The following is a 57,671-nucleotide window of genomic DNA, read 5'->3' on the forward strand; positions in this document are numbered from 1 at the left end:
GGCTGCCGGCGTGCTGCGCCGTGCCGTTGACTGGTTCGACGCCCGTGGGGTTGTCACCAGGCGGGTCTTGAGCGACAACGGGTCTGCCTACCGCTCGCGCTTGTGGGCTGTCACGTGTGCCCAGCTGGGGATTACACCGAAGCGGACCCGGCCGTACCGGCCGCAGACAAACGGGAAGATAGAGCGGTTTCACCCCACGATGGCAAATGGGTGGGCCTACGCAGAGTGCTACCTATCGGAAGAGGAGCGTCGGGGCAAGCTGGGGCGGTGGTTGCACGATTACAATCACCACCGACCCCATTCCGCATGTGGAGGCCTGCCGCCGGTGAGTCGGTTAACCAACCTCCCCGATCAGTACATCTAGGCAAAACAGACGAAGCGACGTCAGGCCGAGCTACGACCGCGCCAGCCTGATGTTGACATTCAACGCAGCTTCGACCATGTCCAGATCCTCGCCGGCGAGGATTTCCCGCGCGGAATCCGCCGCGTTCCACAGTATGCCGCTTGCGGCGATTCCGACGCCGAATTTGAGAAACAGGTAAGGTGCGTCGACTTCCATGGGGACGTACACCCACTGGCCCCCGGAACTGTCCCGGTACCACGTCGCCACCAGATAGGCGATTGCCTGAGCCCGCTCTTCAGCCGGCAGATCAGCATCCCGGAGCCGCTCTACGGACGCGCGCGGAAAGCCGGCTCCCCGCAGGTTTGAAACCGTCAACTCCGGATCGACCAGCGGTTCCGGACCCTCCTGGTACCGCCCGATGCACGCGCGGGCCCGCGCCTCTATTTCCTGCAGCCTGGCCGTATAGTCACCTATTCCATTATCAGGAACCACTTAAAACACCTCTAGTGAATATACCATAGGCCGTGATCACCCAATTCTGGGTGCCAGTTGCACCTAACATTGTCGGCCCATACCTTCAACTTTGGTTCAAGCCGATATTCGCCCAAAGTTCTTTCACAATTCCCTTTATCTTCAAATAAATACCTCTGTACCGCACCTGCGGGAACAGGGGTCGCAGCCAATCCGCAGAGAACAACCGCGGAAATTAGTTTGACCGTCAACTTACGCAAAATTTACCCACCTCAGAATCAGTTGTACGAGATGCATTCACCATCACTCTAGAAGTTAGATTAGCAGAGCTCGACGCGATCGATTCGCCCGACGCCGGGTGCAATATTATGCCTTGTCCCATCCATGACGACATGACACGCCGAATCTGGACCAAATGCCATTACCACCTTGACACGGACATCAAACCCGCAGTTATTATAGACTTGAATAAATCCCTTTTCGCCCACCGCATTTACACACGGTGGCGCGGGAGTTGCTTGCCTCGTGGCCCGCGTTGCCAGCGCCCGCCACGTAGTACTTTCGGGACTAACGCTCGCATCCTCAGCAGACACAGACAGCCAATCTTGGTCAGACACCCTGATAGACTCGCCCTGGTGAAGTAATTCAACGCGCTCTGCATCTTCAACTGGGGTCGCCGAAGCAACCGGCGCCAGGAAGTTTCCAGCGAGCAGTACAGCACTCGCAGCTAAGACCGTTACAGCTTTCCTCATATACCTTTCTCCTTGCCGTACGTTGGGTTGATCAACCCGTCGTCTCGGTCCATCTTGTACATAACACGGCTCCTCGCTCCACGCAGTGCGTAACCGGGACTGGGGATGGCGCCACACGAGAGGCCCGGCCGGAAAGCCGCTAGACCCCCAGGTGCTCGGCCAGGTAGCGCCCCGTCACCGAGCCGGTCTCGCCGTGGCGCGCGGCGAGCTGGCGCGGGGTGCCGCACGCCACGATGCGCCCGCCGGAGGCGCCGCCGCCCGGGCCCATGTCCACCAGGAAGTCCGCGTTGGCGATCATGTCCAGGTCGTGCTCGATGACCAGCACCGTCGCACCCTTCTCGAGCAGCCGGTCGAGCACCCCGATCAACACAGCGACGTCGTCCGGGTGCAGGCCCACCGTCGGCTCGTCGAAGATAAAGAGCGACCTCTTCTGTGATTTGCCCAGCTCGCCGGCGAGCTTGAGCCGCTGCGCCTCCCCGCCGGAAAGCCCGGGTGTGGCCTCGCCGAGGGTCAGGTACCCCAGCCCCACCTCGGCCAGCGCGTCGAGCCGGCGGGAGACCTTCGGCATGTCCGCCAGGTGCCCGCGCGCCTCATCGACGCTCATCGCCATCAGCTTCGGCAGGCTCACCGCCCCCTCACCGCGTGCCGACGCCCGCGTGAACTCGCCGGCGCGCGCCGCAAAGCGCCCCCCGGAACACTGCGGGCAGGCGATCTCCACGTCCGGCAGGAACTGCACGTCCAGGGTGATCCGGCCGGTGCCCTCGCAGCGCGGGCAGCGCAGCGAGCCGGTGTTGTAGGAGAAGTCGCCGGCCTTCAGCCCGGCCTGGCGAGCCTCGGGGAGCCGGGCGAAGGCGCGGCGGACCTCGTCGAACACCCCGGAGTAGGTCGCCACCGTCGAGCGCACGTTGACCCCGATCGGCGTGGCGTCGACGACGTTGACCCGCCCGATACCCTCGGCGGCAAGGCGGCGCACGTGCTCCGGCGGCGCGGAACCGTCCAACTGCGCCTCGAGCGCGGGCACCAGGCTGTCGAGCACCAGGGTGGACTTGCCCGAGCCGGAGACGCCGGTGACCACGCTCAGCCGCCCCCGCGGCACCGAAACCTCCAGCGGATGCACGGTGTGCACCGCGCCGGTGGCCAGCTCAATCGCGCCGCGGGCGAAGACGTCGTCGGCCGCCTCCCGCACGGCGACCCGGCGCGCACCGGTCAGGTACGCGCCGATGCGCGAGCCCGCGGCGTCGGCAAGCGAGAGGGGTGTACCGGCGGCGACGACCTCGCCCCCGGCCGCGCCGGCGCCGGGGCCGATCTCGATGACGTGGTCGGCCTCGCGCAGCACCTGCGGGTCGTGATCGACCATGACCACCGAGTTGCCCTCGGCGATGAGATCCCGGATCACGCCGACCAGCCCGCGCACGTTGTCCGGGTGCAGGCCGATCGAGGGCTCGTCGAGGACGTAGAGCACCCCGGTGGTCTCGTTGCGCACCGCGCGGGCCAGCTGCACGCGCTGGCGCTCGCCGGTCGACAGGCTGGCCGCCGCCCGATCGAGCGTCAGGTAGCCCAGGCCCAGGTCGAGCAGTCGGCGGGTCATGTGGGCGAAGGTCTCCGCGAGTGCCGCGGCCATCGGGCGCAGCGGCTCCGGGGCCTTTCCCGGCAGCGCGGCGACCCACGCGTCGACGTCCTCGAGGGTCATGGCGGTGGCCTCGGCGAGGTTCAGCCCCGCGACCAGCGGGGTGCGCGCCGCCTGCGAGAGCCGGGTGCCGGCGCAGTCCGGGCAGCGACGCTCGGTGAGGAAGCGGGAGACCCGCGCCAGGCGCTTCTCGCTGTCGGCGCGCTGGAGCTCATAGGTCACGGTCAGGCGGGCGTTGCGGAAGGTGAAGTCGAGGTCGTGCACGCCCTTCTTGGTGGTGACCACGATGTGCTTCTTCTCCTCGGGCCCGTCGAGCACGATCTCGCGCTCCCGGTCGCTCAGCTCCCGCCACGGCACGTCGGTGCGCACGCCGAACTCGCGGGCGATCTGCGGCTGGACGTTGAAGCCGAAGGTCTGCCAGGGAATGACCGTGCCGGCGTCGATGGAGGCGTCCGGGTCGCGGATGAGTGCCGCGTCGTCGACCTCGCGCACGGTGCCGGTGCCCTCGCAGGTCGGGCAGGCACCCGCCGAGTTGAAGGCCAGCTCCTCCGCCCCCGGCGCGTGCACCTGCGCCCCGCAGACCGGGCAGGCGATCTCCTCCTCGGCGGCCACCGCCAGCGTGGGCTTCAGCCGGTGGCCCTTCGGGCACACGTGCGCGCCCAGCCGGGAGAAGATCAGGCGCAGCACGTTGAGCAGCTCGGTGGCCGTGCCGAAGGTCGAGCGCACCCCGGGTACCCCGGGGCGCTGGCGCAGCGCGAGCGCGGCCGGCACGTGGCGCACCGAGTCGACCTCCGCGCAGGCCGCCTGGCCCATGCGCCGGCGGGTGTAGGTCGTGAGCGCCTCCAGGTAGCGCCGCGAGCCTTCCGCGTAGAGCACCCCCATCGCCAGCGAGGACTTCCCGGAGCCGGAGACCCCGGCGACGGCGACCCACTGATCCAGCGGCACGTCGACGTCGATGCCGCGCAGGTTGTGCACCCGCGCGCCGCGGACCTCGATGGCCCGGCCCGTGTTCTCCGGGCCCTTCCCCCGGCCCGCCCCGTCGTCCGTCGTGTCCGTTGCGCCCATGTCCCCCGGTCTACCCGAAAACCCGGCCACGCCGGTGCGAAACCGGTGCGGCCGGGCGGGGTCAGGCGCTACGGGTGGGTGCGCGGCCTACTTCTGGGCGGCCGAGATGCGCTCCTTGAGCTTGTCGAACTCGTCCCAGACCTCCTGCGGGACGTGCGTGCCCAGGAAGTTCAGGTACTCCTGGTTGTCCTCGAGGTCGGCCTCCCACTTCTCGGCCGGGGCGGTCAGGCAGGACTTGACCTCCTCGACGGTGGTGTCCAGGCCCTCGAGGTCGAGGTCCTCGGCGCGGGCGGTGTGGCCCACCACGGTCTCGTCGGCGCCGACGCGACCCTCGATGCGGTCGACGATCCACTTGAGCACGCGGGAGTTGTCGCCGAAGCCGGGCCAGATGATCTTGCCGTCGTCGTCCTTGCGGAACCAGTTGACCAGGAAGATCGCCGGCAGCCTGTCGCCGCCGCGCTTACCCATGTCGATCCAGTTCTGCAGGTACTCACCAGCGTTGTAGCCCATGAACGGCAGCATGGCCATCGGGTCGTGGCGCAGGGTGCCCACCGCACCCTCGGCGGCGGCGGTCTGGCCGGAGGACAGCAGCGCACCGATCATGGTGCCGTGCTGCCAGCTGTGGGCCTGGGTGACCAGCGGGACGGTGTCGGGGCGACGGCCGCCGAAGAGGATGGCGTCGATCTTGACGCCCTTCCAGTCGTCGTACTCCGGGGCGGCCGTCGGGCACTGCTTGATCGGCACGCAGTAGCGGGAGTTCGGGTGGGCGGCCTTCTCGCTGGAGTCCGGGGTCCAGTCGTTGCCCTTCCAGTCGATGAGGTGGTCGGGGGCCTCGCCCATGCCCTCCCACCAGACGTCGCCTTCGTCGGTGAGCGCGACGTTGGTGAACAGGGTGTTGCCCGGCTCCATGGTCTTCATGGCGATCGGGTTGGAGTTGTAGTCGGTGCCCGGGGCGACGCCGAAGAAGCCGTTCTCCGGGTTGACGGCGTAGAGGCCGTCCTCACGCAGGTGCAGCCAGGCGATGTCGTCGCCGACGACCTCGGCGCTCCAGCCCTCGATGGTCGGGGTGATCATGGCCAGGTTGGTCTTGCCGCAGGCCGACGGGAAGGCGCCGGTGACGTGGTAGACCTTGCCCTCCGGGCTGGTGAGCTTCAGGATGAGCATGTGCTCGGCCATCCAGCCTTCCTCCTTGGCCATCACGGAGGCGATACGCAGCGCGTAGCACTTCTTGGCCAGGATGGCGTTGCCGCCGTAGCCGGAGCCGTAGGACCAGATCTCCTTGGTCTCGGGGAACTGGGTGATGTACTTGGTGTCGTTGCACGGCCAGGCGACGTCCTCCTCGCCGGGCTCGAGCGGGGCGCCCACGGAGTGGTAGCAGGGGACGAACTCGCCGTCCTTGCCGATCTTGTCCAGGGCCTCAGAACCCATGCGGGTCATGATGGACATCGAGAGCACGACGTAGGCGGAGTCGGTCAGCTGGACGCCGAGCTTGGGCTCCGGGTCGCTGATCGGGCCCATGCAGAAGGGCACGACGTACATGGTGCGTCCGTGCATGGAGCCCTTGTACTTGTCGAGCATCTCCTCCTTCATCGCCTGCGGCGGGGCCCAGTTGTTGGTCGGGCCGGCCTGGTCCTCGGTCTCGGTGCAGATGAAGGTGCGAGACTCGACGCGGGCGACGTCGGACGGGTTCGAGCGGGCGAGGAAGCTGTTGGGGCGCTTCTCCTCGTTCAGCCGGATGAGGGTGCCGGCCTCGACGAGCTCGGTGGTCAGTCGATCCCATTCCTCACGGGAACCGTCGGCGAAGACGACCTTCTCCGGCTCGAAGAGCTCGACCGCGTCAGCGATCCATTCGAGCAGCTTCTCGTTCTCGGTGGGAGCCGGGCCGACCAGGCCCTTGATCTCAGTGGCCATACTTAAACTCCTGGTTCAGGGTCACGTCTTTTCGGATCTGCACGTACATACACAAGAGTAATGATCCGTGTGTGATCGCGCCGCCCGGCGGCCGCGGCCACGACAAATATCACTATTGGACGTCTGTCATGGCCCGGAAACCCAGAACCAACGGCGGTTTCGTACGGGACCCGAAACCGGCGGCGTACCACTTTCGGGGGTATCCGGTGGTCCCACTTCGTCGGACATGAGATTTCCGACGTCCTGCCACTCACCGTCGGCGGGCACCGCGCCGTCGGCGGGCCCGGCGACGAAGACGAAGGGCCGGCCCTGCACATCGACGACGGTGGCGTGGTCGGCCACGCCGTCTCCGTCGAGGTCGGAGACGACGGCGAGTGCGTCCTCCGCCCCGGGCAGCCCGGCGACCACCGAGCCGCCCGGCTCGCCGGCGGGCTCCGCCTCGCCCGGCCCACCGAGGAGGAACTCCCACCACTGCGTCACCTGGCACCTCCGCCCGTGACCCCGGTGCCGCGGCGGCGCAGCCAGCGCACCCCGGCGCCGGCTGGGCCGCCGGGCCCGGCGGGCACTCCTCCCCCGCCGCGGGCGCGGGTGCGCAGGTCCTCAACGGCGCGCACCAGCCCGGCCCGGCCGCGGCGGCGGTGGGACGTCAGCCCGCGTACGGCGCCGATGAGAAGCCCTGCGAGCACGGCGGCCAGCACGCCCGCGCCCACCCCGAGCGTGCGCCCGACGGCCAGGCCCGCCCCGAGAGCGGCGGGCAGGGCGACCAGCAGTGCCTCGCCGAGGGCCCCGCGCAGCTCGGCCTCGCGCCGCGCCGGGGCGCCTGGCCGCGCATCGGGAGTGACGCCGGCGAGGATGCGGTGACCGGACTCCGGGTCGCCGGCGGCCAGCGCGCGGGCGAGCTCCCGGTCGAACCCGGCCAGACGGCGCCGGGTGACCACCCCGGCCGCGGCTCGCCAGGCCCGCCCGTCGGGTGCGGGAGGAAGAGGAGCGGCCAGGCGGGCGGGAAGATCGGCCTCGGCGACGTGCTCGCCGCCGATCCCCGCCGGAAGCTGCGCGGTGGAGAAGACCGCGCGACCCTCTCCCGCCGCGGCAAGCCCCGCGTGGTCGGCCGGCGTCCACCCGCCGGGCGGGGCGACGGCGACGAGCACCGCGGCGTCGGGACCCGTGACCGTCACGCCCGCCTCCCGCAGGCGGGCGGCGACCCGGCGGCAGGCCTGCGCGTCGGGTCCGGCCACGGCGACCGCCGCGCCGGCGGGGAGGGAACCGGCGACGTCGGGGCCCGGGGCGTCGTCAATCTCTCCCAGAGACAGCGCGGCCAACTCGCGCAGCGGGGTGGCCAGGCGGGGCAGGCGGTGAGCCAGGGCCCGTAGCTCGCCGGCGAGGATGCGCGCCCGGGTGGCCAGCAGCGCGGCGGGGTCGACGCCGGCGGTGAGCGCGGCGCGGGCCTCGGCCGCGCAGTCGACCACGCAGAAGAGCTGCGGCCCGCAGGCCAGGCGCGCGGCGGGCCCGGGCGGCAGCGGACCTGGGTGGACGAGCACGACGGCGTCGACGCCCGCGCCGACGACGGGCCAGGCGGGGCGGGCGCAGCCGAACTCGGCGGCCACCGCGGCCAGTTCGTCCGGGTCGGCGGGGTCGGGCGCCGCGAGCGTCGTGAGCGCCGTGCGCGGCGGGCCGGTCAGCGCGTGGAGCACGTCGGTCAGCGCCGCGGCGGCCGGGCAGCCCAGCGGGCGGGCGGCCACCCAGTCGGCGACCGCCGCGAAGATCGGCGGCGTCTCGGCCACGGCGCTCCCCCTCCCCTCACACCCCGTGTGTTGCCCGCATCGTCCCCCGTGCCCGCCCGGCGCGCAACCGCTGCGGGTGCCGCCACCGACGTCACGCGACCGACTTCACGGGAGAGATGAATTGAAGTTCACGGGACCTACGGGAACAATGAGGCCAATGACCACCCCCGACACGACCGGCCGCGGCGTCGGCGAGCTGCCCGCCGGGCGGCCCCCGCAGACCGACTTCCACGACGGTCTGGACTACCCGCGCCTGGGCACCGTCTCCTTCCGCCGCGGCACGCTGACCGACAACCAGCAGGCCCTCTGGCAGGAGCGCTTCCCAGAGCTGGGCACCGTGCTCACCGAGGACTCCGGTCCCATCGACTTCGACGCCTGGTTCGGCTGCACCGGCGCGCCGACCGTCCTCGAGATCGGTTCCGGCACCGGCACCTCGACTGTCGCCATGGCGCTCAAGGAGCCGGGCACCAACGTCATCGCCGCCGAGCTCTACAAGCCCGGTCTGGCCAAGATGCTCGGCAACCTGACGCGTAACGGCGTGGAGAACATCCGCATGGTCCGCGGCGACGGCATCGAGGTGCTCGCCCGCATGATCCCGCCGGCGTCCCTTTCCGGCGTGCGCGTCTTCTTCCCGGACCCCTGGCCCAAGGCCCGCCACCACAAACGCCGCATCATCCAGTCCGGCCCGCTGCACCTGATCGCCACCCGGCTGAAGCCCGGCGGCGTGCTGCACGTGGCCACCGACCACGCCGACTACGCGGAGTGGATCTCCGAGCTCGTCGACGTCGAGCCGCTGCTGGAGTACAAGGGCTGGCCCTGGCCGGAGTGCCCGATCCTGACCGACCGGCAGGTCATCACCAAGTTCGAGGGCCGCGGCCACCGTCTCGAGCACGAGATCACCGAGTTCCTGTGGCGCCGCACGGACGCGCCCGCGGCGACCGACGCGGCGTCGGCAAGCGACCGCGAAGGCGGCGATGCGCGATAATGACGCACATGAACGCAGGCACCCACGAGCACGCCACCGTCCACCCCTACCGTGAGGGCGCCGAGCCCGGACCGGACGGGCTGCTGCTGGTCTGGGACGCGCCGAACCTCGACATGGGCCTCGGCGCGATCCTGGGCGGGCGGCCCACCTCGGTGCACCGGCCGCGCTTCGACGCCGTCGGCCGCTGGCTCGTCGCGCGTGCGGCGCGCCTCGGCGAGGAGACCGGCCGCCAGGTCCTGCCGGAGGCCACCGTGTTCACCAACGTCACCCCGGGCGCGGCGGAGAACGTCCGCCCCTGGGTCGAGGCGCTGCGCAACATCGGCTTCGCCGTCTTCGCCAAGCCGAAGACCACCGACGACTCCGACGTCGACCCCGACATGCTCGCCCACATCCGACGCCGCCACGCCGAGGGCACGCTGCGCGGGCTCGTCGTCGCCTCCGCCGACGGGCAGAACTTCCGCGGGCTCATCGACGAGCTGACCGACGAGGGCCTGCCCGTCACCGTCCTCGGCTTCCACGAGCACGCCTCCTGGGCCGTGCACGCGGAGAACTTCGACTTCGTCGACCTCGAGGACATCGACGGCGTCTTCCGCGAGCCGCTGCCACGCGTCAACCTGGACAACCTGCCCGAGGGCGGCGCCTGGCTGCAGCCGTTCCGTCCGCTCACCGCTCTCACCGACTAGACCCGGGAGGACACCATGTTCCACGCCTGGGGGCGTTTCGCCTACCGCCACCGTCGCCTCGTCCCGGTGGTCGTCGTCGCGCTCATCGCGCTGCTCTACCTGACCTTCGGCATGCGCCTGGACGACCGGCTCAGCCAGGAGGGCTGGGAGGACCCGGGCGCCGACTCGACCGTCGGCGCGCAGATCGAGCAGGAGACCTTCGGCCGCGACAACAGCGGCGACGTCATCCTGCTCTACTCGGCGGACCCGGGCGTGCTCTCCCGCGAGGACACCAGCTCCGAGATCGCGGGGCAGATCGAGCGGCTCAAGTCCGAGCACCCTGACCAGATCGAGTCGGTGACCAGCTACTTCGACGGCCACAACCGGCAGCTGATCGACGAGGACGGCACCGCCGCCTTCGCCGCGGTCTCGCTGCGCGGCGACGGCGAGCAGACGCTCAAGGACTTCCGCGCGGTCGAGGACGACCTGCGCGGCCAGGACCTGCCTGAGGGCGTCGAGCTGCAGGTCGCGGGTGCCACCGCCGTGGCCGACTCGCTGGACGAGGGCATGGCCGCCGACGTCCAGCGCGCCGAGCTGGTCGCCCTGCCGGTGGTGGGCATCCTGCTCATCCTCGTCTTCGGCTCCGTGGTCGCCGCCGCGATGCCGCTGATCGTCGGCGTGCTCTCCATCCTCGGCTCGCTCGGCGTGCTCTCCGCGCTCGCCGGGGTCGCCCAGGTCAACGTCTTCGCCCAGTCCGTGGTCACCCTGCTGGGCCTGGGACTCGCCATCGACTACGGGCTGTTCATGGTCTCCCGCTTCCGCGAGGAGCTGGACAAGGGCCGGCCGGTGCCGCAGGCGGTGGCCACCACCACCGCCACCGCCGGGCAGACCGTGGTCTTCTCCGCGGGCATGGTCGCCGTGGCCCTGTCCGGCCTGATGGTCTTCCCGCAGGCGTTCCTGAAGTCCGTGGCCTACGGCGCGATCTCCGCGGTCGGCCTGGCCGCCCTGCTCTCGGTGACCGTGCTGCCGGCGATCTTCGGCATGATCGGCACCAACATCGACCGCTGGTCGGTGCGGTGCACCGCGCGCACGGCCCGCCGCCTCGAGGACACGATCTGGTGGCGCCTGCCCGCCTGGGCGATGCGCCACGCCAAGGCCGTCACCGTCGGCGTCGCGGGCGTGCTCGTCGCGCTGGCGATCCCGGTCGTGGGCATCACCTTCGGCGGCATCAACGAGACCTACCTGCCGCCGGACAACGACACGCGCACCGCGCAGGCCGCCTTCGACGAGGAGTTCCCGCAGTTCCGCACCGAGCCGGTCAAGCTCGTGGTCACCGGCGCGGACAACCGGCAGCTCGCCGAGGTCTACCGCCAGGCGGCGGCCGTGCCGAACCTGACCGGGCGCTTCTCCGCCTCGCCGACCGAGGACGGCACCACCGTGCTCTCCGCCGGCGTGACCGACCGCGCCCACAACGAGCAGGTGGTCGACGAGCTGCGCGCCATCGAGGCGCCCGAGGGCGTGGACGTCTACGTCGCCGGCACCCCGGCGATGGAGATCGAGTCCATCGAGGCGCTCTTCGACAAACTGCCCTGGATGGCGCTCTACATCGTCGCGGCGACCTTCCTGCTCATGGCGCTGGTCTTCGGCTCGCTGATCCTGCCGGCGAAGGCCGTGATCATGACTCTGCTGGGCCTGGGCGCGACCCTCGGCGTGCTGACGCTGATGTTCGTTGACGGCCTCGGCGGCGGGCTGTTCAACTTCACCCCGGGCCCGCTGATGAGCCCGGTACTGGTGCTGATCATCGCCATCGTCTACGGCCTGTCCACCGACTACGAGGTCTTCCTCGTCTCCCGCATGGTCGAGGCCAGACACCGCGGCGAGACGACCGACACCTCGATCAAGTTCGGCACCGCCCACACCGGCTCCATCATCACCGCCGCCGCGCTGATCATGATTGTCGTCGCCGGCGCCTTCGGCTTCTCCGAGATCGTGATGATGAAGTACATCGCCTTCGGCATGATCGCCGCGCTGCTGCTCGACGCCACCGTCATCCGCATGATGCTCGTGCCCGCCGTGATGCACCTGCTGCGCGAGGACAACTGGTGGGCGCCCGGGTGGGTGCGCGCCGTCTACCGCCGCATGGGCCACGGCGAGGCCGTCGCCTCCGAGCGCGCCGTCGCGCGTGAGACTGACGTGGCGCGTGACAGTGACGGTGAGATTGACGACGCCGCGGTGCTTGACGACGCCGCGCCCGTCGCCGCCGGCGGTGAGCTCGCCGTCTCCGCTGCCGTGCCGCGCGACTCCCACGAGGCCGCCCGCGGCGGGCGCACCACCGACCAGGACTCGAGCCTGGTGCCCTTCGACGAGCTGATGCGCCGCCTCGGCAAAGAGGACCGGGACTAGGGCGTGACCTCGGAGCGCAATCCGCTGCGGCTGTGGCGCAACCCGTGGGTGCGCGTGGGCGTCGTCGCGGTGCTGCTGGCCGCCCTGGCGTGGGTGCTGCACGAGAACACCGACGTGATCGACAAGGGCGTGCACCACGTGCGCGAGGCCGACGGTCGCTGGATCGCCCTCGGCGTGCTCGCCCTGGCCGGCGCCATGTTCGCGCAGGCGGAGATGATGGTCGTCCTGCTGCGCGGCGCCGGGGTGCGCGTGGGCCGGTGGGCGGCGAACATGCTGGGCCTGGCGGCCAACGCGTGGTCGGCCTCCCTGCCGGGCGGGCCGGCCGTCTCGGCGACGATGATCTTCCTGCGTCAGAAGGCCTGGGGTGCCGGTTCCGTGGTCGCCGCCTGGTACCTGGTCATCTCCGGGGTGCTCGCCGGTGCGGGCATGGCCGTGCTCGGCCTGTGCGCGGTGCTCTTCCTCGACGCCTCGATCAACCCGCTGACGCTGATCAGCTCGATTCTGGTGCTCGTGGCGCTGGTCGCCGCCTTCCGGTGGCTCGGCCGCAACCCGCAGACCGTGCAGCGCTGGGTCGAGGCGGTGCTGCGCCGCTTCAACCGGCTCACCCGCGCGCCCGAGGACCGCTGGGTGGACAAGTTCCGCGAGCTCGTCGACGAGCTCGGTGCGGTCGACGTGCCGCCGCGCATGCTGGGGCTGGCGCTGTTCTGGGCGATCGCGAACTGGTGCCTCGAGATCGCCTGCCTCTACGCCTGCCTGATCTCGGTGGGCGTCGAGCCGACGCTCTCCGGCACGGTGCTGGCCTTCCTGTTGGCCAAGCTCGTCGGCCAGGCGCAGATCACCCCGGGCGGGCTGGGGCCGGTCGACGTGGCGATGGTCTCGCTGCTCGTCCCGCTGGCCCAGATCCCCTCGGCCGCGGCGGTCGGCGGTGTCTTCGTCTTCCGCGCGGTCAGCTTCGTCGGCCTGGCCGCCGTGGGCTGGCTCGTCTTCTTCGTCCAGTGGCTGCTGGGCCGCCGCGACTGAGCTACCGGACTTCCCGCGCGCGCCGCGGTGGGCCACAATGGAAGGCATGCAGAAGAAGCTGAACCTCCCCGCCATGGCCGGGGACATCGTCGCGATCGGGGTCTTCGCGCTCCTGGCGCGCATCGCCCACCAGTCAGAGGACATGCCGCTGAACTTCGCCGGCTGGCTGTCCACCCTGTGGCCCTTCGCCCTCGGCGTCGTGCTCGGCTGGGGCGTGGCCGCCCTGACCGGCCGCGACGGCCGGCGCGTGCGCTCCGGCGGCCTGATGGTCTGGCTGATCACCGTGGTGTGCGGCCTGACCATCTGGGGTGTGAAGCACGGCGCGGTGCCGCACTGGTCCTTCATGATCGTCGCGGGCACCATGTCCGCGCTGCTCATGCTCGGCTGGCGCGGGGTCGCCTCCGTGGTCGAGTCGCGCCGCTAGGCACGGAAAAACCCGGCCCGCGCGGGGGCGCGGACCGGGTCATCGGGGGTTCAAGCTCAGCTGACCAGGTGGATGAGCTGGTTGAAGATCATGACGACGTAGTTGACGAGATCGCCGACGATGTCGATGGCGCTGCTGATCACGGGGAGCCTCCTCGGGTAAACGGGGTGTTGCTTGGTTGGCGGGACCGGGCCGGGCTCTCGCGAGCCCCGCCCTCCGGAGCGGCGCGGACCCGCGCCACAGATGGTCAATCGTATCCGTTACGTGCGGCGTTACCCAAGCGGCGCGGCGGGCGGCCGCCGGGGTGACCGCCTGGGCCGCCGGACGGTCACAGCGGCGAGATCGTGTGCTTCTTCGGCAGGTCGCGGGTGTCCTTGTCCGCGAGCTGGCGCAGCGCCCGGCGCAGGGCGATGCGGGTCTCGTGCGGCTGGATCATCGCGTCGAGGAAGCCGCGCTCGGCGGCGACGTAGGGGCTGGTCATGTTCTGGTCGTAGAAGTCCATGAACATCTTCTTCATCGCCTCGCGCTGCTCCGGCGGGGCCGCGGCGATGCGCTTGCCCTGGATCATCACGGCGGCGGCCGCCGAGCCCATCACGGCGATCTGCGCGGTCGGCCAGGCCAGGTTGATGTCGCCGGTGAGGTTCTTCGAGCCCATCACCGCGTACGCGCCGCCGTAGGCCTTGCGCACGATCAGCGCGACCTTGGGCACGGTCGCCTCGACGACGGCGAAGGCGAGCTTCGCGCCGCGGTGGATCAGGCCGGCTTCCTCCTGGGCCACGCCCGGCAGGTAGCCGGGGGTGTCCACGACGAAGATCAGCGGGATGTTGTAGGCGTCGCAGATGCGGATGAAGCGCGCGCCCTTGTCCGCGGCGTCGGCGTCGATGCAGCCGGCGTACTGCAGCGGCTGGTTGGCAACGAAGCCGACGGTGCGGCCGTCGACGCGCCCCAGCGCGCAGATCAGGTTCTGGGCGTAGCCCTCCTGGATCTCGATCAGCTCGTCGTCGTCGCCGAGCTGGGCGAGCAGCTCCATCATGTCGTAGCCGGCGTTCGTGTCGTCCGGCATGAACGAGTCGAGCTCCACGGCGTCGGCGATCTCCTCGTCGGAGGACGCCGGCAGCACGGGCGGGTCGTCGAAGCAGGTCGAGGGCAGGTGCGCGAGCAGGTCGCGGACCATCTCGAGGGCGTCCTCCTCGCTCTCGGCGACGAGCGAGACGTTGCCGTTCTGCTCCTGGCGCCGCGCGCCGCCGAGCTCGGCCGAGGAGATCGACTCGCCGGTGACCTCCTTGATGACGGCCGGGCCGGTGACGTACATCTCGGTCTCGCCGTCGACGGCGATGACGAAGTCGGTGGTCACCGGGGCGTAGACGGCGCCGCCGGCGCACTTGCCCAGCATCACGGAGATCTGCGGGCTGCGCCCGGACAGCGGCAGCTGACGCCGCGCGATCTCCGAGTACATCGCCAGCGAGGTCACCGCGTCCTGGATGCGCGCGCCGCCGGAGTCCTGGATGCCGATGACCGGGCAGCCGATCTTGATGGCCATGTCCATGACCTCGACGACCTTGCGGCCGAAGGTCACACCCACCGAGCCGCCGTAGACGGTCTTGTCGTGGGCGTAGACGACCACGGGGCGCCCGTCGACGCGGGCGAAGCCGGTGACCACGCCGTCGGAGTAGTAGGCGTCCGCCACGCCCGGGGTCTTGGCCAGGGCACCGATCTCGGTGAAGGAGCCCTCGTCGACGAGCGCGGCGATGCGCTGGCGCGGGGTGGTGCGCCCGGCGTCGTCACGCTTCTTGCGGGAACGCTCGCTGCCCGGGTCCTGCGCCCGGGCCAGGCGGGCCTCCAGGTCGGCGATCTTGCCGGCCGTGGTGCTCAGGTCGGGTTCCGGGGCCTCGGCGGCCCCCGCCTTCGCGGTGGACTCTGCGGACTCTGTCACGCGCGATCACTCGATTCCGTCGTGTCGTTGTCGTTCTTCGCGGCGGCCGCGGCGGCCTTCGCGGCCTCCGCCTCCGTCGGCAGGTTCGGGGCCGCGCCCTGCTCGACGCGGCGCACGCGCCCGGTCAGGTCGGCACCCACGGTGGCGATCTCCGGCTCGTCGACCACGCCGAGGTGGTCGCCGTGCAGCTGGACGATCGCGAGGTCGTCGACGATGGCGGCCCAGCCGCCGTCCGGGTTGATGCGGGCGTAGGCCGGCTCGAGCTCGATGGCGCCGTCGTGCATGCGCTCGGCGCGGTAGAGCACCACGGGCACCGTGACGTCCGCCCACACGCTCAGGTCGAGGCGGTCGAGGATGCGGTTGTCCGCGAAGCTGGCGCGCTGGTGCTCGAGCACACCGGCGGCCAGGCTGTGCTCGGCCGGGTCGGCCTGGGCGAGGTACTGGCCGAGCATGCCCAACACGGCGTCCTCGCCGGCGGTCTCGAGCAGCTCGGTGGGCACCGGGAAGTCCAGGCCGTAGGTCTTCTTGGCGAAGGCGGCGTAGCGGCCCCAGCGGGCCTTGGTCTCCTCGAGGGTGTCCGGGGCCGGCTCGGCGGGCTGCACGGTGTCGAGCAGCGCAATGAGCGCGACCTCGACGTCGGAGTCCTTGAGCTGGTGGGCGACCTCGTAGGCCAGCGCCCCGCCGAAGGACCAGCCGCCGAGGACGATCGGGCGGCCGTCGGCGATGCGGCGGATGTCGTCGAGGTAGGCCGTCGCGCGCTCGGCGAGCGGGCCCTCGAGGCGCTCGATGCCGTAGACGGGCACGTCCTCGGGCAGGCGGCGGGTCAGCGGCTGGTAGACCGCCGAGTTGCCGCCGGCCGGGTGGAACATGACCACCGCGGGTGCCTCGGAGCCCTCAGGGCGCTCGCGCAGCACGCGGACGTTGCCGTCGACCGGGCTCTCCAGCCCGGCGCGCACGAGGTCGGCCAACCCGGCCACGCTCTCGGCGGCGGTGACGTCCGCCGCCGAGACCTCGATGCCGGAGCGCTCGGTGAGTCGCTCGGCGATCTTGGCCGCGGTGTCCGCGTCGATCGCGGGCAGCGGGTGGGTCACGCCGGCAACGGCGGCGCCGGTCATGCCGGCCCAGGTGCCGAAGGCCATGCGCTCGGCAGCGTCGCGCGGGGCGACGGCGGCGATCGCCTCGGCCTTGGTGCCGGCCCCGGCGGTGTCCGCGTCGGCGGCCGCGGCGTCGGCGGTCTCCTCGGCGTCAGAGCCCTCGGAGTCCTGCGATTCAGCGTCGGCGTCGGACGCAGCTGCCTCCGGTTCGGCGGCGTTCCCGTCCTCAGGCGCAGCGGCGCCAGCCGCTGTGCCCTGCGCGACGAGGTCCTCGACCATCGTGATCACGTCGGCGACGGAGGCGTCGCGCAGCGCCTGGACCTGCAGCGGCGGGATCTGGAAGTCGTTCTCCACGCGATTCTTGATGCGCATGCCCATCAGGGAGTCGAGGCCGAGGTCGATCAGCGGCAGCTCGACGGGCAGGTCGTCGACGTCGTAGCCCATCGACTCGGAGACGATGGCGCGCAGGCGCTGCTCGACGGTCTCGCCGCTCTCGGGGTCCCAGCGCGCGGCCGCCGGTGCCGCGGTCGGGTCCACGACGGGCTCGTCGGCGGCCGGGGCGGCGACGGGTGCGACGCCCAGGTTGGACTGCGCGACGTCGGAAATCCCGCCCAGCCCGGCAGCCAGGGCGAAGCCCTCCGCCACACGGTGCGTGACACCCGCCTCGGAGACGGCGTGCACCTCGACGTTGAGCCCGCCGAGCGATCGGGTGACCACGGTGGTCACCTCGCCGGCCGCGGGCAGGGAGCCGGGCTCCTCGCTGGCGACCAGGCGCGCCTCGGGGTCGACGGCGGCAGCCGCGGACTCCAGCAGCGCGACGGTGCTGGGCACCTCGGCGGCGTCGGCGGCGAAGGCCACCGTGCCACCGGGCAGGGTCACGCGGTTGCCGGGCAGTCCGGCGCGCGAGCCGGCCGAGGGGCGCGCGGCCGTCCAGAAGTGCTGCGGCTTGAAGGGGGTGCCCGGTGCCGCGGCGATCTCGCCGGAGCCGTGCAGGCCCAGCAGGTCGACCGGGGCGCCGGCGACGTACATCTCGGCGAGCAGGTCGCGCATCGAATGGGCGGTGGGCACCTTGCGCTTGAGCGCGAAGAGCAGCTTGGCGTCGCCGCGGCCCACGGAGAAGGCCGTCTTCATCAGGCCCATGATCGCCACCGGGTTCGGGGCGATCTCCACCATGGTGGAGTGGCCGCGCTCGAAGGCGAGGCGGGTGGCGTCCTCGAACCAGACGGAGTGGCGGGTGCAGCGCAGGAAGTACTCGGCGTCGTGCGGGGCCTCGCCGGGCTCGTAGACGCGGCCGCGGTCCACCGAGGAGAACAGCGGCACGGTGATCGGGCGGCCGGTGACGCCCAGGATCTCGGCCTCGAGCTCGCCCATGATCGGCTCGAGCATGCTGGTGTGGCCCGCACCCTTGACCTTCAGCGCGCGGGCGAACTTGCCCTCCTCCTCGAGGACGGCGACCAGGTCGAGCACGGCCTGGCGCGGCCCGCCGACGGTGAGCATGCCCGGGGCGGTGTAGACGGCCGGCTCCACGCCGGCGAGGCGCTCGTCGGCGGCCTGGCGCTCCTCAAGCTGCTCGGCGGACAGCTCCACGACGGCCATCGCGCCCAGCTGGTCCTCGCTGAGCGTGCGCTCGCCCTCGCCCATCAGGCGGGCGCGGTGGCAGGCCATGAGCATCGCGTCGTGGGCGTCGACGCCGCCGCAGGCGTAAGCCGCGGCGAACTCGCCCATCGACATGCCCATCACGGCGGCCGGGCGCACGCCGAGCTCGACGAGCAGGTCGGTCAGCGCGATCTGGATGGCGGTGATGGTCACCTGGGCGGTCTCGAGGTCGTAGGTCCGCCCGTCGTCCTCGATGATCTCGCACATGGACCAGCCGGACTCGAAGCGCACGGTCTCGTCGAGCTCGTCGATGCGGTCGGCGAACAGCGGCGAGAGGGCGCACAGTTCCTTGGCCATCTTGCGGTGCTGGGAACCGAAGCCGGAATAGACGAAGACGGGGCCGGTGCTCGCCGGGGCGTCGGCGGCGCGGATGCCCACGGAGACCACGCCGTCGGCGACCTTGCGCAGGCGGTTGACGGCGGTCTCGACGTCATCGGCGGCCACGATCGCGCGCGAGCGGCCGTGGTTGTGGCCGGCCAGGGCGCGCTCGAGGGCGACCAGGTCGGTGCCCGGGTTCGCCTCGAGGTGGTCGGCCAGGGCGGCCGCGGCGGCCTTGCGGCGCGAGGGCACCAGGCCGGAGACCGGCAGCAGGACGGTGGGGTCCTCCGGGTCCGCCAACTGGGCGGTGTGCCCGCCGGCCTGAAGGCTCGGGTAGTCGGCCGGGTCCCACTCGGCGACGACGACGTGGGCGTTGGTGCCGCCGAAGCCGAAGCCGGAGACGCCGGCGAGCATGTGCCCGGAGTAGGCGGGCCACTCGCGCGGGTCCTCGACGACCTCGAGGTGCTCGGCGTCGAAGTCGATGAAGTGGTTCGGCGCGGAGAAGTTCAGCGAGGGTGGCAGGGTGCGGTTCTGCATGGCCAGCACGACCTTGATCAGCCCGGCCGAGCCCGCGGCGGACTCGGTGTGGCCGAAGTTGGTCTTCGCCGAGCCGAGCAGCAGCGGGTCGAAGGGCTCACGGCCGGCGCCGAGGACCGCACCCAGGGCGGTGGCCTCGATCGGGTCTCCGAGGATGGTGCCGGTGCCGTGGGCCTCGACGTAGTCGACGGTGGCCGGGTCCACCCCGGCGTCGGCGTAGGCGCGGCGCAGCACGTCGACCTGCGCGTCCGGGTTCGGGGCGGTCAGCCCGTTGGAGTGGCCGTCGGAGTTGACGGCCGAGCCCTTGATCACGGCGAGGATCTCGTCGCCGTCGGCCACGGCGTCGGCCACGCGCTTGAGCACGAGCACGCCGGCGCCGTCGCCGCGCACGAAGCCGTCGGCGTCGTCGGAGAAGGCGTGGATGCCGCCGGTCGGGCTGATCACGCCGAGCTCGGCGAAGGCGGTGGACACGAACGGGGCGGCCATGATGTTCACGCCGCCGCCCAGTGCCACGTCGGCCTCGCCGGAGCGCAGCGCCTTGACGGCGTCGTGCACGGCGACCAGGGAGGACGAGCAGGCGGTGTCGACGCTGACCGAGGGCCCGCGGAAGTCGAAGGCGTAGGAGACGCGGTTCGGGATCACGGAGCTGGAGGTGCCCGTGAGCGCGTAGGGGTGGGCCTCGGCCGGGTCGGCGGTGATGAGCATGCCGTAGTCGTTGTTCGACGAGCCGTAGAAGACGCCGACGGGCTTGCCGCGCAGCTCGTTGGCCGGCAGGTGGGCGTCCTCGAGGGCGCGCCACGTCAGCTCGAGCATGATGCGCTGCTGCGGGTCCATGTTCGTCGCCTCGAGCGGGGAGAGGCCGAAGAACTCGGCGTCGAAGGACGCGATGTCGTCGAAGTAGCCGCCGGCCATGTTCAGCTCGGCGAGCTTGCGGCTGACGGTCTCGTCGCCGGCGTACTCCGACCAGCGCCCGGCGGGCGGCTCGGTGGAGGTGCCGGAGCGCCCGGAGACCAGCAGGTCCCACATCTCGTCTGTGTCGTTGGCGCCCGGGAATCGGGCGGCCATGCCGACGACGGCGATGTCGTGGTGCTCCGGAAGGGAGCTTGCCGACGCCGTGGTGCCCGGCGCGGGCGCGCCCGGCACCGTGGGGCGCGGGGCGGCGGAGCCGCCGTTGACGACGTGGCGGGTCAGGGCCGCGATGGTGGGGAACTCGTAGGCGACGGTCGCGTCCAGCCGGGTGCCGGTGAGTTTCTCCAGCTGTCCGGACAGGACGACGACGTCTCGGGAGGACAGCCCGAGGTTCTCCAGGGGCTTGTCGTCGCCGATCTCCTCGGGTGCCAGGCCGGTCTGATCGGCGACCCAGCCGCGCAGCCAGTCCTGCATCTCCTCGACCGTCATTGCGGCTCCGCCTCGGGCGTCATCCATTGAGCGGGTGTCCTCCGTGTCCGTCGTGTGTTGCGGGGTGGCCCGTGGGCCACGTCCTGATGTTGATGGTACTAACCCCCGTTATCGCGCGGGCGCCCGGCGGCCGTGACATTTTGGAGGTCACGGGGCCGGGCGCCGGTGCGGTCGCGGTGGGGAATCTGCTCAGCCGCGCTCCGCGAGATAGCGCTTGGCCGCCACGCGGCGGGCGATCTTGGCCGAGGAGCTGCGGGCGATGGTGCCCGGGTCCTGGACGCGCACCTCGGTGGGGGCCACGCCGTGGGTGTGGCTGACCGCGGCGCGGATGGCGTCGACGGCGGCGGCGTCACCGGCCGGGTCGGCGTCGTCGGCGCGCTCGGCGAGCACGATGAGCTCCTCGACGTCGTCGCCGGGCACCGAGAAGGCCGCCACGGCGTCGGAGTTGACCTGGTCGGTGGCCGCGCCGACGGTGTACTCGATGTCCTGCGGGTAGTGGTTGCGGCCGGCGACGACGATGAGGTCCTTCAGGCGGCCGGTGATGTAGACCTCGCCGTCGACGATGGCGCCGAGGTCGCCGGTGGCCATCCAGCCCTCGTCGGGGGCGTCGGCGGCGTGGCCGCCCTCGTCGATGCGGCCGGCCAGGGTGTTGTTGAAGGTCGCGGCGGTGTCCTCGGGGCGGTCGAGGTAACCGGCGGCGGCGTTCTCGCCGTGGGTCCACAGCTCGCCGATGGTGCCGTCGACGACCTCGGTGCGCGTCTCCGGGTCCACGATGACCAGGCGCTGCGGCTCGACGACCTGGCCGTTGGAGATGAAGGTCACACCGTTCTCCGCGTCACGGTCGACGAACTCGACGCGGCCCTCGCCCAGGGCGTCGCGGTCGAAGCGGGAGATCACGGGGCGCTCCGGGTTCTGCGGGGTGGTCACCAGCAGCGAGGCCTCGGCCAGGCCGTAGGAGGGACGCAGCACGCTGCGCTCCAGGCCGTAGGGGGTGAAGGCCTCGATGAAGGACTCGATGGAGCGCTCGGTGACCGGCTCGGAGCCGACGATGATGCCGTCGAGCGCGCTCAGATCGAGCGACTCGCCCTCGGCGGGCATGCCGTAGCGCACGGCCAGCTCCAGGGCGAAGTTCGGGACCACGGTGTAGACGTTGACGTCGCCGTCCTCGCCCTCGGTGCGGTCGAGCTGGCGGATCCAGCGGGCGGGGCGCTGGATGAAGTCGCGCGGGGCCATGATCTCGTTCTGCAGACCGAGGATGGTCACGAACGCGGCCAGGATGATGCCCATGTCGTGGTGCAGCGGGATCCAGGCGACCAGGCGCAGCGGGGTCTTCAGCTGGGCGGCGCGGAAGATCTGCAGCACGTTGGTCAAGATCGAGCGGTTGGTCAGCTGCACGCCGGCCGGGGTGCGCGTCGAGCCGGAGGTGTACTGCAGGAAGGCGGGCAGGTCGACCGGGGCGGCCGGCGGCTCGATGCCCGCCGCGGCGACGAGCTCAGCGGGGTTCTTCCAGGCCTCGGCGAGCGAGTCCGGCAGGGCGTCGACGGCGATGATGCGCGGGCGCTCGGGGCCGGGGCGGTCGGCGAAGTAGGCGCGCACGGCGCGCGCGGAGGCCGAGTTGGTCAGCACGACCGAGGGCTTCGAGTCGTCGAAGACGGCGCGCAGGTGCTCGGCGTGGCCCGGCTCGTTGGGGTCGTAGAGCGGCACGGGGATCAGGCCCGCGTAGAGGGCGCCCATGAAGGAGAAGATGTACTCCGGGGAGTTGCCGGCCAGGATGGCCACGCGTTCGCCGGGGCGGCCGACCTGCTGGAGGCGCCCGGCCACGGCCTTGATGCGGGTGTTGACGTGGGTGCGGGTGTATTCGGTGGCGGTGCCCTCGAGGCTCTCGGAGAAGTCCCAGGCGCGCAGGACCACGCGGTCCCCTCCCCCGGCCGCGACGTCGGCCTGGTAGAGCAGCTCGCCGAGCCCGGCCAGCGTCAGCTGGGGGACGAGGGTGATCTCGCCCTTCTCGTTGAAGAACCGGCCCATGGCCGCGGTCAGATCCATCGCTTCTCCTTTTGGGCGCGTCGCCGAGCCCCTCGGTCGTTGTCGGGGTCCACGGGGCACATCGTGCCCCTCGGCCGATTTATTACTTTGACGAAGAAAATAGCATGAGGCCCACCACCGCGTCCGGGAACCGGGACACCCGGCACGTTCCGCGCCGGGCCCGGGTCAGTGCTTCAGCGGGGCCGGGTCACTGGTCGATGAGGCCCTGCGCCCAACCGATGAGCCACTGGTCGGTGGTGGTGCCGGGCACCACGTGCTCGTTGTAGGCGTAGAGCGCGTGCACACCGTTGGCCTCCACGAGCTCGCGGGCGCGCCCGAGGGCGTTGCCGACGTCGCGCGGGGCGTCGCAGATGCTGTCGTCCGGCGCGCAGATGTCCATGGTGCGGTCGTTGAGCTCGCCGAAGCCGCCGACACGCTCGCCGCGCATCGTCGCCCCCGGCACGATCGGCTGGACCAGCTTGCTCAGCGGCGCGAGCGCCACCTCGGCACCCACGCCGGAGACCTGGGTTCCGGGGACCACGCCCACGCCGGGCACGCGCCGGCCGTCGGCGACGACGGCCGCGCCGCGCACCCGCTCGGCGGGGATGATGCCCTGGCCGGTGCCGATCTCGGCGATGACGTCGCCGACGATCACCGCGCCCTGTGAGAAGCCGGCGAGCACGAAGTCGGTCTGCGGGCACTGGTCGTGGGTGAGCTTGAGCTCGCCCTTGAGCTTGGCCGTGCCCTCCTGACGGGACTGGTCGTAGCTCATCTCGTGGTCGGCGTTGATGTTGCGGAACTGCGCGGTGTACGGCAGCGTCCACACCTTGACCTGGTCCTCGGGGTAGCGCTCCTGCAGGGGCGCGGAGACCTTGAGCATGAAGGACTCCGGGTTGGCCTGCGGGTGGATCGGGTCGTCGTCCGCGGCCGACTCCCAGGTGCCGGGCGCGGAGATGAACTCCACCTCCGGGCACCAGTCGGGCTGGCCGGGGGTCGTCTCGCCGCCGCCGAGCGTGTCCGTGGGCTGGGGGCCGGGTCCCGGCCCCTCTGTCTCACGGGTGTTCTGCCACCGCACCACCCCGGCGCCGATGAGCAGCACCACGGCGATGACGGCGATGACCGTCAGAGTCTTTCTCATGGGTCAGCAGTATTCCGCACGCGCGGTGTCAACCAGTAACTGAGCGGCGTCCTGCTGGCTCAGAGCGGTCTTGCGCTGCTCGACGAGCTGGCCGGCCACGGCCTCGGCCGTCACCCGGCCGCCGTCCTCGTTGTCCTCGGCGCAGACGGTGCGCGCCAGCCCGACGAGCTGGTCGGCGTCGTCGGCGGTGCGGATGCCCTTCTCGTCGAGGACCTTCAGGTAGTCGGCCTCGGCGGGGTCGGCGGCCGGTGCCCCGCTGGGCACCTCGTCGACCTCGCGGGCGCCGAGGTCACCCTCGGACTCGTCGGCGGTGCGGTGGGAGTCGGCCTTCTGCGACGTCGTCTCCGACGTGCTCTCCTTGTCCTTGTCATGCTTGTCGGCCGCGGAGGTCGAGGCCTCCGGGGCACCGGTGGCGTCGGAGTGCTCGACGGTGGCCTCGCCGCCGCAGGCGGCGAGCGTCAGGCAGCCGACGGCGCACAGTGCCGCAAACGTGCGCCGCGCGGGCGTCGTCAATCGAAGGGACACGGGTCAGTCCTCCTTGACCACGCCGTTGGACTGCGAGATCCGGCCGTGCTCGAAGGTGACGGACTCGCCGCCGCCCGGCAGGTTCTGGTGGTCCTCGGTCGGGTAGCCGTACTTGCCCTGCTCCCAGCGGTGCTTGCCCCAGGCGTCGAAGATGCCGCCGTAGCGGATGAAGTGGGCGCCGGTGTTCGGCGACCAGTAGATGTTGCCGTTCTCGAACTCCTGGAAGGCGCCGCCCTGGATGAGCTTCTCGTCGCTGGTGGGGAAGCCCAGCTCGCTGCCCGGGCCGTCCATCTCGCCGTACTTCTCGGCGATCGCGCCGCGCACCCAGTGGTTCTCGCCGGCCTTGTCGCGCACGAGCCAGCCGCCCTGGAAGGCCTGGATGATGCCGCCGTCGCGCTCGAGCGGCTCGCCGGTCGGGTAGCGCAGGTCGCCCTTCTCGTAGCCGGTGGAGCCCCAGTGGCGGAACATGTCGCCCGGGATGGCGTGGGCGCCGGTCTCCGGGGTCCAGTAGATCGAGCCGTGCTCGAAGTGGACGAAGCGGCCGACCCCGTCCGGGGTCTTGAGCTCGCCGGTCTTGGGGAAGCCCAGCCAGGAGTTCGCGCCGCCGAGCTCGGCGTAGCGGGCGTTGATCGCGCCGAAGAGGGCGTGGGCGCCGGTGTCCGGGGACCAGTAGGCGGTGCCGCCGCGGAAGTCCTGGGCCTTGCCGTTCCCACCGGTGTCGTACTCGTTGTTGACGCAGGAGCCGATGACGCCGTTGCTGGTGGCCGCGGCGATGGCGCCGATGGGGGCGCAGTCCGCGCCGCGGCCCTCCTTCGGCACGCCGAGAGTCTCGGCGATGTAGGGCCAGGCCTGGGTCATCTCGAACTGCCAGTACTCCCAGGAGTGCACGCCCGAGGGGCGGAAGTGCACGACCGGCTCCACGCCGGCGGCCTTGACGCGGTTGACGAAGGTCTCGCTGGTCATGCGCGAGATGACCTCGAGGCCCATGCCGGCCAGGTTGCCCTGGGCGCGGCCGAGCTGGTCCTCCTTGCCGCTGCCGGCGGAGACGTAGACGGTCTTGCCCTTCAGGGCCTCGACGCCCAGCTTCGGGTCGTGGTCGATCCAGGCCTGGGAGCCGTCCGGGCCCCACATGGCGGTGGTGTTGTAGCCGCCGGCGTCGGTCTGGGCCGCGCGGATGGCCGTGGGCATGCCCGGGCTGGTGGTGTCCAGGTAGCCGGAGAAGGAGCCGACGAACTTGAACATCTCCGGGTTGCGCTCGGCGAGGTTGACCGCCGCGGTGCCGCCCATGGAGATGCCGACCACGGCGCGCTCGCCGTTGGAGCGGTAGCCGTTGCGCAACACCGGGATCAGCTCGTCCATGAGGAAGGTCTCCCACATGTAGTGCTTGCCGTTGTCCGGCTCCAGCCAGTCGGAGTAGAAGGAGGACTCGCCGCCGACGGGCAGGATGACGTTGACGTTCTTGTCCGCGTAGAACTGCTCGATGTTGGTGTCGATGGTCCAGCCGCTGTGGTCCTCGCGGGCGCGCAGCCCGTCCAGGGCCCAGACCTCCGGGAAGGTGGCCTCGGGGTCGGTGTGCCAGTCGCGGGCCAGCAGCATCTGGACCTGGATCGGCTTGTCCGGCATGGCGGCGGACTTGATGTAGATCGCGATGCGGCGGTTGGTCAGCCAGTCGACGTGGTCGATGGAGACGCCCTCGGGCAGGCCGTCGATCTGCGGGTACTCCGTGCGCACGGGCGAGCGCTCCGGCTCGCCGCCGCTCGGGGCGATGGAGTCGGTCAGGCTGCTGCCGCTGGAGCCGGGCAGCGCCGACTGGGCGCCCGCCGCGGGGGCGAGAGCGGCCGCGGTAGCCAGGCTCACCGGGATGGCGGTGGCGGCGAGGAAGAGGGAACGTCGCCGGGAGGCGCGGTGGAGCATGTCACGCATGAGCTGTCCTTAAAGTGTCTTTCGCTGGTGTCCGCTTGGATGGTCTGCCCCGTGCACGGCGTGCGCGCACGTCGACTCGCGACCCGTGTTGGCGGTGCGGCCCCGGAGGTTCCCCTCCTCCGGGACGTCGCCTGCCCGGATCCGGGAACGCCCGGTCCGCTAGGTCGCCATCAAGTTTAAGTACAACTTGAGAGTTTGGAAAGTGACACGCGGAGGAAACGCACAGAACTTCCGCACACGAAAGGCGCCGCCGCCCCGAGGGGCGACGGCGCCGTGATGCTCCGGCGGGGACCGACTCCGTCGGCCCTCACATCAGAGAGTCAATCAGTGCGCGTTCATGACGTCGAGCACGCGGCCCTTCGTCTTGTGCATCTGGTCGGCGAAGTTGGTCCAGTTGTGCAGGCCGGTCGCCGGGTAGTCCGCGGTGAAGTTGATGCCCTGGGCGCGGGCCTTGGCGTCCCACGCCTGGGTGGACACGCGGGAGGCACCCTCGAGGGCGGCACCGGCGGCCTGGTGCTCCGGCAGGTAGCCGGCGTCCTGCGGGCCGGCGACGCCGCTAGCGGCGGAGATGTAGACGTCCTTGCCGCGCAGGCCCTCCATGTTCAGGAACGGGTCGTTCTCGAAGCGGCGGGGGCTGAGCACGGAGCCGTACATGTTGTTCAGGTTGTACAGGCCGGCGTCGAGCAGCGCGGCGCGCATCATGGTCTGCCAGCCCGGCATCGTGGTGGTCAGGTAGCCGGAGAAGGACATGGCCTGACGGAACTGCTGCGGGTGCTTGGCGGCGGTGGTCAGCGCGGCGGTGCCGCCCATCGACAGACCCAGGACCGAGTTGTTGTCGCGGGCCACGCCGAAGTTGCCCTCGAGGTAGGCCGGCAGCTCGGAGGTCAGGAAGGTCTCCCACTGGTAGTTGACCGGGTTCTCCAGGTCGTAGGTGGCCGGGCCGTTCCAGTCCGCGTAGAAGGAGGCCGCGCCGCCGACCGGCATCACGAGGGTGATGTTGCTGTCCGTGTAGGTGGCGGCGGCGTTGGTGTCCACCAGCCAGGCGTTGGAGACGTCGGTGGCACGCAGGCCGTCGAGCATGTAGAGGCCGGCGTTGCCGCCGCGGCCGGAGGGCTGGATCTGGACGGTGATGTTGCGGCCCATGGCCGGCGACCAGACGTCGCAGCGCTGGACCCAGTAGCCCACGCCGTCCCACTCGCAGGTGCCGGTGGCGTCCGGGCGCAGCCAGTCGCGGTTGCCCTGGGCCTGGGCGACGCCGCCCCCGGCGACCATGAGACCGGCCGCCGTGGCGAGCGCGGCGACGCCGGCGACGGTCTTGCGACCGGCGTGGCGCAGAGTGCTCAGTACAGACATTCTGGGATTCTCCTTGGTTCGGCGATCCGCCCTCGGTCGGCGGCGGGGACCCGACGGGTGTCGGGCGTCCCCCGCTCCATCGGCGGAACTCGGTGCGGTGTTACACGTGGCGTGAAGCCCCCCCCGACAGTCGGGCGTGCCGGAGAGCCGGCGACGGCCGGGGGATTGTTTGGTTGGCAGTATAGGACAGCTCCCAGCACGAGAAAAGTTGAATTTTATCTTCCCGTGACCTTTTCGTGACGTAACCAGGCGCTTATCCGTCGCCGGATGACGCTTTCCGACGCCGCGCGGGGTGCGCTTCAGCGCCCCCAGCGCGCGGCCATGGGGTCACCGTCGGTGTGCGCCTCGACCGGCCAGGCGACCTGCGGCCGCTCCCCCGCGGCGTCGGCGTCAGCGGAGTCGGCGTCGGAACCGGAGCCGTCGAGGTAGGCCCGCGGGTCGGAGTCGAGCTGCAGCGTGCGCCCGTCGGTGAGCGCAAAGCGGATGTTGGCCCGGAAGCGCTGCCAGCTCATCGGCTCGCGGTAGGAGGCCAGCAGCTCGGCGATCCGCGGGTCGCGCAGCGCGCCGCGGGCGGCGCGGGCGGCGCGGATCTCGTCGGCGTCGACGAACTCGGGTAGGCGGTCCAGGTCCGCCGCGCCCTCGGCCAGCTGCCACTCCAGCGGGAGGTTCTTGTCGTGGCCGACGCGCCCGTCGGGGATCTCGGGCTGGCGCGCGGCCAGCGGGGTGGCCAGGCCCACCGTGTCGAGCACGCGCACGTCCAGCGGCGCGTTCATGCTCGTCATGCCCAGGTTGATCAGGTAGACGGTGGGCGGGGTGCCCGCCAGGTCGGCCGGCGTGCCGTCGGAGCCGTCGGTGCGCGGGACGGTGATCCAGGAGTAGCCGCCGGTGGTCTTCTCCAGCGAGATCTGCATGGCCTGCGCGTCCCGGTCGCGACGGGCCTCCTCGACGGCCTCCGGGAAGTTGCGCAGCGAGCCGATGGCCAGGAAGTCCTCGGCCTTGCGCGGCGGGTCGCCCGGCTCGCCGCCGACGACGACGGCCCAAAAGGCGCGCTCGTCGACGATGCCCAGGTCCTCGTGGTCGCCCGGGGCCTCCCAGCGGTGGCCGACGAGCACGACGACCAGCGCCCAGACGGCGAGAGCCGCGCAGGCCAGCCCGGCCACCAGCGCACCGGTGCGGTCCGGGCGGTCGCGGTCGAAGACGGGCACGACGGCCACGGGCAGCAGCGCGGCGAAGAGCGGCAGCAGCCACATCCTGCCGTGCATGAAGTCGCCGCCGACGCGCAACACGTAGACACTGTGCAGCGCCGCACACGCCAGCACCACGCCGACGGCCACGGCCGGGCGGCGCGCCCCCGCGCGCCGCGCCCACGCCGCGCGGATGCCGCGCACGGGGACCGACGCGGCGTCGTCAATCTCACGCCGGCTGCGCGCACGCACCGCGAGCCAGGCACCGAGGGCGACGAGCACCAGCGTCGGCAGCCACGTCTGGTAGGCGGCGATGAAGTCGCGGGCGTAGTTGAGACCGGAGGCCCAGTCGGAGCCCGAGGCGCTCTTTGCCACGGCCGTGTGCGGGGTGAGCAGGCCGTAGTAGCCCATGCGGAAGATCTGGTAGGCCGCCGGCAGCGGCAGCCCGCAGGCCAGCACGGGCAGCGCGCGGCGCCAGGTGCCGGCGGTGACCAGGAGCATCAGGCCGACCACGCCGCCGTAGAGGGCGAGCTCGGGGCGCACCAGCCAGCTCAGCCCCGCCCAGCAGGCGAGGACCCCGACCAGGCCCGCCGAGGCGGTCGCGCGGGTGGCCCAGCGCGCCAGCAGCCACCACAGCACGCCGAGCCAGGCCAGCGAGAGGCCCCACTCGAGCCCGGAGGTGGCGAAGTCACGCGCCGGCGGCAGCGCGAGGTAGACCACCAGACCCGCGGGCACAAGCACGAGGTTCACCCGGCCCGTGCCGGGGCCGCGGTGCATCCGGGCGGCGCCCAGGGCGGCGGCGAGGACGCCGAGGACCGTCAGCGCCAGCGCGAGGACGGTGGCGACGCGCTCGAGGCGCCAGTCGGTGAGCTCGGCGCCGGCCCAGATGAGGTACTGCCACAGCGCCGAGGTGTTGGTCTCCACCCGCTCGCCGGCGTTGAAGACCGGGCCGTTGCCGGCCATGAGGTTGCGCACGGTGCGCAGGACGATGAGGCCGTCGTCGCTCATCCAGCGCCGGGCGTACCCGCCCCAGAACATCAGCACGGCGGCGAGCACGCCGGAGGCGGTCGCCGTCGCGGCGGTCAGGGAGACCGCGGTGTTCCGGGCCTGGCGGTGCGTCACAGCGCCGGCACGAGGTAGACGGCAACGGCCATGCACGCGATCCAGGCCAGGGCCAGGATCTGCAGCACGCGGTCGGTCAGCGCCAGCTCGTCGGGCGCGCCGCCGTCGCCGCGGTCGACGTCCGCGGCGTAACGCAGGATCGCGATGGTGAACGGCACCATCGAGACCTGGTACCAGATGGCGGCGGCCCCGGAGGCCTGCTCGGCCATCTCGAAGCCCCACAGCGAGTAGGCGATGACCACCGCGGTGGCGGCCAGCGTCCACACGAAACGCAGGTAGGTTGGGGTGTAGCCCTGCAGGGCCTTGCGAATCTTGGCGCCGGTGTGCTCGGAGAGCAGAAGCTCGGAGTAGCGCTTGCCCGAGGCCATGAACAGCGAACCGAAAGCCATGACCAGCAGGAACCACTGCGACAGCGAGATCCCGGCGGCCACGCCACCGGCCATCGCGCGCAGCATGAACCCGGAGGAGACCAGTGCGATGTCGATGACGGGCTGGTGCTTCCAGCCGAAGCAGTAGCCCAGCTGCAGGCCGATGTAGACGGCCACGACCAGTGCCAGCTGCGCGCCCGCGGTGGCGAGGAAGGACAAGCCCACCGCGCCGACGATCAGCGTGACGGCCATGGCGTAGGCCAAGCCGACCGGCAGCACGCCGGCGGCGATCGGGCGGAAGCGCTTGGTCGGGTGCGCCCGGTCAGCCTCGACGTCGCGGGCGTCGTTGATCAGGTAGATGGACGAGGCCGCCAGGCAGAAGACGACGAAGGCCAGGGCGACGTCCGCGATGGTGCGCGGGTCGGTCAGGGCGTCCGCGCCGGCGGCCGCGGGGGCGGCGACGACGAGGACGTTCTTGACCCACTGCTTCGGGCGCAGCGCCTTGACCATGCCCTCGGCGAGGTTGCGCGGGGGCCGGCGCTTCTTCTTGGTGTCGACGCCCTCGGTGTGGGGCTCGGAGTCGAAGATCCGCTGCTCTGGCTGATGTGTCACCTTGTCCGTGCCTTCCTGTCGGCTTGTGCGTCGACGGCGCTGACCGCCTTGGCGGTCGCCGCCCCGATCGCGGCCCCGACGGCCGTGTCGACGAGGAAGTGCACGCCGAGCACCATGCGCGAGACCATCATCACGGGCACGCCGAGAAGCGGCAACCGGTTGCCGGTCAGCTCGGCCACGGAGACGAGTGCCGCGGTGGTCGAGGTGGCGTGCGAGGAGGGGAACGACAGTTTAGAGGGGGTGCCCACGCCAACGGAAATCCGCGGGTCGTCCGGACGCGGCCGGCGCACGACGCGCTTGAGCACCACGCTGGCGGCGTGCGCGAGGAAGGCCGAGACCCCGACGCGCACCCAGGCGCGGCGGCGCAGCCCGTCCAGGGCGGCGCCAGCGGCGGACAGCCCCATCCAGCCCAGGGCGTGCTCGCCGAAGTGGGAGAGCCCGCGGGCGGCGGGCAGCACACCGGGGACGTCGGCCACGGCGCCCTGGAGGGCGACCAGGACGTCGCTCTCGCGGGCGCGCAGCTTCTTCAGGTCGATCAGGCTCACCGGAAGATCCTCCCCCAGGCGGTGCGGCTGGTCAGCTCGGGCGCGGCGGCGCGGTACTCGGCGCGCAGGCGGTCGAAGTTCTCGCGCAGCTCCTTGTGCAGCGCGAAGGTCTCCTTGACCAGCTTCTTGGCCAGGTCGCGGTCGCGCTTGCGAAAGACGACGTTCTTACCGTCGGCGGTGGTCACGGTGGCGCCGTCGATGCGCGAGAGGGAGAACCAGCGGGCCTCGTCCTTGGCGAGGTTGAGCTGGGGCACCTCGTGGGCGGCCGGGTCGGCCCGCTTGAGCGAGTGGGCCACGCCCTTGATCAGCCACGGGATCTTCTTGATCTTGGCCAGGCGCCCGCCGATGTTCTGCGTGGGCACGCCGGGCGCGCCGGTGGCGCGCGGCAGGGCCGCCGCACCGGGCAGCTTCTGGGCGTCCGGGTACTCCGAGCGGATCTTGTTGATCCGCGGCAGGGAGGACTCGAGGATGTCGAAGAGCCGGTCCGGGCCGGCGAGGAAGTCGCGCATGGCCTCCAGCTGGACGGCCAGCGTCGAGTACTCCAGGCACATCGCGTGCTTGAAGGTGGTCTTGCGCAGCGAGCGGATGATGCCGTCGACAGGACCGTCGTGGTGCAGGGCGGCGACGATCAGGCGGTTGCGCAGGTGGAAGTAGGCCTGCCAGTCGATCGCGTCGTCCTTGTCGGCCCAGGACATGTGCCAGATGGCCACGCCGGGCCAGGTGGCGGTCTCGAAGCCGCGCTGGGCGGCGCGCAGGGAGTACTCGGTGTCGTCCCACTTGATGAACAGCGGCAGCGGCTGGCCGGTGGTCTCCGCGACGACGCGCGGGAACAGGCACATCCACCAGCCGTTGTAGTCGACCTCGATGCGGCGGTGCAGGTCGCGCGAGTTGGGCACCTCGGGGCGGTCGCCCGGCTCACCGAGGTCGTTCATCGGGTTGCGCGAGAAGTCGTGGTCGTAGTGGACGTGCGGGGCCGGGCCCCACATGAAGTCGCCGCGGTTGACCACCTCGCCCATGGTGCGCAGCTCGGCGCGGTTGAGCAGGTTGAGCATCTGCCCGCCGATGATGGTCGGGCGCGCGGAGTAGCGGGCGACCTGGACGGCGCGCAGGATCGAGTCCGGCTCGATGGCGATGTCGTCGTCCATGTAGAGGATGTAGGGGCTGCCATGGTCAGCCTCGCCCTCACCGTCGACGCCGCCGAGGGCCTCGAACATGATGCGCGAGTAGCCGCCGGAGCCGCCGAGGTTGCCCTGGCGGAACTCGTGGAAGCGCTCGCCGAAGCGGGCGGTGATCTCGGCGTAGCCGGGCTCGTCGGCCGGGTGGCGGTCGCCCTGGTCGGGCATGAGCACCGCGTCGATGATCTCGTCGACCTCGGGGTCGGCGGCCAGGGCCTCGAGGGCGGCCACCGCGTCGGTCGGGCGGTTGAAGGTCGGGATGCCGACGGTCACGCGGCACTCGAAGGGGCCGACCTGGGTGCCGTCGGGCATGGTCTGCGGGCCGGGGGCGGCCGGGGCGTACCAGCCGCCGTCGGAGAGGGTGACCTCCGTCTCGGCGGTGACGTCGAACCAGTACCAGCCGCCGTCCTCGAAGGGGGCGAGCGAGAGCTCGAAGGCGGCGGTGCCGTCGGTGACCACGGCGGCGTCGACGGCGATGCGCCCGCCGTCGGGACGCGAGCGGTAGACGTCGATGCGCGCGGTGCCGGCGACCTCGACCTTGAGGATGACACTGTCGAGCTGGGAGTAGCGGCGCCAGTAGGAGGCCGGGAAGGCGTTGAAGTAGGTCTCGAAGCTGAGCTCGTCGCCGGCCGGGACGGTCACGGAGAGGCGGTCGGGGAAGCGCACGCGTCCGCCCGAGGAGTCGGTCTCCATCAGGTAGAGGGTGCGCACGTCGCCGGGCTCGCCGAGGCGCGGCAGCAGGAGACGCTGCAGCTTCTCGACGGCGCGGCCGGCGGCCTGGGCCGCGGCCTCGGTGGCGCGGTCGGCCGGCTGCGGGGTGCTGGACGCGGATTCGCTCACGGTGCTCAGTCTCGCCTTTCGGGTCGGGGGATCGGCGGGCGCGGGCGGGACGGGCGGCCCTTCCGCGCGGTGTACCTCGTTAAAGGGTAGCCGTTGGCGCGGCGCGGACCGTCATCAAACACGCCGCGACCCCCGGTGCCGCGGTGAGCGGCCCGGGGGTCGGGGTCGAAGGCTTCGACTCTTGTCCGACGGGTGCCGGGGTGCTGCGGATCAGGCCGCGAGGGCCGCGCAGTCGTTCTCGACGGAGTGCAGGACGTGGACGTCGGCCATGCCGGCACGGTCAGCCAGGCGGGCGACGGCCTCGCGCTCGATGAGCACGGTCCGGAACATCGTCACCGCGTCCTTCTTGGCCTCGACGGTTTCATCCAGCACGCGGTCCACGAGCTGCGCGCCGAGGTCGTCGTCGAAGCGGGCGTGCAGGTCCTCTCGGAGGCTGTTGATGAGAGTGTTGGACATGTTGGTCACCGCTCCTTTCGTTTTGGTTAATTCTGCGGTGTTGCTTTGTTAACTTACCGTTAACCTAGCGGGTGAAGTCCAGCCGTTCAAGCGTTTCCGTCGAACTTCTCCGGAAAACTTTCGCTCCCGGCCGGTCACCCGGTGGGAACTTTTCGTTTCCTCTCCGTTAACCTGGTGTTCACTTTAGCCCAGGGCGCTAGGTTAACGCAAGGTTAACTTCGCTGGCGAGGCGCGTTCGCCCGTTTCCGCGACATATGGCTCGCGTCACATAGGCCCTGCGCACCCCGGATTTCGCCCGATGGCGGTCGCCGACAGCCCCCCGGCGCCGTCCTGACACGCCGAAAGGGGCGCGGGCCCGCGGCCCACGCCCCTTCCTTGTCCCCCGGGACAGCGCCGACGGCGCCCCGTCCCCCGGGAGGTCGCCGGAGGCGGCCTCCCCTAGTGCCCGCGCGGCTGGGCGAGCGGCTTGCCCTCCTCGAAGAAGGGCACCAGCAGGTTGTCGAACATGGTCAGCGCGCTGCCGATGGCCATGTGCATGTCGAGGTACTGGTAGGTGCCCAGGCGGCCGCCGAAGAGCACCTTGTTCTCCTCAGACTCGCGCGCGGCGTCGGCGCGGTAGGCCTCGAGCTTCTCGCGGTCCTCGGGCGTGTTGATCGGGTAGTAGGGCTCGTCGCCCTCCTCCGCGAAGCGCGAGTACTCGCGCATGATGACGGTCTTGTCCTTCGGGTAGCTGCGCGCCCGCTCCGGGTGGAAGTGGCGGAACTCGTGGATGCGCGTGAAGGGCACGTCGGCGTCGTTGTAGTTCATCACCGGGGTGCCCTGGTAGTCGCCCACCGGCTCGACCGAGGTCTCGAAGTCGAGGGTGCGCCAGCCCAGCCGGCCGTGCGCGTAGTCGAAGTAGCGGTCCAGCGGGCCGGTGTAGACCACCGGCGCGTCCGGGTTCTCCGCGCGCAGGTTCTCCGCGATCTCGAAGAAGTCGGTGTCGAGGCGGACCTCGATGAGCTCGTGGTCGGCCATCTTCTCCAGCCACGCGGTGTAGCCGTCGACGGGCAGGCCCTCGTGGGTGTCCGTGAAGTAGCGGTTGTCGAAGGTGTAGCGCACGGGCAGCCGCGAGATGATCGAGGCCGGCAGCTCGGTCGGGTCGGTCTGCCACTGCTTGGCGGTGTAGTGCTTGACGAAGGCCTCGTAGAGCGGCTTGCCGATCAAGGCGATGCCACGCTCCTCGAGGTTCCTCGCGGCCTCGGGGTCGAACCCCTCGGTCTGCTCCTTGATCAGCTCGCGGGCCTCGGTCGGCGAGTAGTAGCGGCCGAAGAACTGGTTGATCAGCCCCAGGCCCATCGGGAACTGGTAGGCGGTGCCGTCGTGCATCGCGAAGACGCGGTGCTGGTAGCCGGTGAAGTCGGTGAACTGGTTGACGTACTCCCAGACCCGCTCGTTGCTGGTGTGGAAGAGGTGCGCGCCGTACCGGTGGATCTCGATGCCGGTCTCGGGCTCCGCCTCGGAGTAGGCGTTGCCGCCGAGGTGCGGCCTGCGCTCGACGATGAGCACGCGCTTGCCCAGCTGGCTGGCCGCGCGCTCGGCGACGGTGAGTCCGAAGAGGCCGGAGCCCACGACGATCAGGTCATAGTTGCTCATGGCACCCAAGCTTATCGACGCCGCGCGCGTACCGCGCGGGGGCGACGTTTCCGTGACCTCTCACGGAAATTCATTCACAGGAGTATCAATTACCACTCTTATCAACTACTATCGTCAGCGGTTTCATATAGCCTCAGCTTTCACAGCTGTACCGGGCCGCGGCGCCGCGCGGGCCCGGAGCACCAGACCCGACCCTCTACCAGGAGCTTCCGTGCATCAACGTCGCCGACTCACCATGACGAGGCACCGCCCGACACTCGCGGTCGTCTCTTCCGCCGCCCTGCTCGCCGCCGCCGTCTTCGGCGGCAACCAGGTCCTCAACACCCAGTCCGACGGCTCCGGACCCGTCGACGTGCTCAACGTCTCCGAGTCCTTCGCCGACGGCGACAACGTCACCGTCGACGACGCCGCCATCACCGCCCAGGGCGGCGAGGGCGAGCGCACCGTCAAGGAGTTCACCCGCGACGAGGAATTCAGTATGTTCGCGCTGACCTGGGAGGGTCCGCGCGACGTCGCCGCCTACGTGCGCGCCGAGGTCGACGGTCAGTGGGGCCCCTGGCACAACCTCGAGCCGATCGGAGAGACCGCCGGCGACAAGCACGGCACCGAGCTGATCTACGTCGAGCCGACCCACAAGGTGCAGGTCTCCACCGCCGGCGTCGACCTCCTCGGCGGCGCGGCTGACGGAGCGGCTGACGCCGCTCCCGAGGGTGAGGAGAACGCTGAGCCGGAGCAGACCGCGCCCGCGCAGGACGCCGAGCCGGCCGCACCCGCGCCGGACGACGCGACGTCGGAAAGCAACGAGGGCAACCACAGCACCGGCGGCGCGGCGCCGATGCCGGTGAACTACGACAGCATCCGCCCCGTCGCCGAGACCGAGGACACCTCGGCCACCGACGCCGAGGACCTCTCGGCCGTCTTCATCGACGGCAACGCGCAGGCGGGCATCGCCCCGACCGCGGAGACCGACGGCATGCCGAGCATCGTCTCGCGCGCCGGCTGGGGCGCCAACGAGGGCAAGCGCTGCATGAGCCCGCAGATCGACGACCACGTCTCCGCGCTGACCATCCACCACACCGCGGGCTCCAACAACTACTCGCGCGCCCAGGCCGCCGCCCAGGTGCGCGGCATCTACAACTACCACGCGGTCACCCTGGGCTGGTGCGACATCGGATACAACGCGCTGGTGGACAAGTACGGCACCATCTACGAGGGCCGCTACGGCGGACTGACCAAGGCCGTCCAGGGCGCCCACGCCGGCGGGTTCAACCAGAACACCTGGGGCATCTCGATGATCGGCGACTACACCTCGACCACGCCGCCGGAGGCGACCCTCCAGGCCGTCGGCAAGCTGGCCGGCTGGCGCGCCGCCGTGGCCGGCTTCGACCCCATGGGCCGCTCCACGCACTACTCCGAGGGCACCAGCTACACGAAGTACCCCTACGGCGCCCAGGTCACGCTGCCGAACATCTTCGCCCACCGCGACGTCGGCCGGACCACCTGCCCGGGCGACGCCGGCTACGCTCAGATGGACCGCATCCGTCAGCTGGCCAAGGCGCAGTACAACGCCATCAAGGGCGGGGTGACCGGCTCGGAGCAGTCCACCGCGACGACCTCGCCGAGCACCTCGGAGTCGACCTCCACGCCGTCGACCTCGACGCAGTCGAACGGGACGACCACGACGTCGACGACCACGCAGCCGAGCACCCCGGCCACGACGACCAACAACCAGGCGTCGAACACGGGCGGCCAGCGCGGCCCGCTGGCCGGCGGTGACCGCGAGGTCACCGAGATCCTCAAGGGTCTGTCCAGCGAGAGCCGCGCCGAGCAGGTCGCCGCCGTGGGCGGTCTGGCCGCCCTGGGCATCGCAGCCGTGCTGGCCAACCCGAACGTGCGCGCCGAGATCGGCCAGCTGGGCGACGTGAAGGTCCTCAACGACATCACGCTGCGCGACGTGCCGCCGATCATCGACAAGATGGTCTCCCTCAGCGGCAACTCCGAGATCGAGGCCAAGTGGCGCGAGATCAACTCCGTCTTCGGCCCGGTGCTCGGCTCCGCGCGCTCGGGCGTGACCACCACGCCCTCGGCCACCGGCGGCGAGACCAGCTACGCGCTCTTCGACAACGGCATCATCACCTCCTCCTCGGAGGCCGGCACCCACGCGCTGTGGGGTGTCATCGCCGACGCCTGGGCCAAGCAGGGCTTCGACTCCGGTCCCCTGGGCCTGCCGACCGGTGAGCAGCGCACCGAGGGCAACGTGCAGAAGGTCGACTTCCAGAACGGCCTGATCACCTACGACCCGGCCACCGGCGCGGTCGACATCAACCTGGGCGGCAGGTAGGCCGACCCACGCTGGCCACACGGCCGGCTCGCGCGTGGCGACTCGCACGGCTCCGGGCGGAGCCCAGATACGAGCGGGCCCCGCATCCTCCGGCAGGTGGAGGGTGCGGGTCCCGTCGTCGTCCCCTGACGGGGACGTCAGTCCCGTCGCGGCGGGGACTAGCTGCTGAGCAGGGTGGACACGGCGTTGAAGATGCCGTTGACGCCGCCCTGGAAGAGGTCGACGAGGGTGTTGAAGAAGGTGAGCAGGGAATCGAACATGGGAAGGCTCCTTCGGAGTCTGTGGGGCCGCGGTGGGGACTTTTCCCCGCGCGACCCCGCGGGTAGGTTCACCCTCAATAACGTTCTGGAACCCCAGACTGTTACGCCCCCACTAATAATTTTCTCGCCCGATGCTAATTTCCCGGTCAGAGGCGGGAGCCGGGGCGCGCCGGAACCGGTACGCGTGCCGGAGGTGGCCTGCGCGCGGGGCCGCGCGCATAACCGGCTCAGCGGCTCAGTACCACCACTCGAGGACGCGGGCGACGCCGTCCTCGTCGTTGGTCACGGTGGTGAAGTCGCCGGCGTCCTTGACCTCCGGGCGGGCGTTGCCCATCGCGACGCCGAAGCCGCACCAGCGCAGCATCTCGACGTCGTTGGCCATGTCGCCGAAGGCGATGCAGCGCTCCTGGGCCACGCCGTGCATCTCGGAGAGGTCCGCCACGCCGAGGGCCTTGGTGACCCCGGGCGCGCCGACCTCGATGAGCCCCTCCTCCATCGAGAAGGTCAGCTGCGCCAGGCGCGGGTCGATCTTGTCGGCCAGCCTGGCGTACATCTCCGGGGCGGTCATCGACTCGTTGCGCAGCAGCAGCTTGACGGCCGGCTCGGCGAGCACGGTGCCCTCGGAGAGCACCGCGTAGCCCTGGGCCTCCCAGGTGTGCATGTAGTTCGGCGCAACCACGAAGAGACTCTCCTCGGGGTCGAAGGCGGACTCGCCGGAGCGCTCGCACGCCACGGCGACCTCGCCGAGCTCGCGGCGGGCGATGCCGACGACCTCGGACATCGCCTCCGGGGCGAGCTCGTGCCGGCGCAGGATGGTGTCGCTGGCGGAGTCGTAGAGCACCGCGCCGTTGGCGGTCACGCACACCGGCATCACCGGCAGCTGCTCGAGGACAGGGTAGATCCACCGGTGCGGGCGCCCGGTGGCCAGCGCGACCTCCGCGCCGGTCTCCAGCGCCCGGGTGAGCACCGCGCGCAGGCGCGCGGAGACCCGCTCTGCCGAGGTCAACAGGGTGCCGTCGACGTCGCAGGCGATGAGCCGCGGCCGCTTCTCGGGGGCCGTGGCGGGGCGGTTGAGCTGGATCGGATCGTTCATGTCAATAGTTCAGCTTAGTGGACCGCGGGCCCCTTAGTCGGCGACCCACCCGTAGGAGCGCTCGACCGCGCGGTTCCAGTCGCGGTAGAGCGATTCCATGCGCCCCCGGTCGGTCGCGGGCGACCACCGGCGACCCTCGCCGGCGAGCTTTCGGATCTCCTCGGTGTCGGACCACAGGCCCGCCCCCAGGCCCGCGGCGAAGCAGGCGCCGGCCGCCGTGGTCTCGGTGAAGCGCGGGCGCACCACGTCGACGCCGAGGAGGTCGGCCTGGAACTGCATGAGCAGGTCGTTGTCGGTCATGCCGCCGTCGACGCGCAGCTCGTCGAGGCCGCGCCCGCCGTCGGCGGCCATCGCGTCGATGACCTCCCGGACCTGGTAGGCGGTGGCCTCGAGCACGGCGCGGGCGATGTGGTGGCGGTCGGCGAAGCGGGTCAGCCCGACGATGACCCCACGGGCGTCGGCACGCCAGCGCGGGGCGAAGAGCCCGGAGAAGGCCGGCACCACGTAGACGCCGCCGTTGTCCTCGCAGCCGCGGGCGAGCTCCTCGACCTGCGGGGCGGTGCGGATCATGCCGAGCTGGTCACGCAGCCACTGCACCAGCGAGCCGCCGACGGCCACGGAGCCCTCGAGCGCGTAGTGCGGCGCCTGGCCGTCGACCTGGTAGGCGACGGTGGTCAGAAGCCCGTGTTCGCTGAACTCGGGGCGCTCGCCGGTGTTCTGCAGCAGGAACAGGCCGGTGCCGTAGGTCGTCTTCGCCTCGCCGGGGCCCAGGCAGCCCTGGCCGACCATCGCGGACTGCTGGTCGCCCAGGATCGCGGTCAGCGGCACCCCGCCCAGCGAGCCGCGGGCGCGCACGGTGCCGAAGTCGCCGACCGAGGGACGGATCTCCGGCAGCATCGCCGGCGGCACGCCGACGGCGTCGCACAGCTCCTCGTCCCACTTCAGGGTCCGGATGTCCATCAGCAGGGTGCGCGAGGCGTTGGTCACGTCGGTGGCGTGCACCGCGGGGCGGCCCTGGTCGCCGCGCGCGCCGCCGGTGATGTTCCACAGCAGCCAGGTGTCCACCGTGCCGAAGGCCAGCTCGCCGCGCATGGCGCGCTCGCGGGCGCCCTCGACGTGGTCAAGTATCCAGGCGATCTTGGGCCCGGCCGGGTAGGAGTTGATCAACAGGCCGGTGCGCGACTGCCAGCGGTCGTGGCCGACCTCGCCGGCCAGCTCGCGGCAGATGTCGGTGGTGCGGGTGTCCTGCCAGACGATCGCGTTGTAGACGGGGCGGCCGGTGCGCCGGTCCCAGACCACGGTGGTCTCGCGCTGGTTGGAGATGCCCAGGGCGACGACGTCCTCGCGAGCGACGTCGGCCTCGGCCAGGGCCTTGGCCATCGCGCGGCGGGTGTTTCGCCACAGCTCCATCGGGTCGTGCTCGACCCAGCCCTGGCGCGGCAGGATCTGGCGGTGCTCGTACTGGCCGACGCCGACCTCCCGGCCGGACTCGTCGACGATCACCGCGCGGGTGGAGGTGGTGCCCTGGTCGAGGGCGGCGACGTAGCGCCGGCGGCCGGTCATGGCGGCTAGTTCCCCTTCTTCTTCGCCTTGGCCTCCTTGCGGGCCTTGCGCTCGGCGCGCTCGCGCCGGTCGATCTCGAGGGCCTGCTCCGGCGTGGGCGCCGAGCCGCCGAGGGAGACCGGCAGCCACGGCGCGCCGTCCTCGAAGGGGCCGTAGTCCGCCTCGTAGTCGGCGCGCGCGGCGTCGAGAAGCTCACTCATCTTCTGCCGCAGCCGGGCGGTGGCCTCCTCGGGGTCGCCGGTGGGGTCCATCGGTTCGCCGACGCGGATGACCACGGGGATGCGGCTGCGGCCCAGGTTCTTCGGCAGGTCCTTGGTCCAGATGCGCTGGCCGCCCCAGGTCACCATCGGCACCACGGGCACCCCGGCGGCGGCGGCGATGCGCACCGCGCCGGTCTTGAACTCCTTGAGCTCGAAGGAGCGCGAGATCGTCGCCTCCGGGTAGATGCCCACCAGCTCGCCGGCCTTGAGGTGCTCGACGGCTGCCTCGATGGAGCCGTGGCCGGCGGAGCGGTCGACGCTGACGTGGTGCATGGCGCGCATCAGCGCGCCGACCACCGGGACGTCGAAAATCTCCTTCTTGGCCATGAAGCGCGTCAGGCGCTTGCCGCGCAGGTGCGCCGGGACCTGGCCGAGGATGAAGTCGTAGTAGTTGGTGTGGTTGGACGCCAGGAGGGCGCCGCCTTCGGCGGGCACGTTCTCCGAGCCGGTCACGCTGATCTGCAGGCCCTGCGCGCGCAGCACCGTCTTGATGATCCGGATGATGATCCGGTTGTAGACCAGCTCGCGCGACTCGGGGTGCGCGGGCACCTTCTCGGTGCCCACGGGCACGAGGAACGGCCCGCGGTTCTCGAATCCCTCCCGGCGCGCGCTCATGCCTTCGGCTCCAGGACGTCCTTGCCCACGAAGCGGCGCAGGGCCTCGGGCACGACCACGGAACCGTCGGCGCACTGGTGGTTCTCCAGCAGGGCGACCAGCCAGCGGGTGGTGGCCAGGGTGCCGTTGAGGGTGGCGGCGGTCTGCGGCTTGCCGTTCTCGTCGCGGTAGCGGATGTCGAGGCGGCGGGCCTGGAAGGTCGTGCAGTTCGAGGTCGAGGTCAGCTCGCGGTAGGTCTGCTGGGTGGGCACCCAGGCCTCGGTGTCGAACTTGCGGGCCGCGGACTGGCCCAGATCCCCGCCGGCGGTGTCGATGATGCGGTAGGGCACCTCGATCTCGGCGAGCATCTCGCGCTCCATGTCCAAGAGCGCCTGGTGCTGCTCGACGGCCTCCTCCGGGCGGCAGTAGACGAACATCTCCAGCTTGTTGAACTGGTGCACGCGCAGGATGCCGCGGGTGTCCTTGCCGTAGGAGCCGGCCTCGCGGCGGAAGCAGGTCGACCAGCCGGCGTAGCGGCGCGGGCCGTCGGAGAGGTCGATGATCTCGTCGGAGTGGTAGCCGGCCAGGGCGACCTCGGAGGTGCCCACCAGGTACTGCTCGTCGCGCTCGAGGTAGTAGATCTCGTCGGAGTGCTCGCCGAGGAAGCCGGTGCCGCTCATGATCTCGGGGTTGACCAGCACCGGCGGGATGACCAGCTCGAAGCCGCGGGCGCGGGCCTTCTCGGCGGCCAGCATCATCAGGCCCAGCTCGAGGAAGGCGCCGTCGCCGACGAGGTAGTAGAAGCGCGAGCCGGAGACCTTGGTGCCGCGCTTCATGTCGATGATGCCCAGGCCCTCGCCGAGGTCCAGGTGGTCCTTCGGCTCGAAGTCGAACTCGGTGGGGGTGCCCACGTGCTCGAGGACCACGAAGTCCTCCTCGCCGCCGGCGGGCGCGCCCTCGACGACGTTGGAGATCTTCATCTGCAGCTCGACCACGCGTGCCTCGGCGGTCTTCTGCTCCTCCTCGGCCGCGCGCACGCGGGCCTTGAGGTCTTCGGCGCCCTCGAGGAGCTTCGGGCGATCGGCCGGGTCGGCCTGGCCGATCTTCCGGCCGAAGGCCTTCTGCTCCTGGCGCAGCTCGTCGGCGGAGCGGATGGCCGCTCGGCGGGCCTCGTCGGCCTCGAAAAGCGCGTCGACGAGCTGGGGGTCCTCGCCGCGCGTGACCTGGGAGGCGCGCACGACGTCGGGGTTGTCGCGGAGGAGCTTGAGATCAATCATGGCGCTGATCTTACCGGGCGGGCCCGCGCGCAGGGCCGGGACCGGCGCGCGGGCCGCCGGCGCCCCGGCGCGTGGACTGTTCTTCCCCCGCCGCAGGTGGCACACTGGGGGCGTTATGAATTCGAGATCAAGGTGGCGCTCGGCGACCTCCGTGCGCACGGCCCTGCTGGCCGCTCTGGCCTCGACGGTCTTCGTCGGCGCCTACACGCTGGTGTCCCAGGACGCCGACCCGCAGGCCGGCCCGGCGCAGTCGCACGGCGGCTCGACGGACGCGGTCTCCTTCACCACCGCGGACGCCGGGTCCTGCCTGAACTGGTCGACGGCGGCGGACGGCACGCCCACCGGCTTCGAGCAGACGGACTGCGACCAGGAGCACCGCTTCGAGGTCTCGGCGCGCGAGGACCTGGGCACCTACCCGTCCTCCGAGTTCGGCGACGAGGCCGAGCGCCCTGACGTCACCCGCCAGGCGCAGCTGCGCGAGGAGCTGTGCCGCGCGGTCACGCTGCGCTACCTCGACGGCCGCCTCGACCCCTCGGGCCGCTACTCGGTGGCCTCGATCCTGCCGCCGGCAGCCGACTGGGAGGCCGGGGACCGCACTCTCTTGTGCGGCCTGCAGTCCACCGACGACTCGGGCACCCCGGTGGCCACCCACGGCAACGTCGCCAAGGTCGACCAGGCCCGGGTGACCCAGCCGGGCGAGTGCGTGGCCGTCGACGAGGTCAACGCGCTGCACAAGGTCGACTGCGGGGCGGACCACCAGCTGGAGACCACCCTGATCGTCGACCTCGCGCCGGTTTTCCCGCAGGGCACCCCGAGCGTCGAGGAGCAGGACGAGCACCTCAAGGAGGTGTGCACCCAGGCGGCGATGGACTACCTCGGCGGCGAGGAGCAGCTCTACCGCTCGACGCTGCAGCCGTTCTGGCCCTCACTGTCGGCGCAGTCCTGGGAGGGCGGTTCCCGCTCGGTCAACTGCGCGCTGGTCAGCGCCGGTGAACGGGGCTTCAACACGCTGGCCGGTTCCGCCAAGGGCGAGTTCACCGTCAACGGCGAGGTCCCGCCCCCGCCGCCGGAGCGCCGCCCGCTGCGCAGCGAGTCCGAGTCGGCCTCGGCATCGGCGACGCCCACCGCCTCGCCCGCCGCGTCGGAGAGCGCCCCCGCCCCGGCGCCATGATCCGCGTCTCCGAGGAGCGCTTCGAGGAGATGATCGACGACGCGCTCGACACCATCCCCGAGGAGTTCGCCCGCCGCATGGTCAACGTCGTGGTGCTCGTGCGCGACCGCAACGAGGAGGAGCCCACGCTTCTGGGCCAGTACGTCGGCGTGGCGCTGACCGAGCGCACCTTCGACCACACCGGCTACCTGCCGGACGCGATCTTCGTCTACAAGGAGGCCCTCGAGGACTTCTGCGCCGACGAGGAGGAGCTCGCCGACGAGGTGCGCGTGACCGTCCTGCACGAGGTCGGCCACCACTTCGGCATGAGCGAGCACCAGCTGCACGAGCTGGGCTGGGGCTGAGTCGATTTCCGACGCCCCGGTGGTCGCCGTCGGCGCCCGCTGCGCGGACGCCGCTGCGGGCGGGCTTCCGGGCGCTTAAGCGCCGACGTCGCGCTCGGCGACGTCCCAGCGCACCATGTCCCACTGCCCGAAGGGGCGGCCGTCCGGCTCGAGGACGATGAAGCCGGTGTTGGGCAGCCGCGACTCGAAGGCCCAGTCGGCGTCGACGCCGGCGGCGTGGGCGGCCATCACCCGGCTGGCCCCGCCGTGGGAGACCATCGCGATGTCGCGCTCGGCGCCCTCCAGCTCGACGGCGATGGACTCGAGCACCGGGCGGGCGCGCCCCAGCACCGCGGCGGTGTCCTCGCCGTTGGGGAAGGCGGCCGCGGCGTCGTCGGCGAGCATGCGGTGCAGCACGGCCAGGTAGGAGGCGATGTTCTCAGAGCCTGCGATGCGCTCCATGTCGCCGGCGTAGATCTCCTGGACCCCCTGGCGCACGTCGAGGCGCAGCGTGCCGGGCTCGAGCCCGCGGGCCTCTTCGAAGGCGGCGCCGGCGAGCACCGCGGTCTGCTGGGCGCGCAGCGCGACCGAGCAGTACATGCGGGCCAGGCGCGCACCGCAGAAGGCGGCCAGTTCGCGGCCCGCGGCGGCGGCCTGGGTGCGGCCCAGTTCGCTGAGCTCGGCTCCCGGGGGCCGGGTGTCGATCACGCGGTGGATGTTCGAGGCGGTCTGGCCGTGGCGGACCAGGATGATGCGTCCGGTCATTTCTTCTCCTCGTCGGTGGCGTCGGTCGCGGCGTCGTCGGTCGCGGCGTCGTCGGTCGCAGCGTCGTCGGTCGCAGCGTCGGAGGGCGCGCCGCCGGCGGTGGTGTCGGTGACCGCCTCGCCGGCGCGCAGCGCGTCGACCCAGCGGGTGGCCGCGGCGATGCGCCCCAGGTCGGGCCCGCCGGCGGCGGCCTCGCGGCCGGGGTCGGTGCGGTCGGGCCAGGAGCCCAGGAAGGCGATGTGCTCGGCGCGCAGCCACAGCGCGCGCAGGGCCTCGCCGACCGGGGCGTCGTCGATGTGGCCGGCCATGTCGGCGTAAAAGACGTAGGTGCCCATCAGCTCGCGGGTGGGCCGCGAGGCGATGCGGGTCAGGTTCACGCCGCGCTGGGCGAACTCGCCGAGCGCGCCGACGAGCGTGCCCGGGGTGTTGGGCAGTCGGAAGGCCACCGAGGTGCGGTCGCGCCCGGTGCGCGCCGGCGGGCGGCCGGGCGGGCCGACGAGCACGAAGCGGGTGCTGGCTCCCTTGACGTCGGCGATGCCCTCGGCCAGGCGGTCCAGGCCGAAGAGGTCGGCGGCGCGGGCGGGCGCGGCGGCGGCGTCGACCTCGCCCTCGGCGACCATGCGCGCGGCCGCCCCGTTGGAGGCGCCGGGCACGAACTCCACGCCGGGGGCGTGGGCGGCCAGCCAGCCGCGCACCTGCTGGTAGCCGACCGGGTGGCTGGCCAGGCGGCGCACGTCGGCCAGCGCGGTGCCGGGCCGGGCCATGACGGTGAAGGCGATGTCGAGGTCGAGCTCGTCGTAGATCTGGACCTCGCCGGCGGCCAGGGCGTCGAAGGCCTGGGTGACCGGCCCGTCGACGGAGTTCTCGATGGCGATCACGCCGAAGGCGGCCCGCCCGGCGCGCACGGCGTCGAGGACCTCGGTCGGCGAGCCCAGCGGCAGGGTCTCGGGGGCGGTGTCCGCGGCCCCGGCGGTGCCGGGGAAGGCCCCGCGGGCGGCGAACTTCAGCACGGCGGCCTCGGTGAACGTGCCGGCCGGGCCGAGGTAGGCGACGGTGGACTGCATGTACGCCAGCATATCGCCCGGGGCCACCCCGTTAAGGAGCCTGCACGCCGGGCGAAACCGCGGAAACGCCCGTAGCCTGGGGACCGGACGCCGCGACGCGTCCACGAGGAGGACACGTGCAACCCGATGCCGAGGTGAAACCGGACGTCTACTGGGACGTCGGCGACCTCTCCTGCGGCCAACTGCTGGTCAAACTGAAGCTCGCCTTCCGCGACGAGTTCGCCCCCGGTGAGGTGCTGCACCTGACCGCCACCGGCGAGGGCATCTTCATCGACGTGACCGCCTGGTGCGGGCTGACGGGGAACACGCTGGTGTACTCCGACCCGCCGACCTTCATCATCCGGAAGAAAGAGGACTAAACCATGACCGCCACCGGCAAGTTCTGCGTCTCGATCACCCACGCCAAGGACGACACCGACAAGGCCACCGTCGGCTTCGTCGTCGCCAACGCCGCCGTCGGCTCCGACCAGGACACGATGGTCTTCCTGTCCACCGAGGGCGCCCGCCTGGCCGTCGCCGGCTACGCCGACGACATCCACGAGGAGGGCTTCGCCCCGATCAAGGAGCTCATCGACAACTTCGTCGCCGCCGGCGGCAAGCTCTACGTCTGCGCGCCCTGCATCAAGAAGCGCGGCTTCACCCAGGACGACCTGATCGAGGGCGCCACCGTGGTCGGCGGCGCCAAGCTGGTCGAGTTCCTGGCCGACGGCACCCCGTCGGTCAGCTACTAGTCCGCGGACGGCGCGCCATGGCCGAGTCCGTCCACCCCTACACCCCCGACGCCGGATTCAACGGCGGCGACCTCGACTGCGGCAACGGGCTGCTGCTGATGATCCGTCAGCACATCGACCCGCTCGAACCCGGTCAGCTGCTCGAGATCGTCTCGTATGAGTCCACCGTCGAGGTCGACCTACCCTCCTGGTGCAACCTGACCCACAACGACCTGGTCAACGTCCACTCCGACGTCGACTCAGAGGGGCGCAGGCGCTGGAGCTTCCTCGTCTGCAAGGGCGCGTTCACCCCGCCCGAGACTGCCGACGCCGCGCCTGCCGCGGCGTCGGAGGGCGCCGCGCCGTCGGCGCCCGACGGCGCAGCCGGGTTCTCGTTCCCGGACGCGTCGGCCACCGCGGGCGTCGGAAAGCGAAAGCGCAAGCGCAAGAAGGTGCAGATGGAGATCACCCAGCCGGTGGTCGAGCCCTTCATCCCGGAGACGCTTCCCGAGCCCGCACCGGCGCCGGCCGTCGAGCCGTTGTCGGTGGTCACGCAGGGTTCCTGGCCGCGGCCGCGGTGGCTGCTCTCCGCGCTGCACCAGCACCTCGAGGGCAGGCTGACCGACGAGGAGTTCGCCGAGACCGCCGACGACGCGGTGCGCCTGGTGCTCGCCGCGCAGGAGCGCGCGGGCGTGGACGTGGTCACCGACGGCGAGCAGCGCCGCGACAACTACTCCAGCTTCGTCGCCGGGCTGCTGCAGAACACGCAGCTGATCCCGGTGACGGACCTGCTGCCCTACGTCGACGACCCGGAGGAGTTCGGCCGGGAGCTGCGCGCGCTCGACGTGCCGGCCGACGAGGTTCGCCACCCGGCGGTCTTCGGGCCGCTGGGGCGCGACCGCCCGCTGGCCGCCCACGAGGTCGAGTTCGTGCAGTCGGTGACCGACACCCCGGTCAAGGCGTGCCTGCCGGGGCCGTACCTGCTCACGCGCACGATGTGGATGGAGTGCATCTCCGACCGCGCCTACGACGACCGCGAGTCCCTGGCCCGCGACGTGGTGCGCGTGCTGCGCGAGGAGATCGCGGACCTGATGGCCCGCGGCACCGCGCTGGTGCAGCTCGACGAGCCGGTGCTCACCGAGGTGCTCTACGGCACCGCCGGGGGCGGCGGGCGGACCTTCATGTGCGGCGCGCTCGGCGAACGCAAGGACTCCGGACCGGAGCTCGAGTTCGCCCGCGGCCTGCTGCGCGAGGCCACCGCCGGCTTCGACCCGCATCGGCTGTCGCTGCACGTGTGCCGCGGCAACTGGACGCCGGACGAGTCGGCGGCGCTCTCGGGCGACTTCGCCCCGCTGGTGCCGCTGTTCGCCGAGGTCAACGTGGGCAACCTGATCCTGGAGCTGTGCACGTCGCGCGCCGGTGAGCTCAGCGCGCTGCGCGGCATCCGCGACGACCAGCGCGTCGGCGTCGGCGTGGTCAACCAGAAGATCCCGGAGATCCCCGAGGTCGACGAGATCGTCTCCCGGGCGAGGGCCGCGATCGACGAGCTCGGCCGCGACCGGGTGCTGCTGACCACCGACTGCGGCTTCGCCACCTTCGCCGACAACCCGATCGTCAGCGCGAAGATCGCCGAGGGTCAGCTGGCCGCCATGGCCCGGGCCCGCGACGTGCTGCGCGGGTGACCGGCCCGGCGCCGGCCGGGTCCGCGCAGACCTGACCCGGCGCGGGGCTGAGGCGGTCCGGGGCGGACACCTATGCTTGCCCCCATGACCGCCCGCCCCTTCGCCGACCCCGGCTTCCACGGCCTGTTCACCTCCGGGACCACCGTCCCGGGGGTCGGCGCCGCCGTGCCCGGCGCCGACGCCGCGGCGGACGCCGAGCGGGCGCTGCGCGGCGTCGACAATTTCCTCTCCGCGCTCGAGGGCGTGGACCCGGCGGCGGCCGGCTTCACCCACCTCGACGCCGCGGCCGCCCGCGCGCAGGCGGAGTCGGCCCACGGCGACCTGGCCGGGCTGGTGGTGCCGGTCAAGGACCTCAACAACGTCGCCGGCATGCCCACCGGGCTGGGCTCGACGCTGCGTGTCCACCTCCCCGAGGCCGACGACCCGGTGGTGCGCATGCTGCGCCGCCGCGGCGCGGTGATCCCGGGCAAGACCACCACCTCCGAGCTGGGGCTGACCGCCTACTGCGAGCCCGTCGGCGGCGTCGCGCCGCACAACCCGCGGCTGCCCGGCTGCACGCCCGGCGGCTCCTCGGGAGGGGCCGCGGTGGCCGTGGCCCGCGGGATCGTTGAGGCCGCCCAGGGTTCCGACGGCGGCGGCTCCCTGCGCGTTCCCGCCGCCGCCTGCGGGCTCGTCGGCTTCAAGCCCGCCCACGACCGCCGCGACGGGCTGGCCGCCACCGGCTTTCTCACCCGCGACCTCGCGCTGACCGCCCGGCTGCACGGGCTGGAGCCCGCCGTCGGCCGGGTGCGCGTGGGGCTTTTGACCGAGCCGCTGTTCGCGCCGCACGCCGACGTGGACACCCGCTGGGAGCGCGGCACGCGCCTGGCCGCCGAGCGGCTGGCCGACGCCGGCCACGAGGTCGTCGAGGTCTCCCGCCCCGAGGACACCGACGAGGTCTTCGGTGTCTTCCGCGTGCTGCTGCTCTCCGGGGCCGCGCAGGCGACGGGCCCGGCCAGCCCCGTGGTCGCCGACCTGCACCACCGCGGACTCGCGCTGACCGACGCGCAGGTCACCGGCGCGGTGGCCCGGCGCGCGCGCATCGCCGGGCTCTACCGGCACGCCTGGGGCGTCGACGCCCTGCTCACCCCGACGCTGGCCTACGACCCGCCGGCGCTCGGCGCCTTCTCCCGGCTCGCCCCGGCCGACGACTTCGACGCCCAGACCGCCTGGACGCCGTGGGGCTCACTGTTCAACCTCACCGGCGGGGCGGCCGTCTCCGTGCCCGTCGACGCCGCCCGGCCGCTGCCCGCCTCGGTGCAGATCGGCTCGTTCACGCTTTCCGACGCCGCGGTGCTCGCCCTCGCCGCACAGGTGACGCCGTGAGCGCGGCGGGCGGCGTGGGCCCGCCTGCGGGCGCGGCGGGCTCCGCCGCCGGCGCCGTGGGGCGCCGGGTGCTGGTGCGCGAGCTGCTCATCGTGCTGACGGTGACCTTCGGCGCCTCGGCGGTGCGCGCGGTGCTGCGCCTGGTCGACGCCCTGCTCAAGCCGGAGGCGCTCAACGAGCAGTCCACCACGCTCTACTCCCCGCAGGCGCGTATCCCCTGGCTGGATCTCGGCCTGCAGCTGACCTCGGCGACGGTGCTGCTGGCCTGGGGCGCGCTCGCGCTCCACCTGCTGGCCGTGGTGCCGGGCCCGGCGCGCGCGGGCGGTGAGGCAAGGCCGGCGGGGCCGGGACCTGCGCCGGACGCCGGGCCGGTGCGCCGCGGCGTCGCCCGCGGTGACCTGCTGCACGGGGCGGGCCTGGCCGCGCTGATCGGGCTGCCGGGGCTGGTCTTCTACGTCGCGGCGGTCCACCTCGGCCTGTCTAAGGTCGTCGTGCCCACCGCCATGGACGTGCCGTGGCTGGAGGCCCCTGTACTCCTGGTCTGGTCGGCGGCCAACGCCTTCGGGGAAGAGGCCGTGGTGGTCGTCTGGCTGGTCACCCGGCTGCGCCACCTGGGTCTGCGCCCCGGCGGGGCGATCGCGGCCTCCGCGGTGCTGCGCGGGCTCTACCACCTCTACCAGGGGGTTTCGGCGGGCCTCGGCAACCTGGTCATGGGTGTGCTCTTCGCCTGGTACTTCCACCGCACCGGCCGGCGGTGGCCGCTGGTCATCGCCCACTTCCTCATCGACGCGGTGGCCTTCGTCGGCTACGCGCTGCTCGCCCGGGCCGGCTGGCTGGGCTTCCTGGGTATTCCCTCAGGCCTCGGATAGCCCCACCCGCGGGGCCCCCGAGGCTGCGAGCGGCCTGCGGGGCAGCAGGAAAAGCGCTGCCCGCGACGCGGTTGTGGCGGGCCGGCCCTCCCCCGGGCGATATTGTGTCCCCATGGATCAACGGGGTACAGGAGATTCCGGCTGGCGGCGCGGCGAGGAGCCGAGCCGCCACGGCGGGCGTCACCGCAGCAACAGCGACCCGGACGCCGACCTGGGCGACGTCGTCTACGGCCAGGACGGGCGCGTGCTGCGCGACCGCTTCGGCCGACCCGTGCGCCGCCGCCCCGCCGCCGAACGCCGTGACCGCCCCGAGCGCCCCGATCGCTCCCGCGACACCCGCAAGGACCGCGAGCGGGAGCTGCGCGAGCGCGAGGCCCGGGCACGCCACGAGCAGCCCCGCGCCTTCGGCCGCCGCGACGACGTCAATCTGCGCAGCCGCGGCTACCGCCGCCCCGACGAGCGCACCCCGCGCGACCCGGACCGGCCGCGCCAGTACATCCCCACCCCCGAGGAACAGGCCCGCCGCGAGCGGGAGGACCGCTACGCCCGCCGCCAGGCCGACGCCTACCGCGCGCGGGAGCGCGCCGCCTACCGCGAGGTCGAGCCGGGCCCCGACCGGCCGCGCCCCCGGCGCCGACGTCCCGGGTACGCAGACGCGCAACCGAAGCGACGTCGTCAATTCCGGATGCCCCGCATGCCGCGCGTCGGCTGCGGCGGCTGCCTGGGCCGCATCCTGGCCGTGGTGCTCGTCCTCGCCGTGGTCACCACACTGTGGGCCGACACGCGTCTCAACCGCGTCGAGGCCAAGCCCGAGCAGCGCGTGGCCAACACGGCGGGCACGAACTGGCTGCTCGTCGGATCGGACTCGCGCCAGGGGCTCTCCGAGGAGGACATCGCGCGCCTGGGCACCGGCGGCGACGTCGGCGTGGGCCGCACCGACACGGTGATGCTGCTGCACATCCCCACCACGGGCAAGGCGAAGCTGATCTCGCTGCCGCGCGACTCGTACGTCTCCGTGCCCGGCTACGGAATGGACAAGCTCAACGCCTCGTTCACCTACGGCGGCCCGCAGCTGCTGACCGAGACCGTCGAGCAGGCCACGGGCCTGCGCATCGACCACTACGCCGAGATCGGCATGGGTGGCCTGGCCAACACCGTCGACGCCGTCGGCGGGGTGACCGTCTGCCCCGAGGAACCGATCACGGACCCGCTGGCCAACCTCGACATCGCCGCCGGCTGCCAGAGGGTCGACGGCGCCACCGCTCTGGGCTACGTGCGCACCCGCGCCACGGCCAATGGCGACCTGGACCGCGTGGCCCGCCAGCGCGAGTTCTTCGCCGCGCTGCTGGACAAGGTCACCTCGCCGGCCACGCTGATCAACCCGCTACGCTCGATCCCGATGCTCAACCGGGTCACCGGCTCCTTCACCGTCGGCGAGGGCGACCACGTCTGGCACCTCGCGCGCGTGGCGCTGGCGATGCGCGGCGTGGAGACCGAGACCGTGCCCGTGGGCGGCTTCGCCGACTACGACGTGGGCAACGTGGTGCTCTGGGACGAGGCGGGCGCCAACGCGCTGTTCGACTCGATCAGCTAGGCGGGCGGGGGTGCCCGCGGGACCGTCGGGCCGGGTCCGCGGGAACTGTTCCCCACCCCGTTGGCCGGGGCGGCGTGCGGGCCTCTAGCTTCTTTCCATGAAAGCCACAGACGGGCTCCCCGTCAGCCCCAGGCAGCACCCAGTAAAGGAACCCCGGCCATGGCCCACTACGACCTCTACGCCGTGCTCGGAGTGAGCCGCGGGTCCTCCTGCGACGAGCTCGCCGCGGAGATCACCCGCCGCCTGCAGACCGGGCGGGCCACCAACCCGGGCGGCGCCGACGAGCTGCGCGTCGCGCTGGCCGTCCTGGGCTCACCGGGCCGACGGGCCAGGTACGACGCCGTGCTCGACGACCCGGACGCGGCCCCGCTGACCCGCCGGGACATCAACGAACTGGCGTCCATGCCGGACCGCCCGGAACCGCAGCAGGACCGGTTCGAAGCACAGAGCGGGTTCGGACCGGTGGGTGGCGAGCCACAGCCCCAGGGCCGGTACAACCAGCAGGGTGCCCCGGGCGGCTGGGCCGGCGAAAGCGCGTCACAGGGAGGCTGGACCAACCAGTACACCGGCCCTCAGGTCCAGGGCGTGCAGACGCAGGGCTCATCGAAGACCGGGATCATCATCACCGCCGTGATCGGCGCGTTCGTGATCATCGCCGGCCTGGTCATCGCGCTCCTCGTGTTGGTCGTCGGCCGCGCGTCCGACGAGGCGGCGGACGAAGGCGACACCTCGGTCAGCGCCCCGGCGGAGAGCCCCACCGACTCCGGCGCGGCCGGTCCCGAGAGCGACTCCGCGGAGGCCTCCGGGGGCGCATCCGCCGACGGCCCGGACGAGGCCCCCGCGGGCGGGTCGGACCCGCGCGCGATGGCCGACGAGTTCATGGCACTCGACAACCGCGACGACCGCACCGCCTGGATCGAAGAGCACACGAACATGGACCTGGTGCACGAATTCGCCGGCGACCCCTCCGCCGACGCGATGTCCGCCCGGTCCTACGCCTCGATCCAGGCCGACGAGTACACCGCACTGGCCGACAGCGCCGGCGGCACCCCGACCATCGCCGCGGAATACCGCCTCTCCGAGAACGCCCTCAGCGACGCCGAGCTCGAAGCGGTAAGGAAGGAGTTCGGTGCCGACATCACCGACGCCTACCTGATCGAGTTCGAGGGCACCGGCGGCGAGGTGCCCGGAATCCTGTTCGCCGAGCACGGCGGTTCGTGGTACTTCCTGATCCTCGGCACCCCGTGACACACGCCCCGGCACGGCGCCGGCGACGCCCCTCGACCGGAAGACGCCGCCGGCCCGGCCCCGCGCAGGATGCGCGGACCGGGCCGGCGGTCGGTCTACCGGGTGCTTAGCCGATGGTGACCTGACGGGACTTGATGTTCTGCAGCTGCTTGCGCTCGTCGGCGGTCAGCCGGGCGTCGTTGTCGTACTCCGCCTCGATCGCGGTCTGGACGCGGGCGAGGTCCTCGCCGTAGGAGTCGGTGGCGCGCTCGGGGTCGAGGTCCCAGACGGGCACGACCAGGCCGTGGGTGCGGAAGACACCGGCGAACTTGGTCTCCTCCCCGAGCTTGAGCTCGCCGCGGGCGGCGATGCGCGCCAGCGCGGTGAGGACCTTGTCCTCCTCCTTCTCGGGGCGCATCCAGCGGATGTGGGCCTTGCCGGAGCCGGGGTTGACCCACCACACCGCGCCGGGCACGTCGGCGTCGATGCGCTCAGACGGCATGATCGTGGAGTTGGCCTGCTGGATGGCCTGGTTGACGGCCATGTCCGGGGTGACGCCCTCGGGCACCCACCAGGAGAAGTCGTCGTGGACGGTGATGTCCAGCTCGGCGTCCGGCGCGATCAGGTCGGTCAGCTGCGGCTGGGAGCCGTCGGCGGCGGTCGAGCCGAGGGCCTCGCCGCTGGCGGCGGTGCGCGCCCAGTTCAGGGCGTAGGCCAGGTCGCGGCCGGCGTTGTCGGTGCGCGACTGGACCTGGAGGGCCACCAGGGCCTCCTCGGCGTCACCCTCGCCGCGGACCACGGCCGCGCCGGCGCCGGGCAGCACGGTGACGATGCGCACGGGGCGCTCGGCACCGTCGACCGCCACGGTGGCGACGGCGGAGGGCACGAACATCTGCAGGGCGACGAGGTCGGCCTCGCAGGCCAGCCCGCCGAACGGGCGGGGGTCGCGGGCCAGCGCCTCGCGCTCGGCGGCGCGCTTGGCCAGCTTGGCCTGGCGGCGGCTCATGCCCTCGGGCAGGTTCTCGCGGTTCTTCTTCAACTTCTTCGACATGGGCACCAAGATACCGTGTGCCACCGCGCAGGCAGGGCGGACGCCCCGCTCAGTGCCGCCGGGTCAGTCGCGGCCGATGCTGCCCATCCCGGCGAGCATCCACATCGCCATCTCGGGCTCGTCGGTGACCAGCAGGTCCACGCCGTGGTTGGCGGCCCAGTTCATCTGCGTGACGTCGTTGACCGTCCACAGGTAGGTCGGCAGCAGCTTCGCGCCGATCAGCTTCGGGTGCTGGTGGGCGCGGATCAGCGAGAGCCCCATCACGTCGGGTCGGCCGATCTTCGGGTCGATCGGGTAGAGATAGCGCAGCACCGGCCGGCGCAGCACCACGCGCCCGATCTTCGGCAGCAGCCTGGCCATGCGCCCGATGGCGATCGGCGAGAAGGAGATGACGTGCATCCGCGGGTCCTCCGAGACGCCGTGGTAGCGCAGCACGTTGGCCACGGTCTCCTCGACCATCCGCCCGTAGCGCACCGGGTGCTTGAGCTCGATGTAGAGGTGCTTGGCCTCGTACTCCTTGACCATCTCGATCAGCTCGCCGAGGGTGAGGATCCGCTGCGGGTTCGTCTCGTCGCCCATGTTGAGCCCGCGCAGCTCGGCGAGCGTCTTGCCGGAGGTGCGTCCGGAGCCGTCGGTGCCGAAGTTGACCACCGGGTCGTGGAAGCACACGGCGTGGCCGTCGCGGCTGAGGCGGATGTCGGTCTCGACGCCGTGAATGGGCAGCTCAAGGGCTTTCTCGTAGGCCAGCCGCGTCAGTGGAGGGTACTTCCCGGCGTAGCCACGGTGCGCGATGATCTTCACACCCCCATCATGGCACCGTACGGCCGGTTTCGCCGACCGCCACCGCGCACTTGCCGACGCGTGCGTGCGCATCGCCGAGCGCGGGCCCCGGGAGCGTGGCGGAGCCATGCCGCCCGTCAGTGCTCCGGCTCGGGCACCCAGCTGTTGATGCGGCGCATGAGCATGCGGTTCTTGCGCTGGGAGCGGCCCAGCTTCGTGGACATCCGCGAGAGCACCTCGATGGCCTGGTTGATGTGCGGGCCTTTGTTGAGCATGACGGCCTCGGCGCGCAGCGCGAAGGCCGCGTCGGTGATCTCGGCGCGCGAGGGCAGCCCGTCCTTGGCCAGGTGCTCGAGGACCTGGGTGGCCATGATCGTGGGCACGTGCGCAGCCTCGGCGATGGCCATGATCAGCCCCGGCACCTCGGCCAGGCGCTCGAAGCCGAGCTCGACGGCCAGGTCGCCGCGGGCGATCATCACGCCGAAGTTCGCGTGCTGCATGCCGGCCAGCATGATGTCCGGCAGGCCCTCGTAGGCGGGCACGGTCTCGATCTTGAGCACCACGCCCAGCTCGCGGGCGCGCTCGGCGGCGGCCTCGTCGCCGGCCTCCTCGGCCTCGCGCACGATCGCGTGCAGCTCGGCGAGCACGGTGTCGACGTCCGCGCGGTCGCGGATGAAGGAGACATCGGCGATGTCGGCGTGGGCGGCGGTGAAGCGCAGCGCCGCCTTGTCCTCGTCGGTCAAGCTGGTCACGGGCAGGTCCGTGTCCGGCAGGTTGATGCCCTTGTAGGCGGCCAGGTTCGCCCCGCCGATCTTGGTGCGGGTGATCTCGAGGCGGACCTCGGTGAAGCCCCCGGCCTCCCCGTCCCCGCCCTCAGTGCCGGCGTTGGTCTCGCGGGCCACGCCCGCGATCACACCGTCGTCGAAGAGCACGCGGTCGCCGGGCCGGATGGCGCGCACCGCCTCCGGGAGGGTGCAGCCGATGCGCGGGACGTCCTGCTCGGCCGGGTCGACCGGGGCGGGGTTGTCGGTGAGGATCAGGGTGTCGCCGGTCTCGAGGCGCAGGCGCTGCTCGGTGGCCGGGATGCCGTGGGCGCGGGCCTTGACCCAGTCGTGCTCGAGGAGGGTGCCCTCGGCGATGTAGGCGTTCTGGCGGCCCTCGGCGAGCACCGCCGGGGTGCCCTCGCCGTCGGCGTCGGCGTGCACCTCGGAGACGGTGAAGTGACGCTTGGAGCCGCGGTTGTCGTGCAGGGTGATGCGGTCGCCGACGGCCATGCGCCCCAGCCACTCGGCGTCGACCTGCACGGGCAGCACCGGGCGCCCGTCGAGCTCCGGGGTGGCGGGCGCCGGGCGGTTGACCGGGCTCAGCCAGATGCGCGAGGGCGCGATGACCGTGCCGGTGGGCAGGCGCTTGACGCGGGCGCGGCCGACCTGCGGGCCGGGCACGATCGCGCCGGTGCGCAGCTTCGGGCCCGCCAGGTCCACGGCGATACGCACCTCGCGGCCGGCCTCCTCGGCGGCGCGGTGGACGTTGTCGACCATCCGCAGCCACACCGACTCGTCGTCGTGGGCGGCGTTGATGCGCACCAGTTCTGCACCGGTGGCGATGAAACCGCTGACGATCTCCGGGTCGTCGGCCGCCTCGGTCGGCAGGGTGACCATGATGCGCGAGTGCGTCTCGTCGAGCGCCGGGCCGAGCAGGCGGTCGGCGTGTTCGTCGAGGATCTCGTCGGCGCGGGCGAAGGCGTCGGCGATCTCGGAGTAGCGGTACTTGCGCGGCTCGTCGTTGAAGGCGCCGAGCGCCTGGCGGGCGGCGCGCAGCCGGCCCAGCACCGCCGGCTCGGTGGTCGACAGGCGGGTGGCGCCGAAGTCGGCGAGCCCGGCCTGCAGCGGGCGCAGGTCGTGGGTGCGCAGCTCCGCGTAGCGCAGCACGTTGAGCGCGCCGTCGCGGTGGGTGGGATGGACCTTCGCCAGCGCCTCGGCGTGGTCCTCGCCGACGTGCTCGACGGCCGCGATGAGGTCGTCGATGCGGTCGGTCAGCGAGCGCAGGTACTCCTGGTTCTCCGGGGCGTCCACGTGACTGCGGTCCTTCCCCGCCCGGTCCGGGCGGCATAGTGGGGTCTGACGTGGCTCATTGTGCATGCGTTCCGCGCACCCGGCATCTTTTGGCCTTCGTCGCGCAGCGGCGAAGGCCCCACGCCGCGCGGATGCACGACGTGGGGCCGACGGGGCGTCGTCAAGCGACGCGGGCGGGTTACTTGTCCTCGCCGAAGGTCTCGTCCATGACCTCACGCAGGACCTTGGCCGAGTGGGTGAAGCGCTCCATCTCGTGCTCGGAGAGCTCCAGCTCGACGACGCGACGGATGCCGCCGCGGTCGATGATGGCCGGGGTGCCGATGTAGATG

Annotated in this window: 44 protein-coding genes and 1 pseudogene (2 of these 45 cut by a window edge); 16 read left to right on the forward strand and 29 right to left on the reverse strand. The window is 71.7% G+C overall.

The annotated features are described in order from the left end of the window. Nucleotides 1–364 (forward strand): annotated as a pseudogene (locus QQA02_RS05265) (IS481 family transposase); it begins 621 nt to the left of the window's first position. Nucleotides 365–394: 30 nt separating this feature from the next. Here QQA02_RS05265 and QQA02_RS05270 read toward each other — a convergent pair. The 6 genes from QQA02_RS05270 to QQA02_RS05290 all read right to left on the reverse strand — a co-directional run bounded on the left by QQA02_RS05270 (nucleotide 395) and on the right by QQA02_RS05290 (nucleotide 7,950). After that, nucleotides 395–835 (reverse strand): hypothetical protein, encoded by a 441-nt coding sequence (locus QQA02_RS05270; RefSeq protein WP_284773669.1) that lies wholly within the window; start codon nucleotides 833–835, stop codon nucleotides 395–397. Nucleotides 836–1,134: 299 nt separating this feature from the next. Continuing rightward, nucleotides 1,135–1,566 (reverse strand): alpha-amylase inhibitor, encoded by a 432-nt coding sequence (locus tag QQA02_RS11715; protein WP_502870977.1) that lies wholly within the window; start codon nucleotides 1,564–1,566, stop codon nucleotides 1,135–1,137. A 139-nt stretch (nucleotides 1,567–1,705) separates the two neighbouring features. Further along, nucleotides 1,706–4,258 (reverse strand): excinuclease ABC subunit UvrA, encoded by a 2,553-nt coding sequence (locus QQA02_RS05275; protein WP_284773668.1) that lies wholly within the window; start codon nucleotides 4,256–4,258, stop codon nucleotides 1,706–1,708. 87 nt (nucleotides 4,259–4,345) lie between these two features. Continuing rightward, the gene (locus tag QQA02_RS05280; RefSeq protein WP_284773667.1) at nucleotides 4,346–6,169 is read right to left on the reverse strand and encodes a phosphoenolpyruvate carboxykinase (GTP); all 1,824 of its coding nucleotides are present in this window, start codon (nucleotides 6,167–6,169) and stop codon (nucleotides 4,346–4,348) included. Between the two features lie 126 nt (nucleotides 6,170–6,295). Continuing rightward, the gene (locus QQA02_RS05285) at nucleotides 6,296–6,649 is read right to left on the reverse strand and encodes a hypothetical protein (protein ID WP_284773666.1); all 354 of its coding nucleotides are present in this window, start codon (nucleotides 6,647–6,649) and stop codon (nucleotides 6,296–6,298) included. Continuing rightward, a complete protein-coding gene (locus QQA02_RS05290; protein WP_284773665.1) occupies nucleotides 6,646–7,950 on the reverse strand; it encodes a hypothetical protein in 1,305 nt (434 codons plus the stop codon). The genes QQA02_RS05285 and QQA02_RS05290 overlap by 4 nt, the downstream gene beginning before the upstream one ends. Nucleotides 7,951–8,107: 157 nt before the next feature. On the opposite strand from QQA02_RS05290, the gene trmB reads away from it, so the two are divergent. From trmB to QQA02_RS05315, 5 genes are read left to right on the forward strand one after another with little or no spacing between them, the layout of a single operon-like run. Next, nucleotides 8,108–8,935: a tRNA (guanosine(46)-N7)-methyltransferase TrmB gene (gene trmB, locus QQA02_RS05295; RefSeq protein WP_284863511.1), complete on the forward strand. Its 828-nt coding sequence runs from the start codon at nucleotides 8,108–8,110 to the stop codon at nucleotides 8,933–8,935. Between the two features lie 8 nt (nucleotides 8,936–8,943). Continuing rightward, on the forward strand, nucleotides 8,944–9,618 hold the full coding sequence (locus tag QQA02_RS05300; RefSeq protein WP_284863512.1) for an NYN domain-containing protein: 675 nt from the start codon (nucleotides 8,944–8,946) through the stop codon (nucleotides 9,616–9,618). Nucleotides 9,619–9,633: 15 nt separating this feature from the next. Then, nucleotides 9,634–12,000 (forward strand): MMPL family transporter, encoded by a 2,367-nt coding sequence (locus QQA02_RS05305; RefSeq protein ID WP_284863513.1) that lies wholly within the window; start codon nucleotides 9,634–9,636, stop codon nucleotides 11,998–12,000. Nucleotides 12,001–12,003: 3 nt separating this feature from the next. Further along, nucleotides 12,004–13,020: a lysylphosphatidylglycerol synthase transmembrane domain-containing protein gene (locus QQA02_RS05310; protein ID WP_284863516.1), complete on the forward strand. Its 1,017-nt coding sequence runs from the start codon at nucleotides 12,004–12,006 to the stop codon at nucleotides 13,018–13,020. A gap of 46 nt (nucleotides 13,021–13,066) precedes the next feature. Continuing rightward, a complete protein-coding gene (locus QQA02_RS05315) occupies nucleotides 13,067–13,444 on the forward strand; it encodes a DUF3054 domain-containing protein (protein WP_284773660.1) in 378 nt (125 codons plus the stop codon). 328 nt (nucleotides 13,445–13,772) lie between these two features. Here QQA02_RS05315 and QQA02_RS05320 read toward each other — a convergent pair whose 3' ends face one another. From QQA02_RS05320 to glf, 13 genes are all read right to left on the reverse strand, one after another. Next, complete coding sequence (locus QQA02_RS05320) at nucleotides 13,773–15,317, reverse strand: acyl-CoA carboxylase subunit beta (RefSeq protein ID WP_284773727.1); 1,545 nt, start codon at nucleotides 15,315–15,317, stop codon at nucleotides 13,773–13,775. Between the two features lie 56 nt (nucleotides 15,318–15,373). After that, nucleotides 15,374–20,380, reverse strand: coding sequence for a polyketide synthase Pks13 (gene pks13, locus QQA02_RS05325; protein ID WP_423777749.1), 5,007 nt, complete (start codon nucleotides 20,378–20,380; stop codon nucleotides 15,374–15,376). A gap of 189 nt (nucleotides 20,381–20,569) precedes the next feature. Next, nucleotides 20,570–22,423, reverse strand: coding sequence for a FadD32-like long-chain-fatty-acid--AMP ligase (locus tag QQA02_RS05330; protein ID WP_284773658.1), 1,854 nt, complete (start codon nucleotides 22,421–22,423; stop codon nucleotides 20,570–20,572). 187 nt (nucleotides 22,424–22,610) lie between these two features. Continuing rightward, nucleotides 22,611–23,540: a cutinase family protein gene (locus tag QQA02_RS05335; RefSeq protein ID WP_284773657.1), complete on the reverse strand. Its 930-nt coding sequence runs from the start codon at nucleotides 23,538–23,540 to the stop codon at nucleotides 22,611–22,613. A gap of 3 nt (nucleotides 23,541–23,543) precedes the next feature. Next, on the reverse strand, nucleotides 23,544–24,065 hold the full coding sequence (locus QQA02_RS05340; RefSeq protein WP_284773656.1) for a DUF732 domain-containing protein: 522 nt from the start codon (nucleotides 24,063–24,065) through the stop codon (nucleotides 23,544–23,546). A gap of 3 nt (nucleotides 24,066–24,068) precedes the next feature. After that, nucleotides 24,069–25,988: an alpha/beta hydrolase-fold protein gene (locus QQA02_RS05345; RefSeq protein ID WP_284773655.1), complete on the reverse strand. Its 1,920-nt coding sequence runs from the start codon at nucleotides 25,986–25,988 to the stop codon at nucleotides 24,069–24,071. 324 nt (nucleotides 25,989–26,312) lie between these two features. Then, nucleotides 26,313–27,341 (reverse strand): alpha/beta hydrolase, encoded by a 1,029-nt coding sequence (locus QQA02_RS05350; protein WP_284773654.1) that lies wholly within the window; start codon nucleotides 27,339–27,341, stop codon nucleotides 26,313–26,315. A 299-nt stretch (nucleotides 27,342–27,640) separates the two neighbouring features. Further along, on the reverse strand, nucleotides 27,641–29,563 hold the full coding sequence (locus QQA02_RS05355) for an arabinofuranosyltransferase AftB family protein (protein ID WP_502870978.1): 1,923 nt from the start codon (nucleotides 29,561–29,563) through the stop codon (nucleotides 27,641–27,643). Nucleotides 29,564–29,643: 80 nt separating this feature from the next. Then, nucleotides 29,644–30,627: a decaprenyl-phosphate phosphoribosyltransferase gene (locus tag QQA02_RS05360; RefSeq protein WP_284773652.1), complete on the reverse strand. Its 984-nt coding sequence runs from the start codon at nucleotides 30,625–30,627 to the stop codon at nucleotides 29,644–29,646. After that, entirely contained in the window at nucleotides 30,624–31,172 is a 549-nt protein-coding gene (locus QQA02_RS05365; protein ID WP_423777748.1) for a phosphatase PAP2 family protein, read from the reverse strand. The genes QQA02_RS05360 and QQA02_RS05365 overlap by 4 nt, the downstream gene beginning before the upstream one ends. Continuing rightward, complete coding sequence (locus QQA02_RS05370) at nucleotides 31,169–33,100, reverse strand: glycosyltransferase (protein WP_284773725.1); 1,932 nt, start codon at nucleotides 33,098–33,100, stop codon at nucleotides 31,169–31,171. Before QQA02_RS05370 ends, QQA02_RS05365 begins: the two co-directional genes overlap by 4 nt. A 297-nt stretch (nucleotides 33,101–33,397) precedes the next feature. Next, nucleotides 33,398–33,643, reverse strand: a complete 246-nt coding sequence (locus QQA02_RS05375; RefSeq protein WP_075664660.1) for a three-helix bundle dimerization domain-containing protein — start codon at nucleotides 33,641–33,643, stop codon at nucleotides 33,398–33,400. A gap of 438 nt (nucleotides 33,644–34,081) precedes the next feature. Continuing rightward, entirely contained in the window at nucleotides 34,082–35,278 is a 1,197-nt protein-coding gene (gene glf / locus QQA02_RS05380) for a UDP-galactopyranose mutase (protein WP_284773651.1), read from the reverse strand. A gap of 235 nt (nucleotides 35,279–35,513) precedes the next feature. On the opposite strand from glf, the gene QQA02_RS05385 reads away from it, so the two are divergent. Continuing rightward, nucleotides 35,514–37,619 carry an N-acetylmuramoyl-L-alanine amidase gene (locus tag QQA02_RS05385; RefSeq protein WP_284773650.1) on the forward strand — a complete coding sequence of 702 codons (2,106 nt, stop codon included), beginning with the start codon at nucleotides 35,514–35,516 and terminating at the stop codon, nucleotides 37,617–37,619. Nucleotides 37,620–38,114: 495 nt separating this feature from the next. Here the strand turns inward: QQA02_RS05385 and QQA02_RS05390 are convergent, their stop codons facing one another. The 4 genes from QQA02_RS05390 to serS are packed head-to-tail and all read right to left on the reverse strand — an operon-like array spanning nucleotide 38,115 to nucleotide 42,666. Next, complete coding sequence (locus QQA02_RS05390) at nucleotides 38,115–38,972, reverse strand: HAD family hydrolase (RefSeq protein ID WP_284773649.1); 858 nt, start codon at nucleotides 38,970–38,972, stop codon at nucleotides 38,115–38,117. A gap of 33 nt (nucleotides 38,973–39,005) precedes the next feature. Then, nucleotides 39,006–40,535 carry a glycerol kinase GlpK gene (glpK, locus tag QQA02_RS05395; protein WP_284773648.1) on the reverse strand — a complete coding sequence of 510 codons (1,530 nt, stop codon included), beginning with the start codon at nucleotides 40,533–40,535 and terminating at the stop codon, nucleotides 39,006–39,008. A gap of 5 nt (nucleotides 40,536–40,540) precedes the next feature. Further along, complete coding sequence (locus QQA02_RS05400) at nucleotides 40,541–41,410, reverse strand: lysophospholipid acyltransferase family protein (protein ID WP_284773647.1); 870 nt, start codon at nucleotides 41,408–41,410, stop codon at nucleotides 40,541–40,543. Continuing rightward, nucleotides 41,407–42,666, reverse strand: a complete 1,260-nt coding sequence (gene serS / locus QQA02_RS05405) for a serine--tRNA ligase (RefSeq protein WP_284773646.1) — start codon at nucleotides 42,664–42,666, stop codon at nucleotides 41,407–41,409. The genes QQA02_RS05400 and serS overlap by 4 nt, the downstream gene beginning before the upstream one ends. A gap of 115 nt (nucleotides 42,667–42,781) precedes the next feature. On the opposite strand from serS, the gene QQA02_RS05410 reads away from it, so the two are divergent. Then, nucleotides 42,782–43,837 (forward strand): septum formation family protein, encoded by a 1,056-nt coding sequence (locus tag QQA02_RS05410; RefSeq protein ID WP_284773645.1) that lies wholly within the window; start codon nucleotides 42,782–42,784, stop codon nucleotides 43,835–43,837. Then, entirely contained in the window at nucleotides 43,834–44,181 is a 348-nt protein-coding gene (locus tag QQA02_RS05415; protein WP_284773644.1) for a metallopeptidase family protein, read from the forward strand. Before QQA02_RS05410 ends, QQA02_RS05415 begins: the two co-directional genes overlap by 4 nt. Before the next feature lie 75 nt (nucleotides 44,182–44,256). Here the strand turns inward: QQA02_RS05415 and QQA02_RS05420 are convergent, their stop codons facing one another. Further along, nucleotides 44,257–44,925: a histidine phosphatase family protein gene (locus QQA02_RS05420; protein ID WP_284773643.1), complete on the reverse strand. Its 669-nt coding sequence runs from the start codon at nucleotides 44,923–44,925 to the stop codon at nucleotides 44,257–44,259. Further along, a complete protein-coding gene (gene pheA, locus QQA02_RS05425; protein ID WP_284773642.1) occupies nucleotides 44,922–45,989 on the reverse strand; it encodes a prephenate dehydratase in 1,068 nt (355 codons plus the stop codon). The genes QQA02_RS05420 and pheA overlap by 4 nt, the downstream gene beginning before the upstream one ends. A 116-nt stretch (nucleotides 45,990–46,105) precedes the next feature. Here pheA and QQA02_RS05430 point away from each other — a divergent pair, with 116 nt between their 5' ends. The 7 genes from QQA02_RS05430 (at nucleotide 46,106) to QQA02_RS05460 (ending at nucleotide 53,457) form a co-directional block, all read left to right on the forward strand. Further along, the gene (locus QQA02_RS05430) at nucleotides 46,106–46,348 is read left to right on the forward strand and encodes a sulfurtransferase TusA family protein (RefSeq protein ID WP_284773641.1); all 243 of its coding nucleotides are present in this window, start codon (nucleotides 46,106–46,108) and stop codon (nucleotides 46,346–46,348) included. 3 nt (nucleotides 46,349–46,351) lie between these two features. Further along, on the forward strand, nucleotides 46,352–46,720 hold the full coding sequence (locus QQA02_RS05435) for a DsrE family protein (RefSeq protein WP_284773640.1): 369 nt from the start codon (nucleotides 46,352–46,354) through the stop codon (nucleotides 46,718–46,720). A 17-nt stretch (nucleotides 46,721–46,737) separates the two neighbouring features. Continuing rightward, nucleotides 46,738–48,381: a hypothetical protein gene (locus tag QQA02_RS05440; protein ID WP_284773639.1), complete on the forward strand. Its 1,644-nt coding sequence runs from the start codon at nucleotides 46,738–46,740 to the stop codon at nucleotides 48,379–48,381. An 84-nt stretch (nucleotides 48,382–48,465) separates the two neighbouring features. Beyond that, complete coding sequence (locus QQA02_RS05445; RefSeq protein ID WP_284773638.1) at nucleotides 48,466–49,746, forward strand: amidase; 1,281 nt, start codon at nucleotides 48,466–48,468, stop codon at nucleotides 49,744–49,746. Nucleotides 49,747–49,802: 56 nt separating this feature from the next. After that, on the forward strand, nucleotides 49,803–50,615 hold the full coding sequence (locus QQA02_RS05450; RefSeq protein ID WP_284773724.1) for a CPBP family intramembrane glutamic endopeptidase: 813 nt from the start codon (nucleotides 49,803–49,805) through the stop codon (nucleotides 50,613–50,615). A 112-nt stretch (nucleotides 50,616–50,727) separates the two neighbouring features. Beyond that, nucleotides 50,728–52,209 (forward strand): LCP family protein, encoded by a 1,482-nt coding sequence (locus tag QQA02_RS05455; protein WP_284773637.1) that lies wholly within the window; start codon nucleotides 50,728–50,730, stop codon nucleotides 52,207–52,209. Between the two features lie 159 nt (nucleotides 52,210–52,368). Further along, entirely contained in the window at nucleotides 52,369–53,457 is a 1,089-nt protein-coding gene (locus tag QQA02_RS05460; RefSeq protein WP_284773636.1) for a J domain-containing protein, read from the forward strand. Between the two features lie 106 nt (nucleotides 53,458–53,563). Here the strand turns inward: QQA02_RS05460 and QQA02_RS05465 are convergent, their stop codons facing one another. From QQA02_RS05465 to QQA02_RS05480, 4 genes are all read right to left on the reverse strand, one after another. Beyond that, nucleotides 53,564–54,487 carry a DUF5926 family protein gene (locus QQA02_RS05465; RefSeq protein ID WP_284773635.1) on the reverse strand — a complete coding sequence of 308 codons (924 nt, stop codon included), beginning with the start codon at nucleotides 54,485–54,487 and terminating at the stop codon, nucleotides 53,564–53,566. A 63-nt stretch (nucleotides 54,488–54,550) separates the two neighbouring features. Continuing rightward, nucleotides 54,551–55,288 (reverse strand): glycerophosphodiester phosphodiesterase family protein, encoded by a 738-nt coding sequence (locus QQA02_RS05470; RefSeq protein ID WP_284773634.1) that lies wholly within the window; start codon nucleotides 55,286–55,288, stop codon nucleotides 54,551–54,553. Nucleotides 55,289–55,404: 116 nt separating this feature from the next. Beyond that, nucleotides 55,405–57,342, reverse strand: a complete 1,938-nt coding sequence (locus QQA02_RS05475) for a pyruvate kinase (protein ID WP_284863524.1) — start codon at nucleotides 57,340–57,342, stop codon at nucleotides 55,405–55,407. Between the two features lie 178 nt (nucleotides 57,343–57,520). After that, nucleotides 57,521–57,671 carry the 3' portion of an L-lactate dehydrogenase gene (locus tag QQA02_RS05480; protein WP_284773632.1) on the reverse strand. Its footprint extends 806 nt past the window's final position, so 151 of the gene's 957 nt are visible here — the last part of the coding sequence; its start codon lies beyond the right edge, outside the window; its stop codon occupies nucleotides 57,521–57,523.

The organism is Corynebacterium sp. MSK006, assembly GCF_030232385.1.
GTDB lineage: Bacteria > Actinomycetota > Actinomycetes > Mycobacteriales > Mycobacteriaceae > Corynebacterium > Corynebacterium frankenforstense_A.

Excerpts from the sequence above, each read along its gene's own strand:
- QQA02_RS11715 (WP_502870977.1), bottom strand. The coding sequence starts at position 1,566 with ATGAGGAAAGCTGTAACGGTCTTAGCTGCGAGTGCTGTACTGCTCGCT.
- QQA02_RS05275 (WP_284773668.1), bottom strand. The coding sequence starts at position 4,258 with ATGGGCGCAACGGACACGACGGACGACGGGGCGGGCCGGGGGAAGGGC.
- QQA02_RS05280 (WP_284773667.1), bottom strand. The coding sequence starts at position 6,169 with ATGGCCACTGAGATCAAGGGCCTGGTCGGCCCGGCTCCCACCGAGAAC.
- trmB (WP_284863511.1), top strand. The coding sequence starts at position 8,108 with ATGACCACCCCCGACACGACCGGCCGCGGCGTCGGCGAGCTGCCCGCC.
- QQA02_RS05300 (WP_284863512.1), top strand. The coding sequence starts at position 8,944 with ATGAACGCAGGCACCCACGAGCACGCCACCGTCCACCCCTACCGTGAG.
- QQA02_RS05305 (WP_284863513.1), top strand. The coding sequence starts at position 9,634 with ATGTTCCACGCCTGGGGGCGTTTCGCCTACCGCCACCGTCGCCTCGTC.
- QQA02_RS05315 (WP_284773660.1), top strand. The coding sequence starts at position 13,067 with ATGCAGAAGAAGCTGAACCTCCCCGCCATGGCCGGGGACATCGTCGCG.
- pks13 (WP_423777749.1), bottom strand. The coding sequence starts at position 20,380 with ATGACGGTCGAGGAGATGCAGGACTGGCTGCGCGGCTGGGTCGCCGAT.
- QQA02_RS05330 (WP_284773658.1), bottom strand. The coding sequence starts at position 22,423 with ATGGATCTGACCGCGGCCATGGGCCGGTTCTTCAACGAGAAGGGCGAG.
- QQA02_RS05335 (WP_284773657.1), bottom strand. The coding sequence starts at position 23,540 with ATGAGAAAGACTCTGACGGTCATCGCCGTCATCGCCGTGGTGCTGCTC.
- QQA02_RS05345 (WP_284773655.1), bottom strand. The coding sequence starts at position 25,988 with ATGCGTGACATGCTCCACCGCGCCTCCCGGCGACGTTCCCTCTTCCTC.
- QQA02_RS05350 (WP_284773654.1), bottom strand. The coding sequence starts at position 27,341 with ATGTCTGTACTGAGCACTCTGCGCCACGCCGGTCGCAAGACCGTCGCC.
- QQA02_RS05355 (WP_502870978.1), bottom strand. The coding sequence starts at position 29,563 with ATGTTCTGGGGCGGGTACGCCCGGCGCTGGATGAGCGACGACGGCCTC.
- QQA02_RS05375 (WP_075664660.1), bottom strand. The coding sequence starts at position 33,643 with ATGTCCAACACTCTCATCAACAGCCTCCGAGAGGACCTGCACGCCCGC.
- glf (WP_284773651.1), bottom strand. The coding sequence starts at position 35,278 with ATGAGCAACTATGACCTGATCGTCGTGGGCTCCGGCCTCTTCGGACTC.
- QQA02_RS05385 (WP_284773650.1), top strand. The coding sequence starts at position 35,514 with ATGACGAGGCACCGCCCGACACTCGCGGTCGTCTCTTCCGCCGCCCTG.
- QQA02_RS05390 (WP_284773649.1), bottom strand. The coding sequence starts at position 38,972 with ATGAACGATCCGATCCAGCTCAACCGCCCCGCCACGGCCCCCGAGAAG.
- glpK (WP_284773648.1), bottom strand. The coding sequence starts at position 40,535 with ATGACCGGCCGCCGGCGCTACGTCGCCGCCCTCGACCAGGGCACCACC.
- QQA02_RS05400 (WP_284773647.1), bottom strand. The coding sequence starts at position 41,410 with ATGAGCGCGCGCCGGGAGGGATTCGAGAACCGCGGGCCGTTCCTCGTG.
- serS (WP_284773646.1), bottom strand. The coding sequence starts at position 42,666 with ATGATTGATCTCAAGCTCCTCCGCGACAACCCCGACGTCGTGCGCGCC.
- QQA02_RS05410 (WP_284773645.1), top strand. The coding sequence starts at position 42,782 with ATGAATTCGAGATCAAGGTGGCGCTCGGCGACCTCCGTGCGCACGGCC.
- QQA02_RS05415 (WP_284773644.1), top strand. The coding sequence starts at position 43,834 with ATGATCCGCGTCTCCGAGGAGCGCTTCGAGGAGATGATCGACGACGCG.
- QQA02_RS05420 (WP_284773643.1), bottom strand. The coding sequence starts at position 44,925 with ATGACCGGACGCATCATCCTGGTCCGCCACGGCCAGACCGCCTCGAAC.
- pheA (WP_284773642.1), bottom strand. The coding sequence starts at position 45,989 with ATGCAGTCCACCGTCGCCTACCTCGGCCCGGCCGGCACGTTCACCGAG.
- QQA02_RS05435 (WP_284773640.1), top strand. The coding sequence starts at position 46,352 with ATGACCGCCACCGGCAAGTTCTGCGTCTCGATCACCCACGCCAAGGAC.
- QQA02_RS05440 (WP_284773639.1), top strand. The coding sequence starts at position 46,738 with ATGGCCGAGTCCGTCCACCCCTACACCCCCGACGCCGGATTCAACGGC.
- QQA02_RS05445 (WP_284773638.1), top strand. The coding sequence starts at position 48,466 with ATGACCGCCCGCCCCTTCGCCGACCCCGGCTTCCACGGCCTGTTCACC.
- QQA02_RS05455 (WP_284773637.1), top strand. The coding sequence starts at position 50,728 with ATGGATCAACGGGGTACAGGAGATTCCGGCTGGCGGCGCGGCGAGGAG.
- QQA02_RS05460 (WP_284773636.1), top strand. The coding sequence starts at position 52,369 with ATGGCCCACTACGACCTCTACGCCGTGCTCGGAGTGAGCCGCGGGTCC.
- QQA02_RS05465 (WP_284773635.1), bottom strand. The coding sequence starts at position 54,487 with ATGTCGAAGAAGTTGAAGAAGAACCGCGAGAACCTGCCCGAGGGCATG.